The following is a 57,671-nucleotide window of genomic DNA, read 5'->3' on the forward strand; positions in this document are numbered from 1 at the left end:
GCGACCCGCTACGACAAGACCGCCGAGTCCTACCAGGCAGCCGTCACCCTCGCCTCGCTCCTGATGTGGGCGTGACAATTGAAGACAACTCCTAGGCCGGTCCCGCCGTCCGCGCCTGCATCAGGCGAGGGGAGTTCTCGAAGCCCCGGCGGGCGTAGGCCGGGATCGCTCGCGGGGAGGAGTGGACCGTGACGCGCTCCAGGCCCAGGGACGTGGCCGCGGCCAGGGTCCGGTCGATCAGGCGGCCGCCCAGGCCCGTGTCCCGCGCCTCGGGGACGACGTAGACGCACTGCAGGTCGCCGGAGGCGCGGTGCGGGGATCGCGGGGTCGGGACGCGGTGGACGACCGCCAGCCAGGCCATGCCGATGACCACCGAGTCGCGGACCAGGACCGTGCATCGGTGCGAGGCGGAGTTGTCGGCGGCCCAGGCGACGAAGTGGCGCACGAAGTCGGGGCGTTCGATCGTCGTCGGGGTGTCGCCGTTCTCCGCCATCCACCGCCAGCGCAGCTCCGCGACCGCCTCCAGGTCCGACGGCTCGGCGGGGCGGATGACGATGTCCTCGGTCATGGGCGGACCGCGTCCCGGTGCAGCAGCCACAGGGTGAAGGCGAGGGTGGAGACGTCGGCGTTCAGCGGGTGCGGTGTCGTGCCCGGTGCCGTCCAGGTCAGGAGCGTGCCCGTCTCGCCGTGCAGGAGGAGGGTGGTGGCCTCGTCGTCCAGACGGCCGAGGACGATCAGCCGGTCCGCCTCCTCGGGGAGGTCGGCCTCGTACGCCTCCGTCAGCGTCGGCAGGACCATGTCCACGTCCATGCGGAACAGGGCGTGCTCCTCCGGCAGGCCCGTCTCGCGCAGGAAGCGGCGGGTCGGCTCATGGGTGAGCGCCGCCGGGAAGTCGACGTCCTCGAAGCGCGCCACCCTGCCGCGGCCGAACTCCTCGGCGAGCATCCGGGGCGGCACGGCGACGGCCAGACCCGACGCCTCCCACTGGAGCAGCTCAGGGCCCGCCACCAGCGTCAAGGTGTCGAGCAGGCGCCCGCAGCGCAGCAGTTGGTCCGGCCTGGTGATCGTCCCGTTCATGGTGTCCCCCCGTGCGTGTCCCGACACCTCGAAACACTACGCCGCACCACTGACAACGCCCGCTCAGCGGCTCACGTGCCGCCCGTCACAACCGCCGCCTGCGGCCGGATGGGCAGCCGGTTCACCGGCCGTCCCGTCGCCGCCCGCACGGCGGAGGCGATGGCCGCCGGCGAGGCCACCACCGGCACCGCGCTGACCGCCTTGGCGCCGAACGGAGCGACCACGTCCCGCTCCTCGACCAGCTTCACGATCTTGATGTCCGGGGCGTCCAGGGCCGTCGGCAGGGCGTATCCGGTCAGGTCGGGGTGGCGGATCGCGCCGCGCGCGGTGCGCAGGTTCTCCGTGAGCGCTATGCCGACGCCCTGCGTGACGCCCGCCTCGATCCGCGCCGCGAGCTGCGCCGGGTTGAGCACCCGGCCCACGTCCTGGGCGAGGGCCAGCTCCACCACGCGTACCGAACCGAGTTCGATGTCGACGTCCACGACCGCGCGGATCGCGCAGAACGCCAGGCCCACGAAGGCGTCGCCCTGGCCGGCCTCGTCCAGCGGCTCGGTGGGATGCGGCCGGCACTGGGCGGTCGCCCACAGCTCCTTGCCGTCCAGCGCCTCCGTGACGGTGGTCGACAGGACGCCGTCGTACGACGTGATCTTGCCGTCGGTGATCTGGAGCAGCTCGGTGGACATGCCGAACTTGTGCGCCAGCGGCTGCAGCAGCTGGGTGCGGACCATCTTCGCCGCCCGCTCCACCGCGCCGCCGGACACCCAGGTGTGCCGGCCGCGGCAGCCCGCGCCCGCCGGGGGCTGGTCGGTGTCGACCGGGGCCACATGGACCTCGTCGATGCCCAGGGTCTCCTGGACGATCTGCCGGGCCAGCGTGGCGAAGCCCTGTCCGGTCTCCACCGCCGCGCACAGGACCGTGGCGACCCCGCCCTGCACCTTGACGGTCGCCGTGGAGACCTCGTCGGCGCCCTCGGCGCCCAGCATGTGCACCATGCCGAGCCCGTAGCCCACGCCCCGGCGGACCGCGCCCGGTTCGCCCGCGCCCTCGGGGCCGCCGGGCAGCAGCCACTCGTCCTCGGGGGTGTCCTTGGGCAGCGGGGGCAGCGGGAAGTCCCGTACCGCCTGCAGGAGTTCGGCCACCGGTGCCGGGCAGGTCACCGTCTGGCCGGTGGGCAGGACGTCGCCGGTCGCCATGGCGTTGCGCAGGCGCAGCTCGGCCGGGTCGACGCCGAGCTTCTTCGCCAGCTTGTCCATCTGCGCCTCGTAGGCGGCGGCCACCTGCATGGCCCCCTCTCCCCGGACGTGTCCCGAGGGCGGGTTGTTGGTGCGCACGGCCCAGCCCTCGATGAAGGCGTTCGGCACCACGTAGGGCCCGCAGGCGAAGGACACCGCGGCCGCCAGCGCCTCCGCGGAGGTGTCCGCGTAGGCGCCCGCGTCCAGCAGGATCTGCGCCTCGACCTTGACCAACGTGCCCTCGGCGTCCGCGTGGTGGCGGTAGCGGAGCAACGTCGGGTGGCGGTGGACGTGGCCGAGGAACGACTCCTCGCGGGTCGCCGTCAGCTTCACCGGGCAGCCGGTCTTCAGGGCCAGCAGCCCGAGCGGGAGCTGGAAGCCCTGGTCCTCGCGGTCGGCGGTGGCGCCGGGGACACCGGTGACGACGATCTTCACGCGGTCCGGGGCGAGGCCGTAGCAGGCGGCGGCGGTGTCGCGGTCGGTGTGCGGGTCGGTGGAGGCCAGGTACAGCTCGACCCCGCCGTCCGGGCGCGGCACCGCGAGCCCGGCCTCGGCGCCGATGGGCGCGGGGTCCTGGCGGCCGATGCGGTACAGGCCCTCGACGACGATCTCGCCGGCCGCGTCCGGGTCGCCGTGGCGCAAGGGGATGTGCCGGATCAGGTTGCCGTCGGGGTGCAGCGGCTCGGCCTCGAAGGCCTGCTCGGGGTCGGTCACCGGGTCGAGCACCTCGTACTCGACGATGACGGCGGCCGCGGCCATCCGCGCGGTGTCGGGGTGGTCGGCGGCCACGGCCGCGATGGGCTCGCCGTGGTGCCGTACGACCTCGGAGGCGAACACGGGACGGTCGGCCGTGCCGCGGCCGTGCACCGGGGTGCCGGGGACGTCCTCGTGGGTGACGACGGCGCGCACGCCGGGCATCTCCCGCGCGTGGGTGGTGTCGATGGACACGATGCGCGCGTGCGCGTGCGGGGAGCGCAGCACGGCCGCCCACAGCAGTCCCTCGGCCCACAGGTCGGCCGCGTAGGGGAAGGTGCCCTCGGTCTTGGCCTGGGCGTCGGCGGCCGGCAGCGAGGCGCCGAGGCCGTGCGGGATCGGCTCGGGGGCGGGGGCTGCCTCCGCGGGGGTGGGCGCGGTGGCGGCTTCGTTGCTCACGCCTGGCCTCCGTCCTGTCCGTACGCCTGGTCGTGCGGATCGAGCGCCGAGGGGTGCACCCCGCCGGCTCCCGGGCCCGCCTGGTGCGGGATGCGTGCCTCGTCGGGGTCCGGCTCACCGTCGGCCGCGCTGTGCGCCTCGCGTTCGGCGACGACCTCCTTGACCGCCTCGACGACTCCGCGGTAGCCGGAGCAGCGGCACAGGTTGCCGCAGAGCGCCTGGCGGGTCTCCAGCTCGGTGGGGGCGGGGTTGCCCTCCAGCAGGTCGTGCACGGTCATCGCCATGCCGGGCACGCAGAAGCCGCACTGCACGGCACCGCACCGGGCGAGCGCGCGCTGCACGTCGGAGGGGTGTCCGTCGACGGCGAGGCCCTCGACGGTACGGACTTCACTGCTGGCGGCGGTCACGGCGGGCACCAGGCACGAGGCGACGAGCCGCCCGTCGACCTGGACGTTGCAGGCTCCGCACTCGCCCTGCGAGCAGCCGTCCTTGGCGCCCGCGAGACCGAGCCGCTCACGCAGCACGTAGAGCAGCGACTCGCCGATCCAGGCGTCGGTCACCGGGCGGTCGACGCCGTTGACCCGCAGCACGTAGGAGGCGAGGGGGTGTTCCTCACCGGGCGGCGAGGGCTGGTCGGTGGGCGGCTCCACGGCGCTCTCGGCGCCGCTGTCGGCCTCCTGGGGCCCCTCGGCGGCCCCTTCCGGCTCACGGGCCTCCACAGCGGCCTCAGAGGCCTCTGGAGCGGGCTCGGCGGCCTCCGCGACGGGCTCCGGCGCGGGCGGCCGCGGTACGGCCGTGTCGGCGTCCACGGGCAGATGCGCGTGCGGCGCGCCGTGCTCGGCGGCGCGGTCGGCCTGTTCGGGCGCGGGCTCGGCCTGTTCGGGAGCCGGCTGGCTCCACGGCTCGCCGATGGACTGGGGCGGCGGCTGGGTCGCCCAGGGCGCGGGCGCGCCGCCGGGGAGGGTGGCCGGCGGGGTGCCGCCCCACTGCTCGACCAGTGAGGAGGTGGTGAACTCGCCCGATTCGTCGGGAAGGTCGCCATCGGCGACGGGGATCGACCACTGGCCCGTGACGTCGTGACCCGGCGCGCTGTCGGCGGCCCCGGCATCCTCGAAGTTCCACTGGCCGGTCGCGGCGGGGTTGTAGGTGAACCGGTCGTTCCCGGCCTCCTCGGTGCCCGCGTTCGCGTCGGGCCACTGCACGCCGCCCGCGGGCATCGCCCAGGTGCCGGTGGCCGCCGGGTCGGTGCCCGCGGTGGTGCCGGGCGTGACCGTTATGGGCGGCGGCACATAGCCGTGCCCCGGTGCGGCCAGCGGACTGTCGGAGGAGGCCAGCAGGGCGTCGACGCCGCCCTCGGGGAGCTTCACGAAGGCGGTGGCGCCGTCGTCGTAGTCGCCCTGGGGCAACGGATCCCAGCGGCCCCCGCCCTGCGGGGCGCCCTCTCCGTGCTGGTCGTCGGTCACGACAGCGCCCTCCCCAGTGCTCGTCGGGCCAGCGCGGCGACGGTGCGCCGCAGGTGCAGTACGGCGGGCGGGAGCTGCTCCACGGAGCCGTCCTCGCCCGGGGCGGGGTCGGGGATGCAGGCCGCGGCGACGTACTCGCCGAAGGCGGTCAGCGCCTCCGGGACGACGGCGCGGTCGTTGTCCCAGTCGATCAGCTGCGCCACCCACTGCTCGGCCTCCAGGGGCCTGAGCGGCATCGGCGCTATGGCTCCCACGGCGCAGCGCACACCCCGGCGCGCGGGGTCGAGGACGAGCGCCACGGAGGCCAGGGCGCGCCCCGGCCCGGTCCGCCCGGTCGCCTTGAGGAAGACCTGGGGGGCGTGCAGCAGCGGCACGCGCACGTAGCCGATGAGTTCGCCGGGCCGCAGCATCTCCATGCCGGCCAGCAGATGCGACACCGGCATCTCCCGGCGGGCCCCGCCCGGGCCCGCGATGATCAGCGTCGCCTCCAGGGCCGCCAGCACCGGCAGGGCGTCGCCGGTCGGGGCAGCGGTGGCGATGTTGCCGCCCAGGGTGCCGGCGTTGCGGATCTGCGGCGGGCCGGCCGCGCGCGCGGAGGCGGCGAGCGCCGGGATCAGGGCGGCGAAGTCGGGGCGGCCCATGCGCGCGTGCGTGAGCCCGGCGCCGAGCAGCGCGTGGCCGTCCTGGTACTGCCAGCCGCGGATCTCGCTGATCTTGCCGAGGCCGACCAGCGCGGCGGGCCTGAGCTGCCCGGAGTTGACGGCGGCCATCAGATCGGTGCCGCCGGCCACGGGAACGGCGGCCGGCATGGCGGTGAGCGCCGCCACGGCCTCGTCCAGTGTCGTGGGCAGCGTGACGGCCTGCGCCGCCTGCGGTGCGTGCGTGGTCAAACCGGCTGCCCCTTCCCGCTGCCCCACCTGGTCCCACCTGTTGCTGCCGTACGGTACGTGCTGACAGGGCGGACGTGGCAACTCTGGCACATCTTCGCAGGGCTCGAACGCGGGGGTCCGCTAGGAGGCATTCGCCCACTTCATCAGGGGGATGGTCCGTTTTGGTCCGGCATCACCGGTCCGAGCGAATTGCCACTCTTCGGTGACCCTGCCGGGGTTTTTCCATTACCTGTTCGGAGGCGGTCCTTCGATGGGGCGGCCGAGCACTCCGGGGCGGCGCTGCCACGGGAGCGGTCCGGTGGGCGGGCGGTAGGCGACACCCAGGGCGTCGAGCCGGGCGTAATGGGCCGTCATACGGCGTTCGAAGTCGGCGAAGTCCCGTTCCCCGGGGGCCGGAAGGGCGCTCCAGGCCACCTCCGCGAAGGCGGCGAGCCGGGGGAAGACCTGGTAGTCCACGCGCGCGTGGTCCTCCATCACCTCGGTCCACACATTGGCCTGCGTGCCGAGGACGTGCCGGGCTTCCTCCGAGGTCAGGGCGGGTGGGACGGGCTCGAACCGGTAGACGTCCTCCAGGGTGCGGACGTAGCCGATGGGTACCGGCTCGTCCTCGCCGGACGCCTGGCGGTGGTCCAGGTACACGTACTGCTCGGGGCACATGACGACGTCGTGCCCCGCGCGCGCGGCGGCGATCCCGCCCTCGTAGCCGCGCCAGGAGGACACGGCCGCGCCCTTGGCGAGGCCGCCCTCCAGGATCTCGTCCCAGCCGATGAGCCTGCGCCCGCGCGCGGAGAGCCAGTTGTCGAAGTGCGCGATGAACCAGGCCTGGAGTCCGTCCTCGTCGGTGAGTCCGAGTTCCTTGATGCGCGCCTGGGCGGTGGGCGACTGCCGCCATTGGTCCTTCAGACATTCGTCACCGCCGACGTGAACGAACTCCGAGGGGAACAGCTCCAGCAGTTCCTCGAACACCCCCTCGTAGAAGCGCAGGGTGTTGTCAGTGGGGGCGAGTACGTTGGCGGAGATTCCCCAGTTGTCCCAGACGGTCAGGGAGGCGGTGTCGATGACGTCGGTGTTGCCGAGTTCCGGGTACGCGGCGATGGCGGCCTGCGAGTGGCCCGGTACGTCGATTTCCGGGACGACGGTGATATGCCGCTCGGCGGCGTAGGCGACGATCTCGCGGATGTCGTCCTGGGTGTAGAAGCCACCGTGCGGCTTCTCCTCCCACAGCGGAGAGGCGCGGTGGCCGAATTTCGTACGCGCCCGCCAGGAGCCGACCTCGGTGAGCCGGGGGTACTTCCTGATCTCGACCCGCCAGCCCTGATCGTCGGTCAAGTGGAAGTGGAGGACGTTGAGTTTGTGCGCGGCCATCAGATCCAGGTGGCGCAGCACCTGGTCTTTGGGCAGGAAGTGCCGGGCGACGTCGAGCATGAGCCCGCGCCAGCGGAAGCGGGGGCTGTCCTGGACGTGGATCAGCGGCAACCGCCACTGCCGGCCGGGCAGCGGCGCGCGGCGGTAGGCGTCCGGACCGAGCAGCTGGCGCAACGTCTGGACGCCCCAGAACAGGCCGGCCGGACCCCCGCCGACCACATGGGCCCCGCTGGGGGTGACGGCGAGCTGGTAGCTCTCCGCGGCGAGCCCCTCGGCCACCGTGGGGTTGACGGAGAGACGGATGACGTCCTCCCCGTCCGCGCTCGCGGGAGCCAGCGGCAGGCTGGTGGCGGCGCCCAGCACGGAGCGCAGCCACCGCGCCGCCGGTTCCGCCCCCTCCCCCACGGCCAGTCCGGTCCCCGGCCCCAGTTGCCAGAACTCGGTCCCGTACCGGCGCACGTAGGCGGGCTCCGGAATCACATCCACCACCTCAATCCTTGACCGCTCCGCCCAGTCCCGAGACCAACCGTCGCTGTACGAGTACGAAGAACACCAGCACCGGAATCGTCATCACCGTCGACGCGGCCATCACGCCGCCCCAGTCCGGCTCGTCCGGCTTGTAGAAGACCAGCAGCGCCATCGGCAGAGTCGACTGCGAAGTGTCGCTGATGATGAACGACTTGGCGAACAGGAAGTCGTTCCAGGCCGAGATGAAGGAAAACACGCTCGTGGCCACCAACCCCGGCAGCACGAGCGGGAAAAGGATCTGCCACAGGAATCGCGCGCGGCTCGCCCCGTCGAGGTACGCGGCCTCCTCCAAAGACTCCGGGACCGCCTTCACGAACCCCCGCAGCATCCAGATCGCGAACGGCAGCGAGAAGGCGATGTGCGGCAGGATCAGCGAGCCCAGTGTGTTCAGTTGTCCGGCGTCCCGCATGAGGAAGAACAAGGGGATCGTGAGCGCTTCCACGGGCACCATCTGGGCCACCAGAAACATGATCAGCAGGGTGGTCCGGAAGCGGAACCGGAATCGGGTCACGGCGGTCGCCGCGAGAAACGCGATCAGCGCCGAGGCGACGACGACGGTGCCCGCGACGACAAGGCTGTTGACGAAATACCGACCGAATTCCTGCTGCTCGAACACGCGCCGGAAGGAGTCCAGCGAGGGTGCCGTCGTCCAGGGCCGGGGCTCGGTCGACTCGATCTCCCCGGCGGGTTTGAAGGCGCCGAGCACCATCCAGTACAGCGGGAAGGCGACGACCGCGGCGACCACCAGGGCGGTCACCTCTGCCGCGAACCGCCACGGACGGGCCACAAGGCCCCGAAGAAGATTCACAGCTCCTCCCCCTGCCGGCGCAACAGCCGCAGGTACCCGAGCGTCACGGCGAGCAGGATCAGCAGCATCACGACGCCGATCGCCGAGCCGAGGCCGTACTGCGAGGACGCGAACGCCTTCTGGTAGGCGTACACGTTGAGCACCAGGTTCTGGCCCGCGATGCCGCCGCCGTTGGTCATGACGTAGATCTGGGTGAAGACCTTGAAGTCCCAGATGACGGACTGGATGGTGACGACGACCAGGATGGGCCGCAGGATCGGCGCGAGCACGGACCGCCAGATCCGCCACTGCGAGGCGCCGTCCAGCGCGGCGGCCTCCAGCACCTCGCCCGGCACCGCACGGATTCCGGCGTAGACCGTCACCATCACGAACGGGAAGGAGCACCAGACCACTTCGAGGAGGACGAGGAAGAAGGCACTCAGGCGGCCGTACGTCCAGGAGTGGTCGCCGAGTCCCAGCACCCGGTTCACCGGCCCGAAGTCGGGGTCGAAGAGGAACAGCCACACCGTCGAGCCGGTGACGGCCGGCGTCGCCCACGCGCCGAGTGCCGCGAGCATCAGCGCGAGCCGCGGCACGGCACGCACCCGCGTGAGCAGTACGGCGAGGGCGCATCCGACGGCGAGCGTCGAGACGACACAGGCCGCCGCGAACACCACGGTCGCCAGCAGCACCTCCCAGAACTGGGAGTCTCCTAACAGCTCGGCGTAGTTCCCGAAGCCCTCGAAGGTCGTCGGCTCGCCCCCGCTGACCTGGGCCTGGGTGTAGTGGAAGAGGGAGATGAGGCCGAGCTGGTAGATGGGGTAGGCGAGCAGACCGCCGAGGACGACGAGAGCGGGGGCGAGATAGAGCCAGGGAGTCCAGGTCGTGCGGTGGGTCACCGAGGTCACCCGGCGGAGCCGAACGCGTCGTTCATCTTCCTCGCCGCGTCACCGGAGGCCTCGGCCACCGACTTCTTGCCGCTGACGATCTCCTGGAACATCGTCGGCAGGACGAGCCCCGAGTCGATGGCGGCCCAGGCCGGGGAGGCCGGGACGAACTTGGTGCCCGCCTCGAGCGTCTGTGTGAACGGCTTCACGAACGGCTCCTTCGCCGCCGCCTGCCGCCGTACGTCGGAGAACGTCGGCAGGAATCCCATCGCGTCGAACATCGACGCCTGGGTCTCCTTGGACGCGAGCCGCTTCATCAGGTCCACCGCGAGCGTGCGGTGCGTCGTGCTCTTCAGTACGCCGATGTTGTTGCCGCCCGCGAAGGCCGGAGCGATGGAACCCGCCTCGATGCCCGGCAGCGGCACCACCGCGTACTTGCCCTTGACCTTCCCCGCCTCCACCGCCGCGTGGCTGAAGTCGCCGCCGATCGCCATCCCCGCCTTGCCGGAGGCGAACGCGGTCACCGTGTCGTTGCCGCCCATGCCGGCGCAGGTCGCTGCGGGGCAGTTGTCGTCGCCGAAGAGGGAGGTGTACGCCTCGATGCCCTTCCGCGCGGCCGGGCTGTCGATGGCGGCGGCGTACGAGCCGCTCTTGCCGGTGGCGAGTTCGCCGCCGTTCGCCCACACGAACGGCATCGCGCCGTAGGTGTAGGCACCGCCCACGGCGAGGCCGTACAGCTCGGGCTTCTCGGCCCGTATCTCCTTCGCCGTGGAGATCAGCTCGGCTTGCGTTCTCGGCACCTCGAGGCCGAGTTCCTCGAAGACGTCCGTGCGGTAGTACAGCGCGCGCACCCCCACGAAGTAGGGGGCGCCGTAGACCTTGCCGTCCACGGTGACCGACTGCCTGGCGGTGGGGTCGGTGTCCGTGGCCTCCTCCCAGGCGCCGAACTCCTCGGTGACGTCGAGGAGTCCGCCGTCCTTCACATAGCCCGCGGTGTCGGTGTTGCCGTACTCGATGACGTCGGGCGCGGACTTGGGGTCGTTGAAGGCGGCCTTGACGCGCTGGGCGCGGGTCTCGACGGGGATGTACTCGACGCTGACCTTCGTGTCCTCGTGGGACTTCTCGAAGGCGGCGAGGACGGAGTCGACGACCTCCTCCTTCGGCTTGTTGCTGACCTCCTGGAAGAGCCAGACCCGCAGGGTGCCGGTCTTCTCGTCCTTGTCGGAGGAGGAGTTGTCGGACGTCTGGGGGGAGCAGGCGGTGGCGGCCATGACAGCGAGGAGTACGGCGAGACGGGCGGGGAGCTTCATGGAGCAATCCTCCGAGCGTTGCAACATACGCAATGACTGTTTTGCTCTGCACAACAACACCCCGGAGGCTATGGACTACATGAACATGTCCACAAGAGGTCTCAACCAGTTCGTGACACGCGAGGGATCACGCGAGCGATCACGCGGCGGGCAACGCGAAGGCCCTCGGGGCGCGCCGGACAGCGCGCCCCGAGGGCCTTCGGAAAACTCAGACGAGGAGCAGGGCTACTTCTTCTTGTCGCCGCCCTTGCCCTTGTCGTCCCCGCCGGAGCCCATGGACTCGTAGATCTCCTTGCACATGGGACACACGGGGTACTTCTTCGGGTCGCGGCCGGGCACCCAGACCTTGCCGCACAGCGCCACGACGGGGGTCCCGTCGAGGGCGCTCGCCATGATCTTGTCCTTCTGGACGTAGTGGGCGAAGCGCTCGTGGTCGCCGTCGCCGTGGGACACCTGCGGCGTCGGCTCTACGAGGGTCCCCGTACCAGTCCCGCGCTCGGGCTCGAGAGTGCTCATAACAACCAAGAGTACTGAAGCTCACATGCGTCAGTTGAGCGAAGGGTCGTCGGGGTACGTGGCCACCATCGCCAGTTCGTTGCGCTGGCGGCGCAGCACCTCCCGCCAGAGCCGCTCCGGGGCCGGGGACGACACATCACCGGGCTCCGACTCCACGACGTACCAGGCGCCCTCCACCAGCTCGTCCTCCAGCTGGCCCGGGCCCCAGCCGGCGTACCCGGCGAAGATCCGCAGCGAGCCGAGGGCCGAGGCGAGCAGTTCGGGCGGGGCCTCCAGATCGACCAGCCCGATCGCGCCGTGCACCCGGCGCCAGCCCAGCGGGGCGCTCTCGCCGCTCGCGCCACCGGGGATGACGGCCACCCCGAGCGCGGAGTCCAGGGACACCGGGCCGCCCTGGAAGACGACTCCGGGCTCGCCGGCGAGGTCGCCCCAGCCCTCCAGGATGTCCCCCACGTCCACCGGGGTCGGACGGTTGAGGACGACGCCGAGCGAGCCATCCTCGTCGTGGTCGAGAAGGAGCACGACCGCACGGTCGAAGTTCGGGTCCGCCAGGGCGGGCGTTGCCACGAGCAACCGCCCTGTGAGCGAGGACACCTCGGTCATGCCAGACATGATCCCGCATCTTCCCTTCGCGTGGGGAGGCAATCCCGGTAAGGGAGTGAACGCAGCTCAGCCCCGGATCGCGAGCCCCCGGCGCACGACCGCCCCGGTGACCCCTCGTGCCCGGCGCGGAACCGTTCGTGTTGTGACACAGCTATGACGTAGCTGGGCCGTCCTTGGGCTTACGGAACGGGGGTCGGCGGCGATTACCCTGTTTCCCTCGGCCCCTGCCCCACTCATCGGAACGCGAGATACATGACCGTCAACGACGATGTCCTGCTTGTCCACGGCGGAACCCCGCTGGAGGGCGAGATCCGTGTCCGCGGCGCGAAGAACCTCGTGCCGAAGGCGATGGTCGCCGCCCTGCTGGGCAGTGAGCCAAGTCGACTGCGCAACGTTCCGGACATTCGCGACGTCCGGGTCGTACGCGGACTGCTCCAACTGCACGGTGTGACGGTCCGTCCGGGCGAGGAGCCCGGCGAACTCGTCATGGATCCCTCCCACGTGGAGAGCGCGAACGTCGCTGACATCGATGCCCACGCGGGTTCGAGCCGTATCCCGATCCTGCTGTGCGGTCCGCTGCTGCACCGCCTCGGGCACGCCTTCATCCCGGGCCTCGGCGGCTGCGACATCGGCGGCCGGCCCATCGACTTCCACTTCGAGGTGCTGCGGCAGTTCGGCGCGACCATCGAGAAGCGGGCCGATGGACAGTACCTGGAGGCTCCGCAGCGGCTGCGCGGCACGAAGATCCGGCTGCCGTACCCGTCCGTCGGCGCCACCGAGCAGGTGCTGCTGACGGCGGTGCTGGCGGAGGGCGTCACGGAGCTGTCCAACGCCGCGGTGGAGCCCGAGATCGAGGACCTCATCTGCGTCCTGCAGAAGATGGGCGCCATCATCGCGATGGACACCGACCGCACGATCCGGGTCACCGGTGTCGACAAGCTCGGCGGCTACACCCACCGCGCCCTGCCGGACCGTCTGGAGGCCGCCTCCTGGGCGTCCGCGGCGCTCGCGACCGAGGGCAACATCTACGTCCGCGGCGCCCAGCAGCGCTCGATGATGACGTTCCTGAACACCTATCGGAAGGTGGGCGGTGCCTTCGAGATCGACGACGAGGGCATCCGCTTCTGGCACCCCGGCGGCCAGTTGAAGTCCATCGCGCTGGAGACGGACGTCCACCCGGGCTTCCAGACGGACTGGCAGCAGCCGTTGGTGGTGGCGCTGACCCAGGCAACCGGCCTGTCCATCATCCACGAGACGGTGTACGAGTCCCGCCTCGGCTTCACTTCCGCGCTGAACCAGATGGGCGCCCACATCCAGCTCTACCGCGAGTGCCTCGGCGGCTCCGACTGCCGCTTCGGGCAGCGCAACTTCCTGCACTCCGCGGTGGTTTCCGGCCCGACCAAACTCCAGGGCGCCGACCTGGTCATCCCCGACCTGCGCGGCGGCTTCTCCTACCTCATCGCGGCCCTGGCGGCCCAGGGCACGTCCCGGGTCCACGGCATCGACCTCATCAACCGCGGCTACGAGAACTTCATGGAGAAGCTCGTGGAACTCGGCGCGAAGGTCGAACTCCCCGGCAAGGCACTCGGCTGACCGCAACTCCCCACCCCGGCCCAGGACACACCACCCTCGGCTGGGGGTCCGGGGGTCATCCCCCGGGACGGCACAGCATGGAGAAGCTCGTGGAACTCGGCGCGAAGGTCGAACTCCCGGGCAAGGCACCCGGCTGACCGCAACTCCCCACCCCGGCCCAGGACACACCACCCTCGGCTGGGGGTCCGGGGGTCATCCCCCGGGACGGCACAGCATGGAGAAGCTCGTGGAACTCGGCGCGAAGGTCGAACTCCCCGGCAAGGCACTCGGCTGACCGCAACTCCCCACCCCGGCCCAGGACACACCACCCTCGGCTGGGGATCCGGGGGTCATCCGCCGGGACGGCACAGCATGGAGAAGCTCGTGGAACTCGGCGCGAAGGTCGAACTCCCGGGCAAGGCACCCGGGTAGCCGGCGCAGTCGTACGAACGCCGATGGGGCGGTCACCCGAGTCCGGGTGACCGCCCCATACGCGTTCACTGCGTCGCCGCTCAAGGGGCGCGGGGAACTGCGCGACCAGCCACAGCGGACCGGCAGTCGCCCAAGGCGCCGAACCTCAACGGCGAACAGGCGCCTTTACTTGCCCTTGGCGGCTTCCTTGAGCTTCGAGCCCGCGGAGACCTTCACGCTGTAGCCGGCCGGGATCTGGATCGGGTCGCCGGTCTGCGGGTTGCGCGCGGTGCGAGCGGCACGGTGGGTGCGCTCGAAGGTCAGGAAGCCGGGGATGGTGACCTTCTCGTCGCCCTTGGCGACGATCTCGCCGACGGTCTCGGCGAACGCGGCCAGCACGGCGTCGGCGTCCTTGCGGGTCACCTCGGCACGGTCGGCCAGCGCGGCCACCAGCTCACTGCGGTTCATGTTGTTACTCCCGTGTTCTTCTTGCTGTTGAGGCGTGCCACGCGGCGGAGCCGCATAGTGGGCACAGCGAAGCCGATGCTGCCAGGGTCCTCGGCGGTCCCCGGACCCGGGTCCGTCGTCAGACCCTCGCGCCCAGAGACGCATCCTGCCCCTACCTGCGGCGGGAAAGCCAATCCGGCACCCGTCCGAGTCGTGAGAACACCCTTGGGAGTCACACGAAAAGAGGGCCTGAGCCTGGCCGTCACCATAAACGGCCTTCCCAGGCCCTCGGTTCCACGACGCGCCGCGACAAGGGCTTGCCGTGGCGATCGTCACGTCCTGGCGGACGCCGTTCAGACGCCCGAGTCGGCGCCCGGTGCCACCCCGGCCGCCTTCGCCGCCTCCCGAACCGCACCGGCCACCGCGCCCGCGACCTTGTCGTTGAAGACGCTGGGGACGATGTAGTTCGGGTTCAGCTCGTCCTCGGTCACCACGTCCGCCAGGGCCTTCGCGGCCGCGAGCATCATCTCGGTGTTGACCGTGCGGGACTGGGCGTCCAGCAGGCCGCGGAAGACGCCCGGGAAGACCAACACGTTGTTGATCTGGTTCGGGAAGTCGGAGCGGCCGGTGGCCACGACCGCCGCCGTCTGGCGAGCGATCGCCGGGTCCACCTCGGGGTCGGGGTTCGCGAGCGCGAACACGATGGCGCCGTCCGCCATGGCGGCCACGTCGGTGCCGTCGAGGACGTTCGGGGCCGAGACGCCGATGAAGACGTCCGCGCCGCGCACGGCCTCCTTCAGGGTGCCGGTCAGGCCCTCGGGGTTGGTGTTGTCGGCGATCCAGCGCAGCGGCGAGTCGGGGGCCGCGCCCACCAGGTCCTCGCGCCCGGCGTGCACCACGCCGTGGATGTCGGCGACGACGGCGTTCTTCACACCGGCCGCCAGCAGCAGCTTCAGGATGGCCGTGCCGGCCGCGCCGGCGCCGGACATGACGACCCGGATGCCCTCGATGGACTTGCCCGCCACCCGCAGCGCGTTGGTCAGCGCGGCGAGCACCACGATCGCGGTGCCGTGCTGGTCGTCGTGGAAGACGGGGATGTCCAGGGCCTCGCGCAGCCGCGCCTCGATCTCGAAGCAGCGGGGCGCCGAGATGTCCTCGAGGTTGATGCCGGCGAAGCCGGGGGCGATGGCCTTCACGATCTCGACGATCGCGTCGGTGTCCTGGGTGTCCAGGCAGATCGGCCAGGCGTCGATCCCGGCGAACCGCTTGAACAGGGCCGCCTTGCCCTCCATCACCGGCAGCGCGGCCTTGGGGCCGATGTTGCCGAGGCCGAGCACCGCGGAGCCGTCCGTCACGACCGCGACGGAGTTGCGCTTGATGGTGAGGCGGCGGGCGTCCTCGGGGTTCTCGGCGATGGCCATGCAGACCCGGGCCACACCCGGGGTGTAGACCATGGAGAGGTCGTCACGGTTGCGGATGGGATGCTTCGACTGCATCTCGATCTTGCCGCCGAGGTGCATGAGGAACGTACGGTCCGAGACCTTGCCGAGCGTGACGCCCTCGATGCCCCGCAGCTGCTCGACGATCTCGTCGGCGTGCTTGGTGGAGGTCGCCGCGATGGTGACGTCGATGCGCAGCTTCTCGTGGCCGGACGCGGTGACGTCGAGGCCGGTGACCGAGCCTCCGTGGGACTCGACGGCCGTGGTGAGCTGCGAGACCGCCGTTCCGCTGGCGGGCACCTCCAGCCGGACCGTCATCGAGTAGGAGACGCTGGGCGCCGTTGCCATGGCCGACTTCCTCTGCTTTCACCGTGTCGCGAAGTTGTGCCGTCCGATCGTCGCACCTACCGCTGAGTACGTGGTAGCCGCCCTGGATTGCGGACGTTTTGTTCACCGGGCGGTTCACCTGGTGCTGCGATTTCGGAAAACATCTTCCACGATACGAGAATCGATCAGCCAGCCCTACGACGACAAAGAGGCCCACGTCACACTCGTGACGTGGGCCTCTCGTAGTTCAGTGACACCGACCCGCCATGCTCGCCTCGCGGCAAGTGGTCCCTCTAAGGGACGAAGGTTGGGCCCGGGGGCTTGGATCGGGCCGGTGCCACACCCAGGCTAACAAACCGATCCCGTGAGGCCATTCCCGTACCGGCGGTCAGTCCCGGAGAAGATCCGGCACCCCCGTCGCGTCGGGCTCGTCCCGCTCGCCCGAGACCACCGTCAGCTGCTGGGTGGCGCGGGTGAGGGCGACATAGAGGACACGCAGGCCCGCCGGGGACTCGTCCGCGATCTCCGCCGGGGAGACGACGACGGTGGCGTCGTACTCCAGGCCCTTGGCCTCCAGGCTGCCGAGGGCCACGACCCGGTCGCCGAGCCCGGCGAGCCAGCGGGCGGCCTCCTCGCGGCGCTGCATGGCGACGACCACGCCGATCGTGCCGTCGACGCGGTCCAGCAGCCGGGCCGCCTCCTCGCGGACCGTCTCGCCGAGGGAGTCGCGGACGACGGCGAACCGCGGGCGGACGCCCGTCGAGCGCACCGCGGACGGAGACTCGGAGCCCGGCATGGCGAGCGCCAGCACCTTCGCGGCCAGCTCGGCGATCTCCGCGGGGTTGCGGTAGTTCACGGTGAGCTGGAAGCGGCGGCGCGGACGGGTGCCGAGGGCCTCGTCGCGGGCCTCGGCCGCCTCGTCGGGGTCGGACCAGGAGGACTGGGCCGGGTCGCCGACGATCGTCCAGGTGGCGTGCCGGCCGCGGCGGCCGACCATGCGCCACTGCATCGGCGTGAGGTCCTGGGCCTCGTCGACGATGACGTGGGCGTACTCGGTGCGCTCCTGGGCGAGCCGCTCGGCGCGCTCGCGCTGGCTCTCCTCGCGCACCGGCATCAGCTCCTCCAGACCCGTGAGCAGGTCGAGGGGGTCCAGCTCGCGCTTCTTCTTCGGGCGGGCCGGGGCACCGAGGATCGCCTGGAGCTCGTCCAGCATGGCGATGTCGTGCACCGAGTGCCCGTCGCGGCGCAGGGAGCGGGCGACACGGCGGACCTCGCCCGGGTTCAGGACGCGCCGGGCCCAGCGGCCGAGGCGCTTCTCCTCGGACATCGCCGTGAGGACCGTCCGCGGGGTCAGCTCCGGCCACCAGGCGTCCAGGAACTCCAGGAAGGAGTCCTCGCCGGTCACGTCCTCGTCGAAGGAGGAGCGCAGCTCGGCGGCGAGCTCCGGGTCGGTGTGCCGGGCGGCGCCGCCGGACCGCGTCCACAGGGCGTCCAGCAGGAGCTTGCGGGCGCGCGGGCGCAGCAGGTTCACCGGGGCGGTGCCGCTGAGGGCGGTGCGCCGGATCTCCGCGAGCTGCTCTGCCTCCAGCTCCAGCCGGCGGCCGAAGGCGACGACGCGCAGGCGGGTCGGAGAATCGTTCAGCTCCAGAGCTCCGCGCGCGGCCTTCCGGAGCACCTTGAGCATGCGGTACGAGCCCTTGGCGCGGGCCGTGGCCGGGGAGTCGTACAGGGTGGCCTCGGCGCCGTCGACCAGCGAGCCGATCGCGCGGATGGCGACCTGCCCCTCCTCGCCGAGCGACGGCAGGACGCCCTCGGTGTACGCCACCAGCAGCGGGGTCGGGGAGACGATCAGGATGCCGCCCGAGTAGCGGCGCCGGTCCTGGTAGAGCAGGTAGGCGGCGCGGTGCAGGGCGACGGCGGTCTTGCCGGTGCCCGGGCCGCCCTCGACGTAGGTCACGGAGGCGGCGGGGGCGCGGATGACCAGGTCCTGCTCGGCCTGGATGGAGGCGACGATGTCCCGCATGGTGTGGGTCCGGGCCTGGCCGAGCGCGGCCATCAGGGCGCCGTCGCCGATCACGGGCAGCTCCCGGCCGTCCAGGAAGGCCGTCAGCTCGGGGCGCATCAGGTCGTCCTCGACCCCGAGGACGCGGCGCCCCTTGGAGCGGATGACCCGTCTGCGCACCACCCGGCCGGGGTCGACCGGGGTGGAGCGGTAGAAGGGGGCGGCGGCCGGGGCCCGCCAGTCGATGACCAGCGGGGCGTAGTCGTCGTCGAGGACGCCGATCCGCCCGATGTGCAGGGTCTCGGCGATGTCGGCGGTGTTGTCACCGCGCACGGCGCCCTCGGCGGGCTCCACGGCGGTGTAGGCGCCGTCGGGCCCCTTCTTGCCGTCCTTGCCGAGCAGCAGGTCGATCCGGCCGAAGAGGAAGTCCTCGTACTCGTTGTTCAGCCGGTTGAGGTGCACGCCCGCCCGGAAGACCTGCGCGTCGCGTTCGGCGAGCGCGCCGGGCGTGCCGACCTTGCCGCGCTCGGCCGCGTCACGCATGAGGAACTCGGCCTCGTGGATCTTTTCCTCGAGGCGGTGGTACACCCGGTCCAGGTGTTCCTGTTCGACGCTGATCTCACGGTCCCGGACGGAGTCCTGGACCGAGCCGACCGCGGTTTCCTGCTGAGCCTGTGCGGCCACCGGGCCCCCTTCTGACGTGCTGGGCAGCCGTCAACCGTACGCGAAGGGGGCCCCTGGAAGCTATGCGTCCGCCATGTGCCGCGTCATACGGCCACCTCGACCAGACGCTTGCCCTCGAACGTCATGACCTCGAAGCGCTCGATCTCCTCGGGCGCGAAGGCCGCCCCGCCGTGCACGTACAGCGGCTGTCTGGCCTGCTCGGTCTTGGCGTTCGCGATGCCGTAGCCCCACTTCGGGACCGACCAGGAGGTGATCGTCTCGCGCTCGCCGTTCTTGCCGACGGCGATCAGGGAGCACTTCTCGGGTCCGGTGACGTTCTTCAGTTCCAGCACGGCGTGCGTGCCCCAGGCCTTGGGCTCCATGGCGACCGTCGCGGAGACCTTGGTGGAGGCGTCGCGGCCGGCGACCCGGTCGGTCATGACGTCGAAGGCGGCCTTGGCCGGGCTGGTGGCGTGCGCCTCGTTGGCCGTACCGCCGCTGTCGGTGGTGGCGATGGCGGCGACCGGGCCGCCGATGATCAGGGCGGCTGCCGCGGCCACCATGTAGAAGCTGCGGCGGCGGGTCATCGCGCGGCGCTCGGCGACCTCGTCGACGAGGTTCTGCACCAGGCGCGGACTCGGCTTGGCCGACAGCGACTCGCCGATGGCGGGCGTGCCGGAGCCCGGCAGGTCGGCCAGCGCGGCCAGCATCGGCTCCATCCCGGCCAGCTCGTCGAGCTGCTGGGCGCACCATTCGCAGGTGGCGAGGTGCATTTCGAAAGCGGTTGCTTCGGCGTCGTCGAGAATCCCGAGGGCGTAGGCGCCGACGGTCTCGTGCTCGTTCGCGCCCGAAGGGCCCTGCGATCCCTGCATGGGGCCAGACATACCCGGACCCCCTGCTCCGTATCCCCCGTATGTGTTCATCACGCCGTCACCCCCCGCTCCTCCAGTGCCAGCTTCATCGACCGCAGGGCGTAGAACACCCGTGAGCGGACGGTTCCGCTGGGTATCCCCAGCGTCTCGGCCGCCTCGTTGACGGTACGCCCCTTGAAATACGTCTCGACGAGCACCTCCCGGTGGGCGGGGGTCAGGTCGTCGAGCGCGTCCGACAGCGTCATCAACCACAGCGCCTTGTCGATCTCGTCCTCCGCGGGGATGACCTCCAGCGGCGACGGATCGACCTCCTGCGGCCGGGCCTGCCGGCTGCGGTGGCCGTCGATGACGATGCGGCGTGCGACCGTCACCAGCCAGGGGCGTACCGATCCGGTCGCTCGATTGAGCTGACCGGCGTTCTTCCAGGCACGGATGAGCGTCTCCTGCACGACGTCCTCGGCGCGCTGCCGGTCACCGGCGACCAGTCGGAGGACGTACGCAAGCAGGGGTCCGGCGTGCTCTCTGTACAGAGCACGCATCAGCTCCTCGTCAGGTTCGACCGAGGGCTGGGACATGCGATGTCGGGCCCTCGATCCACGTTCATTGGCCACGGCCGCATCCTTGCGCACGCCCACCTCCGGTGTCCCCACTTCGTCTGGGCTCCCCCAGCCGGTCGCTCCACCACCCGTACGCAACGGACGCGTTGAGTGTTCAAACGCGGCTGACAGTTTTCTCCTGGGTGACATGACGGAGGGGACACGAGGGCACATTCCCCCTTCAATGTCTTTACATTTTCGCCACGCGAGAAGGGAGGCAGGGGCTTGGTACGGACCAGGTGAAGGTAAACGACGTGTAATCGAAATCACTTCGACAGCGGCGGACAGGAAGCGCGCGAAAGGGACTTAACGGATCGTCAGGCGCGGGCGAGCGCCGCCCTGCGCCGATGCCGGGCGACCCGCTCGCGGTTCCCGCACACCTCACTGCTGCACCAGCGGCGCCGGCGCCCGCGCGAGGTGTCGAGGTAGACGATCGGGCAGTTGTCCCCCGCGCACTGCCGCAGCGCGGCCCGGGCGACCGGATCGGTGAGCAGTTCGACGGCGTCCCGGGCGACGGCGGCGAGCAGCGCCGGGCGCTCGGGTGGCCCCTCCAACTCGCGGACGAGGGTGCCGTCCTGAGCGCGGATCGCGCGCGGGGCGGGTGGTGAGGTGCGGGCCGCCTGGTTCACCCGGGCGAGCGCGCGCTCGTACGACGGCCAGGACCTGACCTCGGCCGACAGCGCGCCACGGACCAACTGGTCGACACGTCCCCGCAGTTCCCGGAAGTCGAGGAGCCATGGGTCGTCGGCGTGGGCGAGGGAGGTCCCGGCCGGGACGAGTCCGGACCCCGTGATCCACGCGCGCAACACCTCGACGGAGTCGAGCCGCTCGCCCGGGTGCGTGGTGGCGAGGAGATCCAGACAGAGCCGTCCGGCATCGAAGCGCAGCTCGTACGAGACCGTGGCCGTACCCAGTGCCATGTGCCTGTCACCGCCTAGGGGTCACCCCGGGTCCGGCCCCGGACGAACCGTTCCCTCTAACAGTGCCTTCCCGCTTCCGCGCCCGGAACCCCTAGTGGACGCGTGCTTATGCGGGCGCGCGTCATGGCCATGTCCGGGGCAAGGGGCCCCGCCTTGACTGGACGCATGACGACGAGGACAGCGACTCTCACGGCGGCCACGATCACCACGGGCCTGCTCGCCGGCACGTTCTACGCCTTCGCCTGCGCGGTGATGCCGGGGCTGGCACGCAGCGAGGACGAGGTCTACGTCGAGGTGATGCGGGACATCAACGAGGTCATCCAGAACCCGGTGTTCCTGCTGAGCTTCCTGGGAGCACCCGTCCTGACGGGCCTTGCGGCCTGGCAGCTGCGGCGCGACCGGCGCAGGTGGTGGGTGTGGGCGGCCGCCGCCGCGAACACCCTCGCCCTGCTGCTGACGTTCGCGGTGAACATCCCGCTCAACGACGCCTTGGCAGGGCCGGGTGACCCCTCGGAGCTCCGGGAGGACTTCGAGGGGGCGTGGGTGGCGTGGAACGTGGTGAGGGGGGTTCTGGTGACGGCGGGATTGGGGTGCTTGGCAGCGGGCCGGAGCGCGGGCACCACAGCACACCCGCACTCCTGCGACTAGCCGTCCGCGTACTTCGCGTCCGCCGCCGGATCCAGGGCCAGCCGGTACCCCCGCTTCACCACCGTCTGGATCAACTTCGGCGTACCGAGGGCCGATCGCAGCCGGGCCATGGCGGTCTCGACAGCGTGTTCGTCCCGCCCGGCCCCGGGCAGCGCCCGCAGCAGCTCCGCCCGAGCCACCACCCACCCCGGCCGTCGCGACAACGCCCGCAGCAAGGACATCCCCGCCGGCGGAACCGGCCGCAGCACTCCGTCGACCAGCACGGCGTGCCCGCGTATCTCCACCCGATGGCCCGCCACCGGCAACGCCCGGGCCCGAGCGGGCAGTTCCTGGCACAGCAGCTGAACCAGCGGGCCGAGACGGAAGCGTTCGGGCTGGACCGTGTCGACCCCCCGCGCCTGCAACGGCAATGCGGTCACCGGACCCACGCAGGCCGGCACCACATCGTGGCTCAGCGCCGACAGCAGCTCCGGCAGCAACCCCCGCTCCTCGGCCCGCGACAACAGCGACGCCGCGGCCGGAGCGCTCGTGAAGGTCAACGCGTCCATCCCACGCGTCACGGCGGCGTCCAGCAGCCGGTCCACCGGCGAGATGTCCTCCGGCGGCATCCACCGGTACACCGGCACCCCCACGACCTCCGCGCCCCCGGCCCGCAGCGCCTCCACGAACCCCGGCAGCGGCTCACCGTGCAGCTGTACGGCGATCCGGCGCCCGTCGACGCCCTCCTCCAGCAGCCGGTCCAGCACCTCCGCCATCGACTCCGACGAGGGCGACCAGTCCTCCGTGAGACCCGCGGCGCGTATCGCACCCTTCACCTTCGGCCCGCGCGCGAGGAGTTCCACCCCGCGCAGCCGGTCCAGCAGGTCCTCCCCGAGCCCCCACCCGTCGGCGGCCTCGATCCATCCCCGGAAGCCGATCGCGGTCGTCGCCACGACCACGTCCGGCACCTGGTCCACGATCTCCTTGGTCGCGGCCAGGAGTTCACCGTCGTCGGCCAGTGGCACGATGCGCAGGGCGGGCGCGTGCAGGACGGCGGCGCCGCGTCGCTGCAGCAGCGCCCCCAGCTCGTCGGCGCGGCGCGCGGCGGTCACCCCTACGGTGAACCCCGCGAGAGGGCCGTGTTGCCCTTGGTCGGGCTTGTGCTGTTCGTCGTACATAACTCTCGTCCCGCACTCGAGTCGGTACATGTCGGGTCGCACCCGCATGCACGGGTTCCACCCGCATGCCGATCGAGCCTGTCAACGGTCCGTGACAGGCTCGGTTCGGCTTGATGTCAGCGGTGTTACGTCACACCGGCTCACACCTCGGCATAGCTGAGCTGCGGCTTCGCCTCCGAAGCGGCCGTGGAGGCGTGCGGCTGGACGGTCGTGCGGCGAAGGTATACGGCCCAGGTGACCACGAAGCACACACCGTAGAAGGCGAGGAAGGCGACGAAGGCGCCGGTGCCGGAACCCACCGAGAGGAAGGACTGGCGGAAGGCGAGGTTGATGCCGAGTCCGCCGAGCGCGCCCACCGCGCCGATCAGGCCCATGGAGGCGCCGGACAGGCGGCGGCCGTAGATGGCGGCCTCCTCGCCCTCCAGTCCCTTGGCCAGGGCCTTGGCGTGGAAGATGCCGGGGATCATCTTGAACGTCGAGCCGTTGCCGAGGCCGCTCAGCACGAACAGTGCGATGAACGCGGTGGTGAACAGCGGCAGCGACTCCCGCATCGAGGCCACGATGACCACCGAGGTGGCGGCGGCCATGGCGACGTAGTTCCACAGCGTGATCCGCGCCCCGCCGAACCGGTCGGCGAGCGCCCCGCCGACGGGCCGGATCAGCGAGCCGAGCAGCGGGCCGATGAAGGTGACGTACGCGGCCTGCAGCGGCGTGCGGCCGAACTGGGTCTGCAGGACGAGCCCGAAGGCGAAGGAGTAGCCGATGAAGGACCCGAACGTCCCGATGTAGAGGAAGGACATGATCCAGGTGTGTCCCTCCCTCACCGCGTCCTTGGCGGCGCCGGTGTCGTTCTTCACCGAGGAGATGCTGTCCATGTACAGCGCGGCGAGGACGGCGGCGACCACGATCAGCGGGATGTAGATCCCGAGCAGCACACGCGGCCCACCGCTGGCGCCGATGACCGCCAGGCCGACCAGCTGCACGACGGGCACGCCGATGTTTCCGCCGCCCGCGTTGAGGCCGAGCGCCCAGCCCTTCTTCCGGAGCGGGAAGAAGGCGTTGATGTTGGTCATGCTGGAGGCGAAGTTGCCGCCGCCGACGCCGGCGAGCATCGCGCACACCAGGAAGGTCGTGAACGACGTCCCCGGCTCCATCACGACGAACGCGGCGACCGTCGGCACCAGCAGCAGGCTCGCCGAGATGATCGTCCAGTTCCGGCCGCCGAAGATCGCGACCGCGAAGGTGTACGGCACCCGGACGACGGCGCCGACCAGGGTCGCCATCGAGACGATGGTGAACTTGTCGGCCGGGGACAGCCCGTACTCAGGGCCCATGAAGAGCACCATGACCGACCACAGGGTCCAGATCGAGAACCCGATGTGCTCGGAGAGGACGGAGAAGAACAGGTTCCGCCGGGCGATCTTCTCGCCCTTCTCGTTCCAGAAGGTCTCGTCCTCCGGATCCCAGTGATCGATCCAACGGCCTCCCCTGCTCGCGGCTGGGGCAGTGCTTGGGGCTGTCATGACGCCTCCACGGGGCTCCGGGCTCAGGTCGTACTCCAGGGAGTGGCTGATCCCGAAGGTAGGGAGGGCGCGTTTCCTGCCTGTGGCACTGGGTGACCGGAAAGGAACTTTGCTCTCACCGCAGGAGGAGGTCGGATGAGAGGTTCCCGTGACGGGGGGTGGCGGGTCAGTGGGCCGGGGGCTGCCAGTGGGGGTTCTGCTGGTGGGGGTAGGGCTGGGGCTGCTGGGCGTGCGGCTGCTGCGGGTACGGCTGTGGCGCGTAGGGCTGCTGGGGGTACGGCTGCTGCGGGAACTGCCGGCCGTACGGGGCGGGGCCGCCTTGCGCAACGGCCCCGTAGGGGCTGTTGGCGAACGGGTTCTCCTGCCCCGGCACCCGGACCCCGGCCGGGAGGTACCGCAGCCGACCGGTGGCGTCGTTGACCGCCTGGAAACCGGCCGCCTGGAGACGCGCCGCGAACTTGGCGTTCCGCTTGCGGTTGACGACGAAGGCGATGCCGAGTCCACCGATGAGCAGAGCCTCCAGCACACCGGCGATGACCCAGGTGACGCTCCCCTGACTGGACTGCAGCGCGACGGCGAGACACCCGACGCTGCCGCCGAGCGCCCCCAGCAGCATCCGCTTCTCGGCGCTCTTGCCGGTGAGGTCGAAGTTGATCCGCGCCTTGAGCAGTTCGAAGGCGTCCGGTACGAGGGGCGGTACGGAGACGCCGTCGCCGGCGTTCGGATACTGCGCCCAGTTCTGCGCGGCGCGGGCGCGGGCGTGGGGGCTGTGGTCGGGCACGAGCAGCATGACGAGCGCGGAGTTGTGACTGCCGCCCTGCCGCACGTCGGCGTACTCGTAGCCGAACTGCTGGGCGATGAAGGCAAGCCGGGCCAGCTTCTTCACGGAGGCCATGGGACTGGTCAGCTCGACGGGCTCCCCACTCGCCATCAGCCCCAGCATCTTCCGCACCTGCCGCTTGCTCATCAACACCCTCCCCGTTGTTCACGTGCGCAACGCGGCCAGTGTTCCATGAGGGTCTGACAGCGGGAACCGCGGAAATCGGCGCCGTGACGGCGACCGGCACCTGGGCCCCGGGCGATGCCTCGCTGGGCGCCTTCCTGGCGGAGCGCGACGGCGAACTGACCCGCATCCTGGCCGGCATCCGCGGCCTGTGCGCCTTCGGCCCGGTCTTCACGGCGGTCGTCGGCGAACTCGGGTACTTCCGCGACCACGAAATCACCGCGCCCTCTCTTCTCCTCTGGTCCGGCGGAGTCGAGGGCGTACGGCCCGACCTGGCGCACCCGACGGCCGTGCGCCGCATGTGCCGCACAGGAGCGGACCTCCGGCTGACGGAGTTCCTGCAGGCCCTGATCACGGCGGCGCTGGTGGCGAAGACGGACACCACCCCGGGTGCTCGCGAGCTCGCCGACATCCTGACCCTGGCCACCGACCTGGTGGACGGCACCGGGCACTGCACCCCCGCCACGGCCTTCCGCGCCTGGCGGCTTCGGTGCCTGATTCCCGTACTCCGCCCGGACTCGGGGGCCCCGGAGAGCGGGAAGGCGGGGTTCCGGGCGGATGAGCGGGCCTTGGACGCCGTTATCCTCTAGCGGATCCCACAGGGAGGGGAGAGTCCATGTCCGCCGACTCCACGCCCGAGCGTACGAAGGCGCGGCGCTCGCTCGCCGGGAACCTGGCCTTCGGCGCGGGAGCCGTCGGCGTGCTGGCGACGACGGTGCTCGGGGCGTTCGCGGCCGTGGCGCTGCTCAAGTCGCCGCTGTCCGCCGCCGTGCCCGAGGACGGGAAGCACGCGCTGGTCGTCGGATGCGTCGGGCTCGGTGGCATCGTGGGCCTGATGGTGCCCACCGTGCTGTTCGGCATGGTGCGGGGCACCGAGGACACCCCCCGGGTCGAGCCCGGCGAGGCCCTGCGCAAGATCCTCGCCGTGCTGGTCTTCGGGGCCTGGCTCGTGATCGTGGGCCTGGTGGCCGCCCAGCTCGGTCACGTCCTTCCCCGCGACCTCACCACCACCGTCGCCGTCCTCGCCGTCGGCTTCGGCTGGATGCCGCTCGCCATGGTTCCCTGGGAGAAGCTGGGGCTCGGTGGCATGGTGCCGAGGTCACGCAAGGCGAACTGAGTCGGCCAGTTCGTCGGCCACCTTCGACAGCTCCTCGCCCAGCCCGAGCGACGTCCACAGCAGCCGGCACTCCAGCGCCGTGGCGTAACGGGTCGGCAGTACGTAGTGGGCGATGCCCTCGATGATCACGCCGCTGTCGGACTCCGGTGCCGTGGGTTCCTGGCGGTGGACGCGAAGGGCGGGTCCGAGAGGGAGCTCGACCTCCCTGATGCCCTGCTCTCCCCCGAAGTACGGCCCCTCCGCCCGCCCCGCCTCCGCGCGGAAGGCGGCCAGGCTCCGCGACTCCGGGGGAACCCGCAGCTCACGAACCGTGTAACTGGCGATGATCGCGTCCCGGCGCGGCGCCAGCACGGCGGCGCACAGCGCGCCCTGCCGTACGGCGACGCCCCAGTACCAGAGGAGGTCGTAGGCGAAGGCCGTACGGAGTTCCTCCCCGGCCTCCTCGTCCAGGTGCCGTGCGGCGACGCCGAGCGCCCAGCGCTCGGGGTCCTCGCTGCGCAGGTCCAGCACCAGCCAGTTGTGCGCGGCGGGCAGTTCGACCCGGCACTCGCGCCACTCGTCCGCCGTAGCAGCCATGCCGGTGCTCACACTCCCGCCAGCGAGGCGTCGGAGCCGGTGACGTCGATCTCGGGATCGCCGCCGAACAGCCCGACGAAGCTCCGGGTGTCCGAGCCGGCGCCGGTGGCGGTGCCGCCGAGACCCAGCGAGTTGTAGGCGATGGCCTGCTTGAACGCGTCCGGCGTCCCGATGAAGCTGAGGTCGGCCGGGTCGATGTTCTTGATCCGGGTCAGTTCGTCGACCATGCCGGGACCGGCGTACATGCTGGCCAGACCGCGCGCACCGGCCGCGTTGTAGGCGTCGCGGGCGGCGGAGAAGTTGTCGCCGACCTTGAACAGGTCCCGCCAGTTGCTGCGGATGGTGCCGAGGTCGTCGACGAAGGAACTGGGCAGCCCCCGGAAGGCGGCGCCCAGGGACACATCGGGCAGGGCCGCACCCGGGGTCGCCCCCGCGCGGGCGCCGACCATGGCCTCGACGAGGTCGCGCCGGGCGGCGGAGGAAAGGTTGGGGTGCCAGCCACGGACGTACTGCGTGGCGGCGGTCCAGACACGGCTGCGGCCGACGGTGGCGGCCATCTTGGCGCCGGCGGAGAAGACCCGCCCGATGCCGAACGTGGCCAGCCCGAGCACATCGATGGCGACATCGCCCCAGGAGCCGTCGCCGTTGATGGCGAGCAGCACATGGCAGACGAGCGAGATCGCCGTCATGACGAGGGCGATCGTGCCGAGCACGGCGGCGAGGGCCTGTCCGATGACGGGGATCCACCCGACGACCAGGGCGAGCAGCCCGCACACGGCGGCGATGGCCCCGGCGATGTCGCTGACGAGTTTCAGGGTGTCCCGTAGATCGTCGAGCCAGGAGTCGTTGAGCCCGTCGCCCTCGGTGGTGTCGTGGATCTTCTTGGCGGCCTTGTCCCCGGCCTCCTTGTGCCGGGTCTTGAGCCCGGAGAGCTTCGAGCGCAGCCCGTCGAGGTCGCCCTGCAGGTCGGAAGCCGCCTTGTCGAGCTTCTTCTGGCCGGCGTCGTCGGTCCCCTTGGGCGGGTTGGCGGCGCTGGACTTGGCGGTCGTCAGTTCACCGGCCTTGGTCTCGGCCTGGGTGAGCAGCTTGTCGGCGTCGGTCTGGACCGAGGCCAGCTCGGTGCAGTACTCCCTGAGCGCGGACCCGGCGTCGGCGTACCGGTCGTGCGCCTTGCTCACGTTCTTGGCGGTCTCGTTCGCCTTCTCGGCGAAGGCCCGCCCGGCGTCGGAGTCCCAGCTCTCCAGGTTGCCGATACGGCGGAGGGCGGCGGCGGTGTCGGTGATGGTCTTGGCGGTCGCGGCGAAGCGCCGGGAGAGCGCCTGCATGTCGTGGAGGTCACCGGGGACGGGATCGGCGCTCTCCCCGAGCACCTCCCACCGGTGGTCGGCGGGCCGGGTCACTTCTTCTTCCCCTTGCCCACGAGCGCGTCGTAGAGCGCGGTGTCCAACTCGGTGTACGCCTTGCCCGCCTCATGGGCGAGCGTGCCGAGCCCCTTGATCTCCTCGATCATCTTCTTGCGGTTGTCGTCCCACCCGTCGGAGAACTCCTGAAGCCGCTCGTGCAGGGTCTGATGCCCGACGGTACGGCGGTCGTAGGCGTCCATCAGCTTGTCGAGCCCTTCGAGCTCGGTGGCGACGGTACGCAGCCCGGTACCGGCGGTGCGGAGGTCGTCGGTGGAGACCTTGAGTTTCTTGCTCACGCCGGTATCTCCGTCTCCTCGGTCGGCTGATGCCAGCGCAGGGTCCCGGCCACGGCGTCGAAGAGTCCGACCATGGCGTCCGCGATGGGCTCGAGAGGCGTGCTGAAGGTGAGGAGCAGCACCTCGTCCCGCTCAGGAACGGGCACGAAGTACTCCACGATCGTGTCGTCGAACTCGGTTCCCAACTTGCGGGACTGCTTGGGCCGCTCACGCCGGAGCAGCCGCGCGGCGACCCCGGCGGCGGGCAGCTTGACGGGCTCGACCTCCCCGGAACCGGCCAGCGCGACAACGGCATCGAGACTGTCGAACTTCTCGAAGAGCCGACAGACGAGGAGGGAGGCGGAGAGCGGAATCCCCCCGGCTTCGAGGAACGACAGGTAGAGCACGACGCCTCCCTGCTCCACCCCCGCCTCCGCGGCCCCGAGCAACTGCTCCTCGGCCTTGCGCCGCAACACGGGCTGATCATCGACCCCGGCGAACTGCCGCTTGATGAGCGCGGCGACGGACGCCTCCATCCGCTCCCGCGGCTGAAGGGGGATGCGATACCAGTCCTCGGGCGTGATCAACCCGAACACGGGCGCCCGCGTGTCGGTCATGGAGGGCTCCTGGTGGCGCAAACGTGACGGCAGAGATCAGCGCCACGCTATCGGCTCCCACGCCACGCAGGAAGCGCGTCCGTGCCACAGCGCAGCTGTCGCCGGGCGCCTCACGCGTCACGCCCGGCGCCTGCTGCCGCCCCGCTTCACCCCGTTCGGCCACAGCCTCGGCCGGCGTTGTGCCGCGAGGTCCTCGATCCAGCCCACCGCAAGGATCGTGAGGCCGATCAGGGGCCAGACCAGGAAGAACATCCAGATCAGGTAGGTGGAGTCCAGGGCCGCGACCGCCTGTTCGCCCTGCATGAAGGGGAGTTCGTAGAGGTTGTCCAGGATCGGGACCGTGGCCATGATCAGCATGTTGTGCCAGAGGTAGATCGTGACCGCCCGGTTGTTGGAGAGGGTGATCAGCTTGTCCCATCTCCGCAGGCCGCCCGGGAGTTCCTGCCAGGACGGGCTGTAGATCAGCAGGATCACCACGAAACCGAAGGACCACGACGCCTGGGCCAGCGGGATGTCGTTCAGGTCCCAGCCGTCCGGGCCGAGGTGACCGGAGGCCCACCACAGGCCGAAGGCCATCAGCAGCGAGGAACAGGACACCGCGACGTAGCGCGGGATCCGGGCCAGCAGCCCCTCGTGGTGAGCGAAGCCCAGAACCCAGCAGCCGCCGTAGACCGCGAAGTCCGTGACCGCGTTGCCCGTTTCACCGGGGATCGTCACCACTCCCGTGCCGACGATCGCCGTCAGGCCCAGCGGGGCCAGCAGCGTCGGCCAAGGGGCCCGGCGGAAGCACCACAGCAGCAGCGGGGACGCCACCACGAACCACAGATAGGCGCGCAGGTACCACAGCGGCCCCGCGGCCTGCACCGCCCACGAGTCCTCCAGCAGGCCCGACTGCGAGCCGATGTGCCAGGGGAAGGGCGGTGCGCCGATCGGGATGATGTAGTTGACCAGCTCCAGCAGCGCCCAGGTCGGGCTGTCCTCCGTGTTCTTCGTCGGGTTCCAGCCGCCCGCGAACATGAGCGTCAGCACCACCGCGCTGAACGCCCACAGCGGCGGCAGGAGCCGGCGGACCCGGCCCTTGATCACGCCCCACGCCGGGCGGTTCAGGGAGCGGGCCATCAGGGACCCGGCCAGCGCGAACATCACGCCCATCGACGGGAACAGCACCGTCAGCCAGGCCCAGCCGAAGAGGTGGTAGACGACCACGCGTACCAGGGCTATCGAGCGGAGCAGGTCCAGGTAGCGGTCCCGGACCGGGCGGGCGGGGGCCGCCGGGGGCTCCACCACGTCGTACGACTGCTGCGACATCTCCTGCGTCATCCCACCGGCCTCCGATCCCGGCTCGCGACCGGACCGCCCGGCGCCTCGACCACACCCGTCCGCCGCAGCTTCTGCCAGCGCAGCCGGCCACCCGTGAGCGCGGTGATCCAGGACTGGAGCAGGACCACGTACATCAGCTGGCGGTAGAGAATCTGCTGGAGCGGGAGCGAGATCAGGTGCGTCATCCGCTCCTTGTCCAGGCGGAACGCGTACGCCGCGCACACCGCCTGGATGGCCAGCACGCCCAGCCACGCCACGATCGTCTTCTGCGTCGGGCCGAAGACCAGGCCGTACAGCAGGAACACGTCGATCAGGGGGGCCAGGAGCGGCGCCAGAACCATGAACAGCGAGACCAGCGGCAGGCCCACCCGGCCGAAGCGGCCCGACGGACCGCTCTCCACCAGGGCCCTGCGGTGCTTCCAGATCGCCTGCATGGTGCCGTAGGACCAGCGGTAGCGCTGGGACCACAGCTGCTGGACCGTCTCCGGGGCCTCGGTCCAGGCGCGGGCCTTCTCGGCGTAGACCACGCGCCAGCCGTCCCGGTGCATCGCCATCGTGATGTCGGTGTCCTCGGCGAGCGTGTCGTCGCTCATGCCGCCGACCCGTTCCAGAGCCGTGCGACGGAAGGCTCCCACCGCCCCCGGGATCGTCGGCATGCAGCGCAGCATGTCGTACATCCGGCGGTCCAGGTTGAAGCCCATCACGTACTCGATGTGCTGCCAGGCGCCGATGAGGGAGTCCCGGTTGCCGACCTTGGCGTTGCCGGCCACCGCGCCCACGCGCGGATCGCCGAAGGGCTGGACGAGCTCACGGACCGTGGACGGCTCGAAGACGGTGTCGCCGTCCATCATGACCACGATGTCGTAACGGGCGTTCGCCAGGCCCCTGTTCAGCGCGGCCGGCTTGCCCGCGTTCAGCTGGCGGATCACCCGGACGTTCGGCAGGCCCATCGCCTCGACGATCCGCGCGGTGCCGTCGGTCGAGCCGTCGTCGATGACGAGGATCTCGATGGGATGCTCGCTCGCCATCAGGGAACGGACGGTGTTCTCGATGCACTTGGCCTCGTTGTACGCGGGCACCAGCACCGACACCGGTTCCGTCACCGGCGGACCCCAGCTGAAGCCGCGCCTGCGCACCCTGCGCGCGTGCGCGCCGGACAGGACGAGCATCAGTACGAACCGGCTGATCACCAGGAAGCCGATGATCGCGAGCCCGACCACCAGCACGGCGGTGATGTTGTCGGAGGCCTGGACCAGGAAGATCCACGCCTTGCCCTTCCACAGGTCGATGCCGCTGACCCGGCTGTGCGCGCTGGGCGCGCCGAGGGCCTCGGTGAGGTTGTCGAACTCGTAGCCCTTGGCCTGCATGTCCGGCAGGAACCGGTCCAGGGCCTGCACCGTCTGGTGGCGGTCGCCGCCGGAGTCGTGCATCAGGACGATCGCGCCCTGACCGCCCTTGGGGGTGGCGCGGCGGATGATCTCGTCCACGCCCGGCTTGCGCCAGTCCTCGCTGTCGGTGTTGTTGACGACCGTGATGTAGCCGCGGGAGCCGATGTACTCGGTCACCGGCCAGGACTTGTTGTCCATGGCGGCGGAGAAGGAGGAGTAGGGCGGGCGGAACAGGGACGTGCGGATCCCGGCCGCGCCGCTGATCGCGAGCTGGTTCTGGGACAGCTCCCAGTCGATGCGTTTCTTCGACTGGTAGGAGAGGTCCGGGTGGTTGAAGGTGTGCAGGCCGATCTCGTGGCCCTCGTCCACCATGCGCTCGACGAGGTCCGGGTAGCGCGAGGCCATGGTGCCGGTGACGAAGAAGACCGCGTGCGCGTCGTACCTCTTGAGCACGTCCAGGACCTTGGGCGTCCACTCGGGGTCGGGGCCGTCGTCGAAGGTGAGGACGAGCCGGTGGTCCGGCATGTCCATGGTCTGGGTGCGGCCACCGCGGGCGTCGATGACCGGGCCGCCCTTGAGCACCTGCTCGGGGACGCGGTCGGACGCGGTCGCGGGGCGGACGCGGTGGTCCGCCAGGATCTCGCTGTGCACATATCCGCGCAGCATCAGCATCGCCATCAGCGCGGCGAGGACGAGCGTGGGCAGGAGCAGGCGCATGGGCACGCGGCGGCGCCTGGGACCGTCGGGGGAGATACCCCGGCGGCTGGTACGGGAGGCCATCAGAGGGTGTGCTCCGGGGACGGGTCGTTCGGGGTTGCGGCGGGGTTCTCTGCGGCGACCGCATCGGTGCCGGCGCCTCCGGCGTCGCCACCGCCCTCGGTCGGAGTCGGTTCCGACGTGGGCTCGCCGGTCTCCGTCGGGGTGGGGTCGGGGTCGGGCGTGGTCCCCGTCTCGGTGGGGTCGGGGTCGACGGGCGTCGGGTCGAGGTCCGGCGTCGTCGGCTTCGTCGCGGTCGGTTCGGGGTCGGTGCCGGTGCCCGGTTCCTCGGTGGTGGCGGAGGCGTCCGGCGCGGTGGCGTCGGCCCCCGGGGAGGGGGTCACTCCGTCGCTGACGGAGGGGGAGGCGCCGGGGGTCGCTCCGCCGGCACCGCCGGCCGGCGCCGACTCGGCGGGCAGCGGCGAGGTGTCCACCCGGCCGGCCGGGGTGTCCTGCCTCGGGTCCTGGACGGGGAGCCAGGGCGCGTTGGAGTTGCCGGACAGCACGGTGGCGACGATGACGACGGCGTAGACGGCGCAGGCGAGCGCGACGACCATGCCGAGCCGCCGGTACCGGCGGCTGCGCCGGCCGGACTCGTCCACGAACACGGGCCCGTCGGAGCCCTCCGCGCCCCCGCCGGCGGGACCGCCCTTGGCCGCCCGCAGCGAGCCGTCGAGCTGAAGTCCGACGCCGTCGAGCTGGATGGTGACCTCGTGCGGGTCATGGGCGACCCCGGCCTCGGGCGCCTCACCCCACGGGTCGCGGGCCCCGGTGGCGGGCGCGGCCGTACGACCCACGGCGTCGAGAGCGGTGGTGTTGCTCACAGCTTCCGGGGCGGTCGTACGAGCCACGCCCTCGGGGGCGGTCGTACGGCTCACCGCACGCGCGGCTCCGTCGCGGGGCGTGAACGCCTCCCCCGCCGCCTTGCGCCCCGCCGTCCTCGGCAGCGCCTCGGTGCGATCGAACCGGTCGAACGCGGACAGCAGTTCCGTCAGATCGGCCTCGGAGGATCCCTCCGCGACCTTCGGCAGCACCGTCGTCGCTTCGGCGTCCGGCGCCGCCGTTCTGTTCCCGGCGGTCTCCGGAAACGCCTGGGTGGCACCCTGCGCCGTTGGATTCGTCTGAGTGCCGGATGCCGCCTCGGGCCACTCCGGTTGGGCGTCTTCTCGCCAATTGTTCACGCGCACACATCCCCCCACGGGACCGTTCCGGGTGCGCGTACGACACTGAGCACCCGTCGATCGTCACCGGGCCCCCACCCGGTCCGAGCGCCCCCTCTAGCACACTGTGCTCAGGCCAAGAATGTAGCGCACGAGTGAGTTCCGTGTTTGCCGCGTGTCAGTTGTGGACCCGCATCGTGACTTTGTCACTGTCCGGAATCCATGCTTCAGCGGCTGGATTCAGCCACTCGTGCTCCGCGGCCAGCTCCGCCGCCGCCCGCCGGAGGGCCGCGAGCCCGGGGTGCACCAGTCCCCTGCGCCACACCAGCGACACCGGTGACAGGGGGACGGGGTCGGTCAGGGGCCGCAGCACCGAGGCGGGCATGGCGGGGAAGTCCACCACGGCGAGGACCGGGGTACGAGTCTTGGCCATGATCCGCCGGAATTCCTCGTGTCCGACGGCGAGCGGAGCGGGGGCCGCGATCTCGATGCCGCGCCCCTCGAACAGCTGCCGCGCGAGGTCCGTCCACTCCGGGGTCCGCGGATTCCCGGCGCCCGCGTAGACCGGGGAGCCCGCCAGCGCGGACAGCGGCACCTCGGCCAGCTCCGCCAGCGGATGGTCCTCGGGAAGGATCACCGCCATCGGCTCGTAGCGCACGGGCTGCTGCTCCAGGCCCGCCCGCAGCGCCGGCGCCAGGCCCGCGAACCGCCCGAAGGACACGTCCAGGCGCCCGGCGAGCAGGTCGGCCGCGGCTCCCGTCAGACCACTCTCGTAGCGGGCCATCAGCTCGCACCCGGACGCGAGCTCGCGGGCCCGCTCCAGCACCCGCGTCCCGGTGCCGAGGCCGGGGGAGTTCACGTCGACCAGCAGCGGCCGGGCCTGCCCGAAGGCGGCGAGCAGATCGTCCTGCGCCGCGAGCGCCCGCCGGGCGTGCGGCACCAGCCGCTCGCCGTCCGCCGTCAGCGTCACCTGCCGGGTGGTCCGGACGAACAGCTCGGCGCCCAGCTCCCGCTCCAGCCGCCGTACGTCCCGGCTGAGCGCCTGCTGGGCGACGTAGAGCCGGGCGGCGGCGCGGGTGAAGTGCAGTTCCTCGGCGACCGCGAGGAAGGCGCGCAGGAGGCGGGGATCGGGCATGACGGGGAATTTACAACGCGGGCGGGTGAATCCGTACGGAGAAGGTGTTGGACCCCTTGATCCACTCCGGGCCACGGTAGGCGCATGCCACACCAGTACCTCCGCCTCTTCGCGATACCCGGCGCCCGGGCCTTCACCGCCGGAAACCTCATGGCCCGCCTGCCCATGGGCATGTTCAGCGTGAGCGCGGTCCTGATGATCGCCGGGACGCGCGGGTCGTACGCCCTCGCCGGCGCCGTCGTCGCGACCGGGCTCGCGGCGACCGCACTGGTCGCCCCCTGGACCGCACGGCTGATCGACCGGCACGGACAGGCCCGCGTCGCCCTGCCCGCCACCCTCCTCGCGACCCTGGGCGCCCTCGCGCTGGTGCTGTGCTCGCGCCGGGGCGCCCCCGACTGGACCCTGTTCGCCGCGTACGCCGCCACGGCGACCACCCCCAACATCGGCGGCATGGCTCGCGCCCGGTGGGCCCATCTGCTGAGGGGCGATCCGGCCGCGCTGCACACCGCGAACTCCTTCGAGCAGGCGGCGGACGAGCTGTGCTTCATGCTGGGGCCGGTCCTCGCGGCCTTCCTGTGCGGCACGTGGTTCCCGGAGGCCGGCACCCTCACCGCAGTGGTCCTGCTCGTGACGGGCATGGCGCTGTTCACCGTCCAGCGCTCGACCGAACCGCCGGTCCGGCCGGGGACGACGCCGACGCGCCCCCCGTACCGGGCCCCGGGCATGCCCGCGCTGCTCGCCGTGTGCCTGGCGATGGGCGCGGTGTTCGGCACCCTGGAGGTCGTCACGATCGCGTTCGCGGACGAGCAGGGGCACCCCACCGCGGCCGGCGCGGTCCTCGCCCTCCAGGCGGGCGGCTCCTGCGCGGCGGGGCTGCTCTACGGCGCCCTGAAGCCGGGCGTCGGCGCCGAGCGCCGCTACCCGTGGTGCATCGCGGCGATGGCCCTACTGCTGACCCTCCCCCTGCTCACCGCGTCCCTCACCGGCTCCCTCGTCCTGCTGGCGGGCGCCCTCCTGGTCTCCGGCATGGCCACCGCGCCGACGATGATCACCAACATGACCCTGATCCAGGAGCGCACCCCCGAGGGCCGACTCAACGAGGGCATGACCCTGGCGGTGACCGGCCTGCTCGGGGGCATCGCCCTGGGCAGCGCGGCCGGCGGCTGGGTCGCGGAGCACGTGTCGGCGCGCGCGGGGTACGGGGTGCCGGTGGCGGCGGCCTGCGTGGCGCTGCTGCTCGCGCTCACGCAACGGACGCACGGGCTCCGGCGGTTCGGTCAGCCGTCGAGCCCCCAGGCCAGCCCGAGCCGGTAGGCGGCGCAGAGGTTCACGTCGAGGAAGTGGGCCCCGGCCGTCCCGCACTGCGTGTCGCCGCTGCCCGGGTCGACGGGCTGGCCGTGGCCCATGCCGGTGACGCTGTAGGTCTCGACGACGGGGGTGCCCGCGGCGTCCCGGTAGACCTGGTGGGGGTATCCGGCCACGGAGTCGGTCACGTCGGCGGTCCGATCGGCGCCGTGGACGTCGGTCCACTGCTCCACGAGGTCGGCCATGTTGACGGGCTTCACGGTGTAGTCGGCGGTGCCCTGCAGGACGGTCAGCGTGGGCCAGGGCCCGCCGTACCCGGGGCGCGCCGCCCGCACCCGGTCACCCCACTGGTCCGGGGTCTGGGTGGCACCGACGTACATGCACACGTACGGCGACCCGGCGGCCTGCGCGCAGCCGTAGGGCAGCCCGGCGACGACGCCGCCGGCGCGGAACTTCTCCGGGTACGCGGCCATCATCACCGAGGTCATCCCGCCCCCGGCGGACAGTCCGGTGACGTAGACCCGTGCCGGATCCCCTCCGGAGTCGGCGAGTTGCCGGTCCACCATCTGCGCGATCGACGCGGCCTCGCCCTGGCCGCGCTGGATGTCGCCGCTCTGGAACCAGTTGAAGCAGTTGGAGAGGTTGTTACCGCTCTGCTGCTGCGGCAGGACGACGGAGAAGCCCCAGCGGTCGGCGAGTTGGGGCCAGCCCGTGCCGGTGCCGTACCCGGCGGCGTTCTGGGTGCAGCCGTGCAGGGCGACCACGACCGGCCGCCCCGCGGGCAGTCCGTCGGGGACGTACCGGTACATGCGCAGGGCTCCGGGGTTGCCGCCGAACCCGGTGACCTCCTGAAGGGAGGCGGCTGACGCGGGCGTGGGGGTGAGCAGGAGGGCCAACAGGGCCGTCAGGACGGCGAACAGGGGCAGGGTCGCGGCTCTGGTCTGTGTCATGGGGAGGGACCGTAGAACCGTGAACGACCCCGGGATATGGAGCCGGACCCCATAGGCGGGGCCTGTGGAGTGGGGCCTCAGGACTGCGGAGTCGAGAGGGTCTCGTCCTTCGCCCAGGCGCTGACGCCGAGTTGGCCCGTGGTCCCGAGGTCGAATTCCGGGATGACCATGACGGGGGCCGCTCCCGGCTTGGCGTGGACCCGGGCGTAGGGAGCGTTCACGGGGGTTCCGGACTGGGTGGTATTGCGCCAGGCGAGGGTGGCGCGGGCGGCCTCGCCCGGTTCGAGGGTCACGGGGCGCGCGGTGTCGTCGCCGAGGCCGGTGCTGATCCGCGCGGTGCCCTGGAGGATCCGTACCCCGTCGACCGACGCGTGGTCCTCGTCGAGGAGTTCGATCTCCGGGTAGCCGTTGAGCGCATAGGGGTTGTCGCCGCAGTTGACGAGGTGCAGGCCCACGGCGCGCAGGCCCATGGCGGCGTCTCCCTGGTCCGCGTACACATGGAGCCCGGACTCGGGGCAGGGGCCCGACGCGGTCGAGGCCTCGGCGACCGGCACGCTGCGCACCTTGACGACCGAGATCCCGGACACGTCGGACGGCGAGCCCGTCGACTCCGCCGCCCGGACGACGGTGCCCTTGACGGTCTTGCCCGGGCCGACCGACTCGACCGTCCGCTGCCCATGGTCGGTCCCACCGCCGACACCGCCGCGGAAGCCGAAGGTGATCGTGTAAGTCGCCGCCTGCGCACCGCGGTTGGTGACCTCGAAGTCGGCGGAGACGTCCGCCCCGGCACAACCGCTGTCCGGGCCCCAGGCGTACAGGCCGGTGATCCTCACCTCGTCGTCGGCCGTGCCGTCGGCGGGCGGAAGCGGCAGCGCGGACGGGGTGCCCGAGGGGATGGCGGTGGCGACGGGCGCCTCGGCGGTCGGTGCGCCGTACTGCGGCTGGTCCGAGGGGCACAGGGTGCCGGCGGACACCGGCCCACCCTCGCTCCCGGTCGGCGTCGAGTCCCCTTCCTCCGTTCCGCAGGCGGCGAGCAGCAGGGCACCGGCGAGGACGGCCGGGACGGCGCGACGGGGGTTCGGCATCCGCCCACCTCACCAGGCGACGATCACCGCGAGCTGTGACCGGCGCCACATCACACGTCACAGGGCTGTCACAGACCCCCTGCATCACACAGCTCACGTGGGGACACACATGACAAAGGCCCCGCCGCGCGAAGCGACGGGGCCTGTGCCCACATGGGGTACCCCCGGAGGGGTTGGTGGAGATGGCGGGAATCGAACCCGCGTCCAACGGTGCGGAATCAGGGCTTCTCCGTGTGCAGTCCGGTACGAGTTTCTCGGCCCTCCGGATCACCCGGACAAGTCCGGAACGGGCCCAGTCACTGTTTGATTTCCCTCTTCACCCCGTGACCGGGATCAAGGTTTAGTCCCCTAGCTGATGCCAGGATCCGGGTCGGGAACAGCCCCGGGCTGACACTTCGCGAGTCGCTACTTAGGCAGCGAGGGCGAAGGAATCGCGCTTGGTGTTGGCGATTATTGGTTTCGGCCTGTGGTTTACGAGATCATGGCCGCTTCCTCGACACGCTTCCCCTGCTTCGACAGCCGCTGTCGAAACCGATCATCCCCATGTTGTTTTTTCAATCCCCCGAAGGGGCCGCGCACCCTCGGTGAGGTGCAGTGCCATCGTACGTGACCAACGCGGGCGGATGCCACCGTATTCCCGGCGTCAACCCGCCCGCTGCCTGCGCTTCGCCGCCGCGATGGCGCGGTCCGACTCCCGCCGGTCCTGCTGCTCGCGCAGGGTCTGGCGCTTGTCGTACTCCTTCTTGCCTCGCGCGAGCGCGATCTCGGCCTTCGCGCGACCGTCCTTGAAGTACAGGGCGAGCGGCACGATGGTGTGACCCGTCTCCCCCGCCTTGACCTCCAGCTTGTCGATCTCCTCGCGGTGCAGCAGCAGCTTGCGCTTGCGGCGCGCGGAGTGGTTGGTCCAGGTGCCCTGGGCGTACTCCGGGATGTGGGCGTTGTGCAGCCACGCCTCACCCCCGTCGACCTGGACGAACCCGTCGACCAGCGAGGCCCGGCCCTGGCGCAGCGACTTCACCTCGGTGCCGGTGAGGACGAGACCGGCCTCGAAGGTGTCGATGATCGCGTAGTCGTGCCGGGCCTTCTTGTTCTGCGCGACGATCTTGCGCTTGCCGCCCTTCTCGCCGTCCTTGGCCTTGGCGGCCGCCCCGCCCTTCTTGGGCTGGGCCTCCTTGGGTACGTACATTCCCTTGCTCATAGTGCCGTCCATTTTCGCACTACGGAGGGGGTCGGCGGAAAGCCGATTTCTATCGCGGCGCCAAGCCGCTCAGCACGGTCTCCGCCTGCTCCAGCGTCCGCGCGTCCGCCTCCAGGTCGGGCGTGAGGCCGTGACCGTCGACACCGCGTCCGGAGGGAGTGCGGTAGTGCCCGACGGTCAGCTCGGCGACGGACCCGTCGGGCAGTCGGCTCGGCATCTGGACCGAACCCTTGCCGAAGGTGCGCGAGCCCACCACGACCGCGCGGCCGCGGTCCTGAAGGGCGCCGGTGACCAGCTCGGCCGCGCTCATCGTGCCGCCGTCGACGAGCGCGACCAGGGGTCGGGTGGTGTCCCCGCCGGGCTCGGCGTGCAGGGCGCGCTGCTCGCCGTCGACGTCGTAGGTGGCGACCAGGCCGCCGTCGAGGAAGGCGGAGGCGGCGGTGACGGCCTCGGTGACCAGGCCGCCGGAGTTGCCGCGCAGGTCGAGGATGATCCCGGCGTCGGCGGGGGCCTGCCGCAGGGCGGTGCGTACGGCCTTGCCGGAGCCCTTGGTGAAGGAGTCGACCCGGATCACGGTGACCCCGGCGGCGAGGCGGCGGGCGGTGACGGAGTCGGTGGACAGCTCCGCGCGGCGCACGGTCAGGCGCCACACGCGCGTGCCGCGCTCCAGACCGAGCTCGACCGCCGTACCGGCCGCCGCGTCGGTGGCGTCGCCGCGCAGTAAGGAGACGACCTCGGTGACCGGCCGCCCGTCCACCCGCTCGCCGTCGACGCTGCGCAGCCGGTCCCCGGCCTTGATCCCGGCGGCGGCAGCGGGCGACCCGGCACGCACCTTGGTCACCTCGATACGGCCGTCCCGCTCACGTCGCGCCCACAGTCCGACGCCGGTGTAGCGGCCGTCGAGGGCCTCCTCGAACTCCTCGTACTCGCCCTCGGAGTAGACGGCGCCCCAGCGGTCCCCGCTGCGGCTGACGGCGCGCTCGGCCGCCTCCATGGGGGACTTTCCGTCGGCCATGGCCTCGGCGGCCGCCTCGGCGACCTGCTCGTGACGGGCGGCGGTGGTCGAACGGGCCGTCCCCGGCGCCGACTTCCGGTCGGGGCCGGGCAGGGATCCGGTGGCCGCCCCGGCGACGAGCACACTGGCGAACACCAAGGTCAGGGCGGCCCCGCGGCGAATGCGACGGGGCTGGCAGAACAGGTCACGACCTGACATGCCGGTGAGTCTAGGACAACACGAGGGGCCGTACGGTCGGTTGACCGGACGGCCCCTCTTGGCAAGAGTCACACCTTCAGGTACTTGCGGAGCGCGAAGAACGCCGCCAACGCGGGCATCAGGAAACTCGTCACGAGGATGAGCGGCAGATACTTCAACACCGCGTCCCAGCCGATGAAGTTGATCAGATTCAGCTTCTCGGACAGGGCCAGGCCGTGGTCGATGATGAAGTACCGCGCGACCACCAGGAACCCGCAGGCGACCGCGCCGCCGATGAGACCGGCGACCGCCGCCTCCATGATGAACGGCGCCTGGATGTAGAAGCCCGAGGCGCCGACCAGGCGCATGATCCCGGTCTCGCGCCGCCGGCTGAACGCCGAGACGCGCACGGTGTTGACGATCAGCATCAGGGCGACGACCAGCATCAGCGCCATCACCGCGCGGGCGGCCCAGTTCATGCCGTTGAGCAGCTCGAACAGGTTGTCCAGGATGCCCTTCTGGTCCTGCACCGACTGCACCCCGTCACGGCCGTCGAAGGCGGTGGCGATGACCTGGTACTTCTCCGGGTCCTCCAGCTTGATCCGGTACGACTCCTGCATCTGGTCCGGCGTGAGGGAGCTGGCCAGCGGGGAGTCGCCGAACTGCTCCTTGTAGTGCTTGTACGCCTGGTCCTGCGACTCGTACGTCACCGTGTCGACGACGTTCATCTTGTCGAGGTCGGCGAGGATCTCCTTCTTCTGGTCCGCGGTCACCGCGCCCTTGGCGCAGTTGGGGTCGGACTCGGCGTCGCTCTTGTTGCAGAGGAAGATCGAGACGTTGACCTTGTCGTACCAGTAGCCCTTCATCGTGCTGACCTGGTCGCTCATCAGGAGCGACCCGCCGAACAGGGCCAGCGACAGGGCGACGGAGACGATGACGGCGAACGTCATCGTCAGATTGCGGCGGAGACCGACACCGATCTCGGAGAGTACGAACTGGGCGCGCATGGCGTCTGCTTCAAGCCTTTCCGTGGAACTCGCTGCGGTCTCAGTGCTGGTAGCCGTAGACGCCGCGGGCCTGGTCGCGGACGAGGCGGCCCTTCTCCAGCTCGATGACGCGCTTGCGCATCTGGTCCACGATGTTCTGGTCGTGCGTCGCCATCACCACGGTGGTGCCGGTCCGGTTGATCCGGTCGAGCAGCTTCATGATGCCGACGGAGGTCTGCGGGTCGAGGTTGCCGGTGGGCTCGTCGGCGATCAGCAGCTTGGGCCGGTTCACGAAGGCCCGCGCGATGGCGACGCGCTGCTGCTCACCGCCGGACAGCTCGCCCGGCATCCGGTCCTCCTTGCCGCCGAGCCCGACGAGGTCGAGCACCTGCGGCACGGACTTGCGGATCTCGCCGCGCGACTTGCCGATGACCTCCTGGGCGAAGGCGACGTTCTCCGCGACCGTCTTGTTCGGCAGGAGCCGGAAGTCCTGGAACACCGTGCCCAGCTGGCGCCGCATCTGCGGCACCTTCCAGTTGGACAGGCGCGCGAGGTCCTTGCCCAGGACGTGCACCTGACCGTGGCTGCACCGCTCCTCGCGGAGGATCAGCCGCAGGAAGGTGGACTTTCCGGAGCCGGAGGACCCCACGAGGAACACGAACTCGCCCTTCTCCACTTCCAGGGAGACATCCCTGAGTGCGGGGCGGGTCTGCTTGGGGTAGACCTTGGATACGTTGTCGAATCGGATCACGGATGCACCACGGGTCGCCGGGGGTAGATGAGCGTGACCATACGCGAGTCGGGTGCGGGAGCGCAGGCACCGGTAGGGGTTGCGCAAGGGTTGTGCGGATTTGTTCCGGCTGTGAGAGCACCCCTTCGGGAGCGCCCAGGCAGCCTGCGGAGGAACCTGGCACAGTAGAGAGGGGAACGTTCCGCGACCCTGAGGCGTTCTCCCACCGGAACACTCGGAAGAAGGGCGAGGCGCATGACGTACGACCGGCTGGTGTGCGCGAACTGCGCGGCGCCCGTGAACGAGGGCCGCTGCCCGGTCTGCCGGGCCAACCGCGAGCGGCTCCAGCAGGAGAACCCGCTCGCGAACCTGACCCCGATGACGCTGATCGCACTGCTGGTGATTCTCATCGCGGCGGTCGCGCTGCTGGCGCACCAGACCGCGTAAGCCCTGTTCGAAGCCACGACGAAGGGCCCGGAGCGTCTCGCTCCGGGCCCTTCGTCACACACGGTGCGCGTGCGTGCGGCTACCGTCAGGCGGCCGCACCACCGCGGCCGCTCACCAGGCGCGGGAGCACCCGGAAGCCGACGCCACCGGCGATCATCGTCGCGGCGCCGATGATCAGGAACGTCGTCTGCGCGGCACCGGTGTCGGCGAGCTCCTCACCGCTGCCCTGGGCGGAGGTGTCGGAGGCGGTCTCGTCACCGGTGTCGGTCAGCGAGGAGGAACCCTCCTGCTGGGCGGAGTCACCGGCACCGCCGTCGGGGTCGGTGTTGTTGCCGTTGCCGTTTCCGTTGCCATTCCCGTTGCCATTACCGTTGCCGTTGCCCGGGTCCTCGGTGGGCGCGGCGGTGGTCGGGTCCTCCGAGGGCTCCTCGGTGGGCTCGGTCGGCTCCTCGGTGGGCTCCGTCGGCTCCTCGGTCGGCTCCGTCGGGATGACGGTCGGCTCGGTCTCGGTGGGCTCCGGCTCGGGCTCGGTCTCCGTGGGATCGGGCTCGGGCGTGACGCAAATACCCAGATCGTCACAGACGTCGGCGGAAGCGACACCCGCGGCGGAGATCGTGGCACCAGCCGCTATCACGGCACCGGCCGCGAGCCGGGCGACACGGATCCGCGTCTTCTTGGTCATGTGGTTGCTACCCCCAGTAGCTCATCGTCAGTGAGGCGGCGCTCGGGGGCGGTGATCGACGGGGGTGGTAGCTGAACTCACGCCCCCCGGTTCACATGCGCCCCGGAGATACGCATGCCGCGCTTCACCCTTCCCATTTTTCAAAGCAACGTCAAGGCCGTTGCGTACGCCATGTCCATGTACGGGTTTTTTGCCGCTGGATGGAGTCCGTGAGTGTGATGTAAAATCCAGACATCAGGGAACAGAAAAGGCAACTGCCGCCCGGACGGCGGCAGTTGCCTTGTCGACAAAACGCTTCGCTTACTTCTCCTGCTGCTTGCGCCAGCGAATTCCGGCCTCGAGGAAGCCGTCGATCTCACCGTCGAGCACGGACTGCGGGTTGCCGACCTCGAACTCCGTCCGCAGGTCCTTGACCATCTGGTACGGGTGCAGGACGTACGAACGCATCTGGTTGCCCCAGGAGTTGCCGCCGTCGCCCTTGAGGGCGTCCATCTTGGCCTGCTCCTCCTGGCGGCGCCGCTCGAGCAGCTTGGCCTGGAGCACGTTCATCGCGGTGGCCTTGTTCTGGATCTGCGACCGCTCGTTCTGGCAGGAGACGACGATGCCGGTGGGGAGGTGGGTCAGGCGCACCGCGGAGTCGGTGGTGTTGACGCCCTGGCCGCCGGGCCCGGAGGAGCGGTAGACGTCCACCCGCAGCTCGGACTCGTCGATCTCGACGTGGTCGGTCTGCTCGACCACGGGCAGGACCTCGACGCCGGCGAAGGAGGTCTGGCGGCGCCCCTGGTTGTCGAAGGGCGAGATCCGGACCAGCCGGTGCGTGCCCTGCTCCACGGAGAGCGTGCCGTAGGCGTAGGGCGCCTGCACGGAGAAGGTGGTCGACTTGATGCCGGCCTCTTCGGCGTACGAGGTCTCGATGAGCTCCGTCTTGTAGCCGTGGCGCTCGGCCCAGCGCAGGTACATGCGCTGGAGCTGCTCGGCGAAGTCGGCGGCGTCGACGCCACCGGCCTCGGCGCGGATGTTCACCAGCGCCTCGCGGGAGTCGTACTCGCCGGACAGGAGGGTGCGCACCTCCATCTCGTCGAGCGCCTTCTTGACGGCGGTGAGCTCGGACTCGGCCTCGGCACGGGTGTCCGGGTCGTCCTCCTCGTCGGCCATCTCGAAGAGCACGGCGAGATCATCGATCCGTCCGCGCAGCGCTTCCGCCTTCCTGACCTCGGCCTGGAGGTGGGAGAGCTTGCTGGTGATCTTCTGCGCCTCGTCCGGGTTGTCCCACAGGGAGGGCGCGGCCGCCTGCTCCTCGAGCACGGCGATGTCTGCCCTCAGCTTGTCGAGGTCCAGAACGGCCTCGATCGACTCCATGGTCGAGGAGAGGGACTTGAGCTCTTCGGATACATCGACGACTGCCACGCTCCCAGCGTAACGGCTACCGCAAGCGACCTCGGCCGGAAGGTGCCGCAGGGCTGTCCCGGCCGCTCCGGCCGACCGGGAGAGGCCGTACGTCAGCGTCGGCCCGCCCGGGCTCACGGCGTGGCGGGGGCCGAGTTCTTCGTGTCCTGGGGTGTCGCGTCCGCGTCGTCCCCCGACGTCGCCAGCCACGTACCGACCCCGGCCGCGGCGACCAGCGCCACCGCCGCCGCCCCCAGCGCGATCCGGCGCCTGCGGGTGACGGCACGGTGGCGGGCCGAGCCGGGGCGAGGCGCTCCGGACGCCCGGGGCACCCGCGCCGTACCGCGCGCGCCGCCCGCCAGCTCGTCCGGCCCCGGCACCCTCATCGACGTGTGCGTGTCCCGGTTGGAGTCCGTGGGCTTGGCTCCCGGCACCAGCGGAACCGCGCCTCGCCGTACCGGCCCCGAGGCCGCCGGCTCCTCGGGCGCGCTCTCCTCCTCCACCGGCTCCGTGTCCGGCTCGTCCACGTCCAGCGGCGGCATCCCCGCCAGCATCGGCAGCAGCTCCCGCAGCCGCGCGCCCAGTTCGGAGGCGCGCAGCCGGGACGCGGGCCCCTTCGCCAGGCACTGCACGATCAGCTGCCACAGCTCGTCCGGGATGCCGGGCAGGGGGGCCACGGTCTCCGTGACATGGCGGCGCAGCACCGCGCCCGGGTGACCGCCGCCGAAGGGGGTGAAGCCCGCCAGCAGCTCGTACAGGACGGTCGCCAGGGCGTAGATGTCCACGGAGGCCCGCGGCGGCAGCCCCTCCACGATCTCCGGCGCGAGGTAGTCCGGCGTACCGATGATCTTCGTCGCCCGGGTCCGCTTCGGGGAGTCGATCAGCTTCGCGACGCCGAAGTCCGTCAGGAGCGCCGGGTGCGCGCCGCCGGGCCCGAGCGGGCCCTGCATGTCCAGCAGGACGTTCTCCGGCTTCACGTCGCGGTGCACGACGCCTGCGGCGTGCGCCGCCGCGAGGCCGTCCGCCACGTCCGCCACGATCGCCACCGCCGCCTCCGGCGCGAGACGCTTGTCACGGTCGAGCCGGGTGCGCAGGTCCGTGCCCCGGACCAGGTCCATGACCAGCGCGAGGTCGTTGCCGTCGACGACCAGGTCGCGCACCGACACCACATGGGGGTGCTCCAGACCCAGCAGCGCCGTCCGCTCCTGCACGAAGCGTCCGACGAGCTCCTGGTCGGACGCGAGATCCTCGCGCAGCAGCTTGATGGCGACGGGCCCCTCGGGCCCCTCGCCCAGCCACACCGTGCCGGCGCTGCCCCGTCCCAGGATCTGGTGGGCGGTGTACCGGCTGCCGATCTTCCGTGCCAAGACTGCTCCTACAGACGCGTGTTGTCGCCAAAACTACGCGTCCCACGAGCCAACCTTCACCGCGGAGACGGAAATCACCCGCCAGGTGTCGACAAATCAACAGACTCGTCGCCCCGGCAGCGCGGCCCGGCCTACTGCCCGGACGAGCTCCCGCCGAGGTCACCGATCCAGCCGGTCACCGTCGTGAACCAGTCCGTGAGCTGAGCCCAGTAGCCCTTGCCGGTGCCGATCCACTCCTGCAGCGGGCTCAGCTCCCAGACGAGCCACCCGGCCACGAACAGGATGACGAGCGTGAACAGACATCCCTTGAGGCAGCCGAGCCCGGGGATCCGCATCGGGTTGGCGCTGCGCTGCCGCGGCTGCCGGGGCTCACGCTGCGGCCGCTGGGTCTCGGGCGGCGGCGCGTACCGCTGCGGCTGCGGCTGCTGAGGCCGCTGCTGGGGCGCGTACTGCTGCGGCTGCTGCTGGGGGGCGTACTCCTGCCGGCCCTGCTGCGGATAGCCGTACCCCTGCTGTGGCTGCTGTTGCTGCCGCGGCTGTCGCTGCGGCGGCTGCTGCGGGCGGGCGACCTGCCGCTGAGGGCGGCGGCGCAAGGGGTCGTCGTTGGGGTCGAGGTACTGGACCTGCGTCTGCTCGTTGCGGTCGCGCGCGGCCCGCAGCTGGTTCTGCCAGGGGTGCGGCTCCTCGGGCCGCGGGCCCTGGGGCTGCTGCCCCGGCGGTACGGGCGGCATGACCGCCGTCGGGTCGGCCGCGCCCCGGTTCGGCAGTACGGCGGTGGGGTCGGCGGCGCCGGACGTGTGCGGCAGGACGCTGGTCGCGGCGTTCGGGTCGAAGGAACCGGCGCCGTGCGGCAGCACCTGCGTGGGGTCGGCCGAGCCCGGCACGGTCGCGGGCGCCGGGTCGGGCGCGAGCAGCGCGCCCACGGCCTCGGCGGCGGCGATCTGCGCGGAGTTCGCGTGCACCCCGATGCCCTCGGCGACGACCCGCAGGCCCCGCGCGAGGTTCTCGGCGCTCGGCCGCCGGTCCGGGTCCTTGGACAGACAGCGCTCGATGACCGTCCACAACGGGTCCGGGACCGTGGAGGGGCGGCGCGGTTCGGCGCTCAGGTGCTGGTGCAGGACCTCGAGCGCGGAACCGCCGGAGAACGGCGGACGGCCGGTGACCAGCTCGTACAGCAGGATGCCGGCGCCGTAGATGTCGACGGCGGAGGTCTGCGGGCGGCCCTCGGCGGACTCGGGCGCGACGTACGCGGGCGTGCCGACGAACTCGTGGGTGCGGGTCAGGCCCGGGGAGTCGGCGAGGCGCGCGATGCCGAAGTCGGTGAGCATCGGGTGCATCTGGCCGCCGTCCTGCTTGAGCAGGACGTTCGCCGGCTTGAGGTCGCGGTGCACTACGCCGTCGGCGTGACTCGCGGCGAGCGCGTCGGCGATCTGCGCGGTCATCAGGGCGGCGGCGACCGGGGTGAGCGGGCCGTTCTCGCGCAGGTAGCGGTGCAGGTCGGGGCCGTCCACGAGGTCCATGACCAGCGCGAGCAGCTCGCCCTCGACGACCAGGTCACGGACCCGGACGATGTTGGGGTGGGTCAGCCGGAGCAGGACCGACCGCTCCCGGAGGAACCGCATGACGATGTCCGCGTCGCTGGCGAGCTCCTCCTTGAGGACCTTGATCGCGACGGTCTCGCCGGGCTGGCCGGGCACGGCCGCCTCGGCGCCTGCGGTCTCACGCTGGCGGGCTCGCCAGACGGTGCCCGTGGCGCCGCGTCCGAGCGGCTCCTCGAGCAGGTACTTGCTGCCGACTGGCCGCACGTCACGCGCTCCCTGCTGATTGCCTGAAAGTGTTCCGATGTTCCGACCCACTGTAGTGCCGGGCGCTACGAAGCAAAGGTTCACAGGAAAGACGCTCGGGCCGCTCGCTTTGGTTGCCGAACCCGGGCGTGAGCGATCTCAAGTGATCGTCCGGGCGACAGAAGTTCGGCCGTGATGCGGCAGAGATCAGGCATTTTTGCGGGCAGAGCCGACCAATCAAGATCACTTGGCGCCGGGTGGCGGGCGTGTTGTCAGTGGCAGGTGCGAGGATGCCTGTCGTACTGGCCGATGTGCTCGTGTGGCGGTGGGGGAAGTCCGCGGTGGGGGACCGCGGGGCGTCGTCCCCGTTCGCGGGTGCCCGCGCAGAAGGGACCGCTGACGGCGATGCAGATCCGGCTGACCGTCGTAGACCCGCTGGGCCCGCCCCCCGCGTCGCCGCGGGGCCGCGCCGCGAGCTGCGACGTGCTGGTCACGGCGCCCGCCGGCACGGCCCTGGCCGCGGTGGCGTCGGCGCTCGCCTCCACGGTCTCGGCGGACGGGGGCATCTCCCGCGCGGGCGAGGCCGAACGCGGCGGCGGGCCTGTGGTGGTGTACGCGGGCGCGGAGCGGCTCGACAGCGCGCGCTGCACGCTCGGCGAGCCCCCCTTGATCGACGGCGCGGTGCTCTCGCTGGGCGCGCCGGCCGAGCCCGAGGCGCATCCCGAGGTCGACGACGCCCCGACCCAGCTCCACGTGGTCGCGGGCCCCGACGCGGGCGGTGTGCACCTGCTGCACGGCGGCCAGATCCATGTCGGCCGCTCCGCCGACGCCGACGTCCCGCTCGACGACCCGGACGTCTCCCGGCTGCACTGCGCGGTGACGGTCGCCGCCGACGGCCGGGTCTCGGTCGCCGACCTCGGCTCCACCAACGGCACGACCCTGGACGGAACCGTGGTGGGCCCCCGCCCGGTCCGGTTCGCCCCCGGCGCGCTCCTGCGCATCGGCGAATCCACCCTGCGGCTCGCTCCGGCGGGGGGTCCGGGAGCCCGCGTACCGACGGTGCCGGACGGCGAGGGGCACATCCGCCTCTCGGGCGCCCACACGCGCGCGGAGCCGACGCGGGGGGCCTCGGAGCCGGCGGGAGAGACGCGGCACGCGTACGGCTCGGCCGCCTGGGGGGCCTCGTCGGCGACGCGGGGAGCGCAGGAGCACGGGCCGGTCGAACCGCCGGCCGTGCCCGGCCAGGGCGGGGCGCCCCGGATCGAGAACCGCGGCGTGCCGAGCGCGGAGGTCCCGGGCCCTCGCGAGGGCGACACCCACGGCGCCGGCTTCACGGCGAACGCCCGCACCCGCGGCGGCACGGCATCCCACGGCGACCACCCGGCCGACGGGCACGGGGGTGGCACGGTGTCGGGGGGCCGCGGGGGCGAGGCGCAGGGCGGCGGGGGTGAGGTGTACGGCGGGGGCCGGGCGTCCGGAGCCGGCCGGAGCGACGGGTACGGCGGTGCGCCTGGCTTCGGCGGCGATCCGGGCTACGGTGACCGGTCGACCGGGGGCGGTAGCCCGACCGGCGGCAGCCATGAGGGCTCCGACGCCCGGGAGGGCGGAGGCCGCAAGGGCACTCCCTTGCGCGGCACCGAGATCCCGCAGGGCGTGCGCAAGCGGGGAGGGCTCGGCGCGTGGGCGCGGCGGCTGACCGGCGGGCGCGGCGAGCAGAGCGCACCCGGGCGTGAGGCGTACGACGTCCAGGGCGCCGACCCGATCGCCCATCCCGCCGCCGACACCGCCCACCGGGTCCCGGAGACCTGGCCGGACCCCGCCGCGCTGCTGCTCACCGCCCTCGGTCCCGGCCCCCGGCTGTGGGAGCGCGGTCCGGAGCACCCGGAGGCGCTGACCGTCCGTCTCGGTACCGCCGACCGCGCCACCCCCGACGGCGCCGGGCTGCTGCCCGCCGTACCCGTGACCGCCGGTCTGCGCGAGGCCGGCGCCCTGGGTCTGGCCGGGCCCCGCGCGCGGCTGGCCGGTCTCGCCCGCGCGGTGGTGGCCCAGCTCGCCGCGCTGCACTCACCGGACACCCTGGAGATCGTGCTGATCAGCGCGGACCGCTCGCGCCCGCTGGAGGAGCGCACCGCCGAGTGGTCCTGGCTGGGCTGGCTCCCGCATCTGCGCCCGGCCCACGGCCAGGACTGCCGGCTGCTGCTGGCCCACGACCGCGAACAGGCGACGGCCCGCACCGAGGAACTCCTCCGCCGCCTGGACGACCAGGAACGCCCCCCGGCACCCCCGGCCCACCGCGCTTCCGGCGCCCAGGACGACTCCAGGGGCGGTTTCGCCGACACCCAGGACGACCCGGCGAGCAGCTCCCCGGACCCGTACACCGCATCCGACGCGCGGGATCGGGACGAACGGCCCGTCGATCACCGCTTCTCCGGCGCCCAGAGCGGCCCGGCGGGCAACTCCCCCGACCCGTACACCGCATCCCCCGCGCAGGACCGCCCTCGTCCGGTCCGTCGGCCCTCCTGGGCCCAGGACGACCCGGCGGAGCGCTTCCCGGGCCCTTACACCGTCGTCGTCGTGGACGGCGACCCCGGTGGTGCCGATGTCCGGGAGGCCGTGGCGCGGCTGGCGTCCGAGGGTCCGCGGGCCGGGATCCACGTGGTGTGCCTCGCCGAGACTCCGCCCGCCTCCCCCGCGTCCCCGCTCACCGAGACCTACCAGGCGGCCTGCGCGGCGGCCCCGGCCTTCCGGGAGTGCGGCGCGGTCGCGCTGCTGAGCGGCGATGTGGCGACCGCGCTGCGGCTGATGCGGGTCGCGCGCGCAGGTGCCCCGGAGGGTGCCGCCACGGCCACCCGCGGCGGCACCGCGCATGACGGCACCGCTCGCACCGGGCACGGCACCCGCCCGACCCGCGGCGAAGGCGCCCCCAGGTCCTCCGCCCCCCATGCCGTCCCGGGCCACGCCGACCCCGCCCCCGTACCCCCCGGCACCATCGCCACCGTCGACGCCGTGTCCCTGCCCTGGGCCGAGCGGTTCGCGCGGGCGCTGGCGCCGTTGCGGCCGGACGGTGTCGTAGGAGGGCGGCAGGCCCGGGTGTCCGCGCCGCTGCCCCAGGCGGCCCGGCTGCTGGACGAGTTGGGGCTGGCCCGGGCCACGCCCGCCTCGCTGATGGCCCGTTGGGCGGACGCGGCCGACGACACCGAGGCGCTCGGCGGACGCGCCTGTGCCGTGCTCGGCGCCGGACCGCGTGGCCCGGTCGGCGTGGACCTCGCGGCCGACGGACCGCACCTGCTGATCGAGGGGGTCTCGGGCAGCGGCCGTACGGAACTGCTGCGGGCGATCGTCGCCTCGCTCGCCGCCGCCGAGCGGCCGGACCGGCTGAGCATGGTCCTCATCGACGGCCGGGACAGCACCGGGGCGGGGAGCAGCGGCGGCGACGGGCTGCGCGTGTGCACCGACGTCCCGCATGTCACCACTCACCTCGCCGTCAACGACCCGGTGCGGATGCGGGAGTTCGCCCAGTCCCTCAGCTCGGAGCTGAAGCGGCGGGCGGAACTGCTCGGCCGATCCCACTTCACCGAGTGGCACGCGAGCCGGCTCGTCTCGGGCCGCATGGTCACCCAGCGCACGGCGACCACCCCCGCAGGCACCCCCCGTTCAGGGACCCTCCGTTCCGGGACCAGCCACGCGGAGACCAGCCACCCCGCAGGAGCCCCCGCGGGGCCCGGCGCCGCCGACCTCGACGCCCCGCCCAGCTCCACCCTGCGGCTGCGCCCGGCCGCGTCCCGTCGGCAGGCGGAGGCGGCACCGCCGCTGCCCCGCCTGGTCGTGGTCGTGGACGACCTGGACGCCCTGGTCTCCCCCGCCCTGGGCTCTCCCGGCAGACCGGCGGCCGGTTCGGTCATACGGGCGCTGGAGGCGGTGGCCCGGGAGGGCGAGCGACTCGGCGTGCACCTGGTGGCGGCGACGGGCGCCGACGGCCGTACGGCCGCGACGGAGCCGGCCCGACTGGCCACCCTGCGCGTCGTCCTCGACGAACCGGTCGGGGGTCCCGACGAACCGGCGCCCGGGCGCGCCACGTTGACCTGGGCGGACGGCCGTGCGACCGCCTTCCAGGGCGGACGCGTCACCGGGCGCATCCCGCGCACCGCCACTCTGCGTCCCACGGTGGTCCCGCTGGAATGGCACCGCATGGGCGACCCCCCGACCCGCCGCCCGGTCCGCGAACTCGGCAACGGTCCGACCGACCTGGCCCTCCTGGCCAGCGCGTTGGAGAGGGCGGCGAAGGAGGTCTCGGCGGCCGAGGTCCCCTCGCTCCTCTAGCCACGGCCTAAGCCGAGGTGCCCCCGCACCTCCGGTCACGCCCGAAGCCGAGATGCCCCCGCGCCGGCACGCACAGCCGAAGCCGGGATTCCCTCCGCGCCTCCAGCCACGGTCGAGGCCGATACCCGCGCTCCTCTCAGCGCAGTCGAGGCCGAGTCACGACGCGGTCACGATCGCCTACTTGACAGCGCAGGCGCTCTTGCCGACCCCCAAGTCCCGGCGTAAACCAAACCGCACAGACAGCGCTCGAACGTTCGACGAGGCAACGAGGCACGAAGAACGGGGCAGTGATGCGCAGCACGAATCGCACCATCCGGATCGCCATCGCGACCGTAGGCGCCCTCGCACTGGCGCTCACCGGTTGCGGAGGAGACGACGACGACAACGGCGGAGGGGGCGGCGGGGGCAAGGAGACCGGCGCCGGATCCTCCGTGCAACTTCCCAAGCTGGACGGGCAGACACTCGAGGTCGCGGCCGTCTGGACCGGCCCCGAGCAGGACAACTTCACCAAGGTGCTGGACGAGTTCGAGAAGCGCACCGGCGCCAAGGTGAACTTCGTGCCCACCGGCAACAACACCTCCACCTTCCTCGGGACCAAGATCCAGGGCGGTCAGCCGCCGGACGTGGCGTTCCTGCCGCAGGTCGGCGTGCTCCACCAGTTCGCCGACAAGGGCTGGATCAAGCCGCTCGGCGCCGACGCCCAGGCCCAGGCGGACAAGAACTTCTCCGCCGGCTGGAACGACCTCGGGTCCTACGAGGGCAAGCAGTACGGCGTGTATGTGAAGGCCGCCAACAAGTCCCTGATCTGGTACAACACCGCCGCCTTCGAGGCAGCGGGGATCACCGAGGAGCCGAAGACCTGGGACGACTTCCTGGCCACCGCCCAGACCCTGTCCGACGCCGGTTCCCCGGCCGTCTCCATCGGCGGCGCCGACGGCTGGACGCTCACCGACTGGTTCGAGAACATCTATCTCTCCCAGGCGGGACCCGAGAAGTACGACCAGTTGGCCAAGCACGAGATCAAGTGGACCGACGCCTCGGTCAAGGACGCCCTGACCACGCTCGCCGGGCTGTGGGGCAAGGACGAGCTGATCGCGGGCGGCCGCTCCGGCGCGCTGCAGACGGAGTTCCCCAAGTCCGTCACCCAGACCTTCTCCGGCGACACCCCGGCCGCGATGGTCTTCGAGGGCGACTTCGTCACCGCGAACATCAACGCCGACACGGACGCCGAGGTCGGCACCGACGCCAAGGTGTTCCCGTTCCCGGCGGTCGGCGACGAGTCGCCCGTCGTCAGCGGCGGCGATGTCGCCGTGGCCCTGAAGGACGGTGAGGGGGCGCAGGCCCTGATGACCTTCCTGGCCTCGACCGACGCGGCCGAGATCTGGGCGGCGCAGGGCGGGTTCATCTCGCCCAGCAAGGAGATGGACACCGGGACGTACAAGGACGACGTGACGAAGGGCATCGCCGAGGCGCTGATCGCGGCCGGCGACGACTTCCGCTTCGACATGTCCGACCAGGCTCCGGCGGCCTTCGGCGGCACCCAGGGCGTCGGCGAGTGGAAGCAGCTCCAGGACTTCCTGAAGGACCCGAGCGATGTGGCGGGCGCCCAGCGGAAGCTGGAGGCGGACGCCGCCAAGGCGTACAAGACCGGCTGACGGATGTCGGCCGTGGCGGAAGGCGGTGCCGCCAAGGCACCGGACAAGAGCGTGACGGGCACCCGGCTGTGGGTGGCGGTGCTGTTCCTGCTGCCCGCGCTGGTGCTGCTCGGCGCGCTCGTGGTCTACCCGATCGGGTACTCGGTCTGGCGCAGCCTGTACGACGCGGGCGGTGACGGCTTCGTCGGCCTGGACAACTACGTCGACGTCTTCACCGACGACGCCACCCTGACCGCCGTACGCAACACGGCGATCTGGGTCGCCGTCGCGCCCGCGGTGGTCACCGCGCTGGGCCTGATCTTCGCCGTGCTCACCGAACGGGTGCGCTGGGGCACGGCGTTCAAGCTGATCGTCTTCATGCCGATGGCGATCTCGATGCTCGCGGCCGGGATCATCTTCCGGCTGGTGTACCAGGCGGATCCGGACCAGGGCGTGGCGAACGCGGTCGTGACGAGCGTGCACGACACCTTCGCCGACTCCTCCGTCTATCCGAAGGCCCGCCCCAACGCCCAGGTCAGCGATCTCAAGGCGTCCGGCGGCGGGTCCTTCACGACGACCGGCACGGTCCGGGCGGGCTCCCCGGCGATGCTCCCGCTCGTCGGCATCGCGCCCAACCGGCTGCCGGGCGACCCGGCGGACGCCAAGGCGGCGACCGGGGACGGGATCACCGGCACCGTCTGGCTGGACTTCAAGCTCGGCGGGGGCGGGGAGAAGGGCCGGGTCGACGCGGGCGAGAAGGCGCTGGAGGGCGTCAAGGTCGAGGCGGTGAAGGGCGGCGAGGTCGTCGCCTCGGCCACCAGCGGCCCGGACGGCACCTTCACGCTGCCCGCCGAAGCCGACGGTGCCCAACTGCGGCTGCCGGGCTCGAACTTCGCGGCGCCCTACAACGGCGTCGACTGGCTCGGCCCGACCCTGGTGACACCGTCGATCATCGGGGCGTACGTCTGGATGTGGGCGGGCTTCGCGATGGTGCTGATCGCGGCGGGCCTCGCCGGGGTCGACCGCAACCTGCTGGAGGCGGCGCGGGTCGACGGCGCGAACGAGTGGCAGGTGTTCCGCAGAATCACGGTGCCGATGCTGGCGCCGGTCCTGGTCGTCGTCCTGATCACGCTGATGATCAACGTGATGAAGATCTTCGACCTGGTCTACATCATCGCCCCGCAGCCCACCCAGGACGAGGCCAACGTGCTGGCGCTGCAACTGTTCCTGTCGTCGTTCGGCGGCGGCGGCAACTACGGCCTGGGCAGCGCGATCGGCATCATCCTGCTGCTGCTCGTGGTCCCGGTGATGATCGTCAACATCCGCCGGCTCAGGAAGGAGCGCGAGCGGTGACCCCCCTCGACACCTCTGTGCGCGGCAAACGGTCATGGGCCTCCCGGGTGGCGAGCGGGGCGGCGGGCGGGGCGCTGCGTACCTTCCTGCTGCTGGTGGCGTTGTTCTGGCTGGTCCCGACCTTCGGACTGCTGGTGTCCTCGTTCCGCGAGCCGACCGACATCGCCTCCTCGGGCTGGTGGAAGGTCTTCACGGCACCGGCCCAGCTCACCACCGAGAGCTACAGCACGCTGCTGGAGAACGACGACATCACCAGCGCGCTGTTCAACACCGTGTGGATCACCGTTCCGGCGACCCTCCTCGTCGTCATCATCGGCGCGATGGCCGGATACGCCTTCGCGTGGATGGACTTCAAGGGCCGTGACTGGTGGTTCATGGTGGTGATCGCCCTGTTGGTGGTGCCGGTGCAGGTGGCACTGATCCCGCTGTCCGAACTCTTCGGCGAGATCGGCATCTTCGGCTCCATCACCGGTGTCGTGCTGTTCCACGTGGCGTTCGGGCTGCCGTTCGCGATCTTCCTGTTGCGGAACTTCTTCGCGGAGATCCCGCGCGAACTGCTGGAGGCGGCCCGGCTCGACGGCGCGGGCGAGGCGCGGCTGTTCGCGACGGTCGTGCTGCCGCTGGGCGCCCCGGCCATCGCCTCGCTGGGGATCTTCCAGTTCCTGTGGGTGTGGAACGACATGCTGGTGGCGCTGGTGTTCTCCGACTCCGGCTCGCAGCCGCTGACGGTGGCGCTCCAGCAGCAGGTGCGGCAGTTCGGCAGCAACATCGAGGTGCTGGCGCCCGGCGCCTTCATCTCCATGGTGATCCCCCTGGCCGTGTTCTTCGCCTTCCAGCGGCAGTTCGTCTCCGGTGTGATGGCGGGCGCGGTGAAGTAGGCGGCAGGACAAGCGGATTCGGGGGCCGGCCGGAGGGAACCGGCCGGCCCCTTCCCCTTCACCCGGCCATCCCCCATATGCCGTAACGCAGCGTAACCAACCCACTGGGTCGGCCGTTCCCGGGCAAGGCCCGCCCGCGTCCCGACCCATGGATGTCCCTTGCCCAGGTTCAGTGTCATCGTCCCGGCGTACAAGGTGCAGGCGTATCTGCACGAGTGCCTGGAGTCGGTGCTCTCGCAGTCGTTTCCCGATCTCGAAGTGATCGCCGTGGACGACGCCTCGCCGGACGCCTGCGGGGCGATCATCGACGAGGTCGCGGACCGTGACCCGCGGGTACGGCCGGTGCGCCTGCCGCACAACGAGGGTCCCGGCCCGGCCCGCAACGCCGGACTGGCCGAGGCGACCGGCGACTACCTGCTGTTCCTCGACGGCGACGACACCCTCACCCGCGGCGCCCTGGAGGCCATCGCCGACCGTCTGAAGGAGACGGGCGATCCGGACATCCTGGTCCACGACCACGCCCGCGTCACCCGCACCGGCGAGACCGTCCGCGGCCCGGCGGCGATCCCCCTCACCGAGCAGGGCCCGGCGCCGTTCCGCCTGGAGGACCGCCCGGGTCTGCTGCGACTGCCGCCCGCGGTCTGGAACATGACGTACCGGCGGGAGTTCGTCGAGCGCGAGGGCCTCGCCTTCCCACCCGGCTCCCACGAGGACACCCCCTGGACCTGCCCGGCCCTGATGACGGCGGGGTCCCTCGCGACCCTGGACCGGGTGTGCGTCCACCACCGGCAGCGCAGCAGGGGCGGCACGGCCCGCCGCCCCTTCGACCTCTTCGACCAGTACGACCGTCTCTTCGCGTTCCTCGCCGAGCGCCCTCGCCTCTCGCCGTGGCGTCCCATGGTGTTCCGCCACATGGTCACCCACCTGGCGACGGTGTCCAGCCACCCCGGCCGCCTCCCGCGCGGCACCCGCGCCGAGTTCCTGCGCCTGGCCCGCGCCCACCACCGCCGCCACCGCACGCGGGGCGCCCTGACGCCCCTGCGCCTGTGGCGCGCCTACCGGTCCCTGCGACGGGCCGCGCTCCTCACCCGTACGACGGCCAAGGCGGCCGGGAAACTCACGACCCGGCTGCGCACGGCCGCCCTCCGCCTGCACTACCGCGTCCAGCGCCGACTGCCCCTGCGCCCCGACCGAGCCGTGTTCTGCGCCTACGGCGGTCAGGGTCACGGATGCAACC

At 71.5% G+C, this 57,671-nt stretch carries 49 protein-coding genes and 1 other RNA gene (1 of these 50 running past the window's edge); 11 read left to right on the top strand and 39 right to left on the bottom strand.

The features are described 5' to 3' along the window. Window positions 1-91: 91 nt before the first annotated feature. The 11 genes from ACWDRW_RS27435 to ACWDRW_RS27485 all read right to left on the bottom strand — a co-directional run bounded on the left by ACWDRW_RS27435 (window position 92) and on the right by ACWDRW_RS27485 (window position 11,810). The gene (locus ACWDRW_RS27435) at window positions 92-568 is read right to left on the bottom strand and encodes a GNAT family N-acetyltransferase (RefSeq protein WP_451726911.1); all 477 of its coding nucleotides are present in this window, start codon (window positions 566-568) and stop codon (window positions 92-94) included. Further along, complete coding sequence (locus tag ACWDRW_RS27440; RefSeq protein ID WP_451726914.1) at window positions 565-1,077, bottom strand: SUKH-4 family immunity protein; 513 nt, start codon at window positions 1,075-1,077, stop codon at window positions 565-567. Before ACWDRW_RS27440 ends, ACWDRW_RS27435 begins: the two co-directional genes overlap by 4 nt. A 71-nt stretch (window positions 1,078-1,148) precedes the next feature. Then, a complete protein-coding gene (locus ACWDRW_RS27445; protein WP_451726917.1) occupies window positions 1,149-3,461 on the bottom strand; it encodes a xanthine dehydrogenase family protein molybdopterin-binding subunit in 2,313 nt (770 codons plus the stop codon). After that, complete coding sequence (locus ACWDRW_RS27450; RefSeq protein WP_451726920.1) at window positions 3,458-4,924, bottom strand: 2Fe-2S iron-sulfur cluster-binding protein; 1,467 nt, start codon at window positions 4,922-4,924, stop codon at window positions 3,458-3,460. The genes ACWDRW_RS27445 and ACWDRW_RS27450 overlap by 4 nt, the downstream gene beginning before the upstream one ends. Continuing rightward, the gene (locus ACWDRW_RS27455) at window positions 4,921-5,814 is read right to left on the bottom strand and encodes an FAD binding domain-containing protein (RefSeq protein WP_451726922.1); all 894 of its coding nucleotides are present in this window, start codon (window positions 5,812-5,814) and stop codon (window positions 4,921-4,923) included. The genes ACWDRW_RS27450 and ACWDRW_RS27455 overlap by 4 nt, the downstream gene beginning before the upstream one ends. Before the next feature lie 225 nt (window positions 5,815-6,039). After that, window positions 6,040-7,665, bottom strand: coding sequence for a beta-N-acetylhexosaminidase (locus ACWDRW_RS27460; protein WP_451726925.1), 1,626 nt, complete (start codon window positions 7,663-7,665; stop codon window positions 6,040-6,042). Window positions 7,666-7,669: 4 nt separating this feature from the next. Continuing rightward, entirely contained in the window at window positions 7,670-8,515 is an 846-nt protein-coding gene (locus ACWDRW_RS27465; protein ID WP_451726928.1) for a carbohydrate ABC transporter permease, read from the bottom strand. Beyond that, window positions 8,512-9,402, bottom strand: coding sequence for a carbohydrate ABC transporter permease (locus ACWDRW_RS27470; RefSeq protein ID WP_451726931.1), 891 nt, complete (start codon window positions 9,400-9,402; stop codon window positions 8,512-8,514). Before ACWDRW_RS27470 ends, ACWDRW_RS27465 begins: the two co-directional genes overlap by 4 nt. Then, on the bottom strand, window positions 9,399-10,691 hold the full coding sequence (locus ACWDRW_RS27475; protein WP_451726934.1) for an extracellular solute-binding protein: 1,293 nt from the start codon (window positions 10,689-10,691) through the stop codon (window positions 9,399-9,401). Before ACWDRW_RS27475 ends, ACWDRW_RS27470 begins: the two co-directional genes overlap by 4 nt. 225 nt (window positions 10,692-10,916) lie before the next feature. Beyond that, on the bottom strand, window positions 10,917-11,207 hold the full coding sequence (locus tag ACWDRW_RS27480; protein WP_351931262.1) for a DUF3039 domain-containing protein: 291 nt from the start codon (window positions 11,205-11,207) through the stop codon (window positions 10,917-10,919). A 30-nt stretch (window positions 11,208-11,237) separates the two neighbouring features. Continuing rightward, window positions 11,238-11,810 (bottom strand): YqgE/AlgH family protein, encoded by a 573-nt coding sequence (locus ACWDRW_RS27485; protein ID WP_451726937.1) that lies wholly within the window; start codon window positions 11,808-11,810, stop codon window positions 11,238-11,240. A 252-nt stretch (window positions 11,811-12,062) separates the two neighbouring features. On the opposite strand from ACWDRW_RS27485, the gene murA reads away from it, so the two are divergent. Beyond that, window positions 12,063-13,403, top strand: coding sequence for a UDP-N-acetylglucosamine 1-carboxyvinyltransferase (gene murA, locus ACWDRW_RS27490; RefSeq protein WP_451726940.1), 1,341 nt, complete (start codon window positions 12,063-12,065; stop codon window positions 13,401-13,403). A gap of 576 nt (window positions 13,404-13,979) precedes the next feature. Here the strand turns inward: murA and ACWDRW_RS27495 are convergent. The 6 genes from ACWDRW_RS27495 to ACWDRW_RS27520 form a co-directional block, all read right to left on the bottom strand. Then, window positions 13,980-14,261 carry an HU family DNA-binding protein gene (locus ACWDRW_RS27495; RefSeq protein WP_007382399.1) on the bottom strand — a complete coding sequence of 94 codons (282 nt, stop codon included), beginning with the start codon at window positions 14,259-14,261 and terminating at the stop codon, window positions 13,980-13,982. Between the two features lie 332 nt (window positions 14,262-14,593). Continuing rightward, window positions 14,594-16,027, bottom strand: coding sequence for a malic enzyme-like NAD(P)-binding protein (locus ACWDRW_RS27500; RefSeq protein ID WP_451726943.1), 1,434 nt, complete (start codon window positions 16,025-16,027; stop codon window positions 14,594-14,596). A gap of 367 nt (window positions 16,028-16,394) precedes the next feature. Further along, window positions 16,395-18,692: a HelD family protein gene (locus ACWDRW_RS27505; protein ID WP_451726945.1), complete on the bottom strand. Its 2,298-nt coding sequence runs from the start codon at window positions 18,690-18,692 to the stop codon at window positions 16,395-16,397. Window positions 18,693-18,775: 83 nt separating this feature from the next. Then, on the bottom strand, window positions 18,776-19,543 hold the full coding sequence (locus tag ACWDRW_RS27510; protein ID WP_451726948.1) for an anti-sigma factor family protein: 768 nt from the start codon (window positions 19,541-19,543) through the stop codon (window positions 18,776-18,778). 50 nt (window positions 19,544-19,593) lie between these two features. Next, window positions 19,594-20,178, bottom strand: a complete 585-nt coding sequence (locus tag ACWDRW_RS27515) for a sigma-70 family RNA polymerase sigma factor (RefSeq protein ID WP_078598885.1) — start codon at window positions 20,176-20,178, stop codon at window positions 19,594-19,596. Between the two features lie 278 nt (window positions 20,179-20,456). Continuing rightward, window positions 20,457-21,059, bottom strand: a complete 603-nt coding sequence (locus ACWDRW_RS27520) for a CGNR zinc finger domain-containing protein (RefSeq protein ID WP_451726950.1) — start codon at window positions 21,057-21,059, stop codon at window positions 20,457-20,459. A 165-nt stretch (window positions 21,060-21,224) separates the two neighbouring features. Here ACWDRW_RS27520 and ACWDRW_RS27525 point away from each other — a divergent pair, with 165 nt between their 5' ends. Beyond that, window positions 21,225-21,707 (top strand): anthrone oxygenase family protein, encoded by a 483-nt coding sequence (locus tag ACWDRW_RS27525; RefSeq protein ID WP_451726953.1) that lies wholly within the window; start codon window positions 21,225-21,227, stop codon window positions 21,705-21,707. On the opposite strand, the gene ACWDRW_RS27530 is transcribed toward ACWDRW_RS27525, so the two are convergent. From ACWDRW_RS27530 to ACWDRW_RS27540, 3 genes are all read right to left on the bottom strand, one after another. Beyond that, on the bottom strand, window positions 21,704-22,864 hold the full coding sequence (locus ACWDRW_RS27530) for a uroporphyrinogen-III synthase (RefSeq protein WP_451726955.1): 1,161 nt from the start codon (window positions 22,862-22,864) through the stop codon (window positions 21,704-21,706). The genes ACWDRW_RS27525 and ACWDRW_RS27530 overlap by 4 nt on opposite strands. A gap of 140 nt (window positions 22,865-23,004) precedes the next feature. Beyond that, complete coding sequence (locus tag ACWDRW_RS27535) at window positions 23,005-24,387, bottom strand: nitrate/nitrite transporter (RefSeq protein ID WP_451726958.1); 1,383 nt, start codon at window positions 24,385-24,387, stop codon at window positions 23,005-23,007. A 166-nt stretch (window positions 24,388-24,553) separates the two neighbouring features. Then, on the bottom strand, window positions 24,554-25,354 hold the full coding sequence (locus ACWDRW_RS27540; RefSeq protein ID WP_451726960.1) for a hypothetical protein: 801 nt from the start codon (window positions 25,352-25,354) through the stop codon (window positions 24,554-24,556). An 83-nt stretch (window positions 25,355-25,437) separates the two neighbouring features. Between ACWDRW_RS27540 and ACWDRW_RS27545 the strand changes: the two genes are divergently transcribed. Continuing rightward, window positions 25,438-25,980, top strand: coding sequence for a hypothetical protein (locus ACWDRW_RS27545; protein WP_451726963.1), 543 nt, complete (start codon window positions 25,438-25,440; stop codon window positions 25,978-25,980). A 26-nt stretch (window positions 25,981-26,006) separates the two neighbouring features. Further along, window positions 26,007-26,507, top strand: coding sequence for a hypothetical protein (locus tag ACWDRW_RS27550; RefSeq protein WP_451726965.1), 501 nt, complete (start codon window positions 26,007-26,009; stop codon window positions 26,505-26,507). Here ACWDRW_RS27550 and ACWDRW_RS27555 read toward each other — a convergent pair. The 8 genes from ACWDRW_RS27555 to ACWDRW_RS27590 all read right to left on the bottom strand — a co-directional run bounded on the left by ACWDRW_RS27555 (window position 26,490) and on the right by ACWDRW_RS27590 (window position 35,137). Beyond that, window positions 26,490-27,083 (bottom strand): hypothetical protein, encoded by a 594-nt coding sequence (locus tag ACWDRW_RS27555; protein ID WP_451726968.1) that lies wholly within the window; start codon window positions 27,081-27,083, stop codon window positions 26,490-26,492. The two genes, ACWDRW_RS27550 and ACWDRW_RS27555, sit on opposite strands and share 18 nt — an antisense overlap. A gap of 8 nt (window positions 27,084-27,091) precedes the next feature. Further along, window positions 27,092-28,483, bottom strand: a complete 1,392-nt coding sequence (locus tag ACWDRW_RS27560) for a hypothetical protein (protein ID WP_451726971.1) — start codon at window positions 28,481-28,483, stop codon at window positions 27,092-27,094. Beyond that, window positions 28,480-28,782 carry a DUF6317 family protein gene (locus tag ACWDRW_RS27565; RefSeq protein ID WP_315885592.1) on the bottom strand — a complete coding sequence of 101 codons (303 nt, stop codon included), beginning with the start codon at window positions 28,780-28,782 and terminating at the stop codon, window positions 28,480-28,482. The genes ACWDRW_RS27560 and ACWDRW_RS27565 overlap by 4 nt, the downstream gene beginning before the upstream one ends. Continuing rightward, window positions 28,779-29,378 carry a hypothetical protein gene (locus tag ACWDRW_RS27570; protein ID WP_451726974.1) on the bottom strand — a complete coding sequence of 200 codons (600 nt, stop codon included), beginning with the start codon at window positions 29,376-29,378 and terminating at the stop codon, window positions 28,779-28,781. Before ACWDRW_RS27570 ends, ACWDRW_RS27565 begins: the two co-directional genes overlap by 4 nt. 117 nt (window positions 29,379-29,495) lie before the next feature. Continuing rightward, window positions 29,496-30,698 carry an acyltransferase family protein gene (locus tag ACWDRW_RS27575; RefSeq protein WP_451726976.1) on the bottom strand — a complete coding sequence of 401 codons (1,203 nt, stop codon included), beginning with the start codon at window positions 30,696-30,698 and terminating at the stop codon, window positions 29,496-29,498. Next, window positions 30,695-32,866, bottom strand: coding sequence for a glycosyltransferase (locus ACWDRW_RS27580; protein WP_451726979.1), 2,172 nt, complete (start codon window positions 32,864-32,866; stop codon window positions 30,695-30,697). The genes ACWDRW_RS27575 and ACWDRW_RS27580 overlap by 4 nt, the downstream gene beginning before the upstream one ends. After that, window positions 32,866-34,023 (bottom strand): hypothetical protein, encoded by a 1,158-nt coding sequence (locus tag ACWDRW_RS27585; RefSeq protein WP_451726982.1) that lies wholly within the window; start codon window positions 34,021-34,023, stop codon window positions 32,866-32,868. The genes ACWDRW_RS27580 and ACWDRW_RS27585 overlap by 1 nt, the downstream gene beginning before the upstream one ends. A gap of 157 nt (window positions 34,024-34,180) precedes the next feature. After that, window positions 34,181-35,137: a LysR family transcriptional regulator gene (locus tag ACWDRW_RS27590; RefSeq protein WP_451726984.1), complete on the bottom strand. Its 957-nt coding sequence runs from the start codon at window positions 35,135-35,137 to the stop codon at window positions 34,181-34,183. Between the two features lie 84 nt (window positions 35,138-35,221). On the opposite strand from ACWDRW_RS27590, the gene ACWDRW_RS27595 reads away from it, so the two are divergent. Further along, complete coding sequence (locus tag ACWDRW_RS27595) at window positions 35,222-36,451, top strand: MFS transporter (protein WP_451726987.1); 1,230 nt, start codon at window positions 35,222-35,224, stop codon at window positions 36,449-36,451. Here ACWDRW_RS27595 and ACWDRW_RS27600 read toward each other — a convergent pair. From ACWDRW_RS27600 to ftsE, 7 genes are all read right to left on the bottom strand, one after another. Further along, on the bottom strand, window positions 36,415-37,392 hold the full coding sequence (locus tag ACWDRW_RS27600; protein ID WP_451726989.1) for an extracellular catalytic domain type 1 short-chain-length polyhydroxyalkanoate depolymerase: 978 nt from the start codon (window positions 37,390-37,392) through the stop codon (window positions 36,415-36,417). The genes ACWDRW_RS27595 and ACWDRW_RS27600 overlap by 37 nt on opposite strands. Before the next feature lie 77 nt (window positions 37,393-37,469). Continuing rightward, window positions 37,470-38,477, bottom strand: a complete 1,008-nt coding sequence (locus ACWDRW_RS27605; RefSeq protein ID WP_451726992.1) for a DUF4232 domain-containing protein — start codon at window positions 38,475-38,477, stop codon at window positions 37,470-37,472. Window positions 38,478-38,651: 174 nt separating this feature from the next. After that, window positions 38,652-39,020: a transfer-messenger RNA gene (ssrA, locus tag ACWDRW_RS27610) on the bottom strand. 100 nt (window positions 39,021-39,120) lie between these two features. Further along, complete coding sequence (gene smpB / locus ACWDRW_RS27615) at window positions 39,121-39,663, bottom strand: SsrA-binding protein SmpB (protein WP_451727100.1); 543 nt, start codon at window positions 39,661-39,663, stop codon at window positions 39,121-39,123. Between the two features lie 61 nt (window positions 39,664-39,724). Beyond that, the gene (locus ACWDRW_RS27620) at window positions 39,725-40,888 is read right to left on the bottom strand and encodes a S41 family peptidase (protein WP_451726995.1); all 1,164 of its coding nucleotides are present in this window, start codon (window positions 40,886-40,888) and stop codon (window positions 39,725-39,727) included. A gap of 68 nt (window positions 40,889-40,956) precedes the next feature. After that, window positions 40,957-41,874 (bottom strand): permease-like cell division protein FtsX, encoded by a 918-nt coding sequence (gene ftsX / locus ACWDRW_RS27625; RefSeq protein WP_451726997.1) that lies wholly within the window; start codon window positions 41,872-41,874, stop codon window positions 40,957-40,959. A 40-nt stretch (window positions 41,875-41,914) separates the two neighbouring features. Next, complete coding sequence (ftsE, locus tag ACWDRW_RS27630; RefSeq protein WP_004000799.1) at window positions 41,915-42,604, bottom strand: cell division ATP-binding protein FtsE; 690 nt, start codon at window positions 42,602-42,604, stop codon at window positions 41,915-41,917. A gap of 234 nt (window positions 42,605-42,838) precedes the next feature. On the opposite strand from ftsE, the gene ACWDRW_RS27635 reads away from it, so the two are divergent. Further along, the gene (locus ACWDRW_RS27635; RefSeq protein WP_451727000.1) at window positions 42,839-43,030 is read left to right on the top strand and encodes a hypothetical protein; all 192 of its coding nucleotides are present in this window, start codon (window positions 42,839-42,841) and stop codon (window positions 43,028-43,030) included. Between the two features lie 85 nt (window positions 43,031-43,115). On the opposite strand, the gene ACWDRW_RS27640 is transcribed toward ACWDRW_RS27635, so the two are convergent. From ACWDRW_RS27640 to ACWDRW_RS27655, 4 genes are all read right to left on the bottom strand, one after another. Continuing rightward, window positions 43,116-43,712 (bottom strand): hypothetical protein, encoded by a 597-nt coding sequence (locus ACWDRW_RS27640; protein WP_451727002.1) that lies wholly within the window; start codon window positions 43,710-43,712, stop codon window positions 43,116-43,118. A gap of 300 nt (window positions 43,713-44,012) precedes the next feature. Then, window positions 44,013-45,119, bottom strand: coding sequence for a peptide chain release factor 2 (gene prfB / locus ACWDRW_RS27645; RefSeq protein ID WP_451727005.1), 1,107 nt, complete (start codon window positions 45,117-45,119; stop codon window positions 44,013-44,015). A gap of 113 nt (window positions 45,120-45,232) precedes the next feature. Then, a complete protein-coding gene (locus tag ACWDRW_RS27650) occupies window positions 45,233-46,465 on the bottom strand; it encodes a serine/threonine-protein kinase (RefSeq protein WP_451727008.1) in 1,233 nt (410 codons plus the stop codon). Window positions 46,466-46,596: 131 nt separating this feature from the next. Beyond that, a complete protein-coding gene (locus ACWDRW_RS27655) occupies window positions 46,597-48,270 on the bottom strand; it encodes a protein kinase domain-containing protein (RefSeq protein WP_451727011.1) in 1,674 nt (557 codons plus the stop codon). A 384-nt stretch (window positions 48,271-48,654) separates the two neighbouring features. Here ACWDRW_RS27655 and ACWDRW_RS27660 point away from each other — a divergent pair, with 384 nt between their 5' ends. The 5 genes from ACWDRW_RS27660 to ACWDRW_RS27680 form a co-directional block, all read left to right on the top strand. Then, complete coding sequence (locus tag ACWDRW_RS27660) at window positions 48,655-52,569, top strand: FtsK/SpoIIIE domain-containing protein (protein ID WP_451727103.1); 3,915 nt, start codon at window positions 48,655-48,657, stop codon at window positions 52,567-52,569. 290 nt (window positions 52,570-52,859) lie between these two features. Further along, window positions 52,860-54,224: an ABC transporter substrate-binding protein gene (locus tag ACWDRW_RS27665; protein ID WP_451727014.1), complete on the top strand. Its 1,365-nt coding sequence runs from the start codon at window positions 52,860-52,862 to the stop codon at window positions 54,222-54,224. Between the two features lie 3 nt (window positions 54,225-54,227). Next, on the top strand, window positions 54,228-55,556 hold the full coding sequence (locus ACWDRW_RS27670; RefSeq protein WP_451727017.1) for a carbohydrate ABC transporter permease: 1,329 nt from the start codon (window positions 54,228-54,230) through the stop codon (window positions 55,554-55,556). After that, a complete protein-coding gene (locus tag ACWDRW_RS27675; RefSeq protein WP_451727020.1) occupies window positions 55,553-56,434 on the top strand; it encodes a carbohydrate ABC transporter permease in 882 nt (293 codons plus the stop codon). Before ACWDRW_RS27670 ends, ACWDRW_RS27675 begins: the two co-directional genes overlap by 4 nt. 159 nt (window positions 56,435-56,593) lie before the next feature. Then, window positions 56,594-57,671 carry the 5' portion of a bifunctional glycosyltransferase/CDP-glycerol:glycerophosphate glycerophosphotransferase gene (locus ACWDRW_RS27680; protein WP_451727023.1) on the top strand. 1,115 nt of this gene lie beyond the right edge of the window, so the window shows 1,078 of its 2,193 coding nt (coding positions 1-1,078); the start codon lies at window positions 56,594-56,596; its stop codon lies off the right edge, out of view.

It is taken from the genome of Streptomyces sp. NPDC003635 (genome assembly GCF_053587635.1).

Coding starts and splice junctions, on each gene's coding strand:
- ACWDRW_RS27575 (WP_451726976.1), bottom strand. CDS start 30,698: ATGACGCAGGAGATGTCGCAGCAGTCGTACGACGTGGTGGAGCCCCCG.
- ACWDRW_RS27480 (WP_351931262.1), bottom strand. CDS start 11,207: ATGAGCACTCTCGAGCCCGAGCGCGGGACTGGTACGGGGACCCTCGTA.
- ACWDRW_RS27550 (WP_451726965.1), top strand. CDS start 26,007: ATGTCCGCCGACTCCACGCCCGAGCGTACGAAGGCGCGGCGCTCGCTC.
- ACWDRW_RS27485 (WP_451726937.1), bottom strand. CDS start 11,810: ATGACCGAGGTGTCCTCGCTCACAGGGCGGTTGCTCGTGGCAACGCCC.
- ACWDRW_RS27555 (WP_451726968.1), bottom strand. CDS start 27,083: ATGGCTGCTACGGCGGACGAGTGGCGCGAGTGCCGGGTCGAACTGCCC.
- ACWDRW_RS27580 (WP_451726979.1), bottom strand. CDS start 32,866: ATGGCCTCCCGTACCAGCCGCCGGGGTATCTCCCCCGACGGTCCCAGG.
- ACWDRW_RS27520 (WP_451726950.1), bottom strand. CDS start 21,059: ATGGCACTGGGTACGGCCACGGTCTCGTACGAGCTGCGCTTCGATGCC.
- ACWDRW_RS27600 (WP_451726989.1), bottom strand. CDS start 37,392: ATGACACAGACCAGAGCCGCGACCCTGCCCCTGTTCGCCGTCCTGACG.
- ftsX (WP_451726997.1), bottom strand. CDS start 41,874: ATGCGCGCCCAGTTCGTACTCTCCGAGATCGGTGTCGGTCTCCGCCGC.
- ACWDRW_RS27605 (WP_451726992.1), bottom strand. CDS start 38,477: ATGCCGAACCCCCGTCGCGCCGTCCCGGCCGTCCTCGCCGGTGCCCTG.
- ACWDRW_RS27665 (WP_451727014.1), top strand. CDS start 52,860: ATGCGCAGCACGAATCGCACCATCCGGATCGCCATCGCGACCGTAGGC.
- murA (WP_451726940.1), top strand. CDS start 12,063: ATGACCGTCAACGACGATGTCCTGCTTGTCCACGGCGGAACCCCGCTG.
- ACWDRW_RS27640 (WP_451727002.1), bottom strand. CDS start 43,712: ATGACCAAGAAGACGCGGATCCGTGTCGCCCGGCTCGCGGCCGGTGCC.
- smpB (WP_451727100.1), bottom strand. CDS start 39,663: ATGTACGTACCCAAGGAGGCCCAGCCCAAGAAGGGCGGGGCGGCCGCC.
- ACWDRW_RS27670 (WP_451727017.1), top strand. CDS start 54,228: ATGTCGGCCGTGGCGGAAGGCGGTGCCGCCAAGGCACCGGACAAGAGC.
- ACWDRW_RS27500 (WP_451726943.1), bottom strand. CDS start 16,027: ATGGCAACGGCGCCCAGCGTCTCCTACTCGATGACGGTCCGGCTGGAG.
- ACWDRW_RS27570 (WP_451726974.1), bottom strand. CDS start 29,378: ATGACCGACACGCGGGCGCCCGTGTTCGGGTTGATCACGCCCGAGGAC.
- ACWDRW_RS27530 (WP_451726955.1), bottom strand. CDS start 22,864: ATGTACGACGAACAGCACAAGCCCGACCAAGGGCAACACGGCCCTCTC.
- ACWDRW_RS27635 (WP_451727000.1), top strand. CDS start 42,839: ATGACGTACGACCGGCTGGTGTGCGCGAACTGCGCGGCGCCCGTGAAC.
- ACWDRW_RS27435 (WP_451726911.1), bottom strand. CDS start 568: ATGACCGAGGACATCGTCATCCGCCCCGCCGAGCCGTCGGACCTGGAG.
- ACWDRW_RS27475 (WP_451726934.1), bottom strand. CDS start 10,691: ATGAAGCTCCCCGCCCGTCTCGCCGTACTCCTCGCTGTCATGGCCGCC.
- ACWDRW_RS27540 (WP_451726960.1), bottom strand. CDS start 25,354: ATGAGCAAGCGGCAGGTGCGGAAGATGCTGGGGCTGATGGCGAGTGGG.
- ACWDRW_RS27525 (WP_451726953.1), top strand. CDS start 21,225: ATGACGACGAGGACAGCGACTCTCACGGCGGCCACGATCACCACGGGC.
- ACWDRW_RS27495 (WP_007382399.1), bottom strand. CDS start 14,261: ATGAACCGCAGTGAGCTGGTGGCCGCGCTGGCCGACCGTGCCGAGGTG.
- ACWDRW_RS27620 (WP_451726995.1), bottom strand. CDS start 40,888: ATGTCAGGTCGTGACCTGTTCTGCCAGCCCCGTCGCATTCGCCGCGGG.
- ACWDRW_RS27535 (WP_451726958.1), bottom strand. CDS start 24,387: ATGACAGCCCCAAGCACTGCCCCAGCCGCGAGCAGGGGAGGCCGTTGG.
- ACWDRW_RS27660 (WP_451727103.1), top strand. CDS start 48,655: ATGCAGATCCGGCTGACCGTCGTAGACCCGCTGGGCCCGCCCCCCGCG.
- ACWDRW_RS27440 (WP_451726914.1), bottom strand. CDS start 1,077: ATGAACGGGACGATCACCAGGCCGGACCAACTGCTGCGCTGCGGGCGC.
- ACWDRW_RS27590 (WP_451726984.1), bottom strand. CDS start 35,137: ATGCCCGATCCCCGCCTCCTGCGCGCCTTCCTCGCGGTCGCCGAGGAA.
- ACWDRW_RS27595 (WP_451726987.1), top strand. CDS start 35,222: ATGCCACACCAGTACCTCCGCCTCTTCGCGATACCCGGCGCCCGGGCC.
- ACWDRW_RS27510 (WP_451726948.1), bottom strand. CDS start 19,543: ATGCAGGGATCGCAGGGCCCTTCGGGCGCGAACGAGCACGAGACCGTC.